The organism is Aciduricibacillus chroicocephali (genome assembly GCF_030762805.1).
Taxonomy (GTDB): domain Bacteria; phylum Bacillota; class Bacilli; order Bacillales; family Amphibacillaceae; genus Aciduricibacillus; species Aciduricibacillus chroicocephali.
Genome location: NZ_CP129113.1, coordinates 1,740,156 through 1,797,826 on the forward strand (window position 1 = coordinate 1,740,156; position 57,671 = coordinate 1,797,826).

At 43.6% G+C, this 57,671-nt stretch carries 49 protein-coding genes, 3 rRNA genes, 2 riboswitches and 1 other annotated feature (2 of these 55 cut by a window edge); of the genes, 15 read left to right on the forward strand and 37 right to left on the reverse strand.

From position 1 onward, the window contains the following. Positions 1-214 carry the end of a potassium channel family protein gene (locus QR721_RS09160; RefSeq protein WP_348026192.1) on the forward strand. It extends 521 nt beyond the left edge of the window, so 214 of the gene's 735 nt are visible here — the last part of the coding sequence; the start codon falls outside the window, past its left edge; the stop codon is at positions 212-214. A 36-nt stretch (positions 215-250) separates the two neighbouring features. Here the strand turns inward: QR721_RS09160 and tyrS are convergent, their stop codons facing one another. After that, on the reverse strand, positions 251-1,525 hold the full coding sequence (tyrS, locus tag QR721_RS09165) for a tyrosine--tRNA ligase (protein ID WP_348026194.1): 1,275 nt from the start codon (positions 1,523-1,525) through the stop codon (positions 251-253). Positions 1,526-1,580: 55 nt separating this feature from the next. Further along, positions 1,581-1,791 (reverse strand) — a binding site (T-box leader). Positions 1,792-1,965: 174 nt separating this feature from the next. Here tyrS and QR721_RS09170 point away from each other — a divergent pair. Continuing rightward, complete coding sequence (locus QR721_RS09170) at positions 1,966-4,731, forward strand: transglycosylase domain-containing protein (RefSeq protein ID WP_348026196.1); 2,766 nt, start codon at positions 1,966-1,968, stop codon at positions 4,729-4,731. A gap of 47 nt (positions 4,732-4,778) precedes the next feature. Here the strand turns inward: QR721_RS09170 and motS are convergent, their stop codons facing one another. The 4 genes from motS to QR721_RS09190 all read right to left on the reverse strand — a co-directional run bounded on the left by motS (position 4,779) and on the right by QR721_RS09190 (position 8,630). Beyond that, entirely contained in the window at positions 4,779-5,558 is a 780-nt protein-coding gene (motS, locus tag QR721_RS09175; protein WP_348026198.1) for a flagellar motor protein MotS, read from the reverse strand. Further along, on the reverse strand, positions 5,555-6,361 hold the full coding sequence (gene motP / locus QR721_RS09180; protein WP_348026200.1) for a flagellar motor protein MotP: 807 nt from the start codon (positions 6,359-6,361) through the stop codon (positions 5,555-5,557). The genes motS and motP overlap by 4 nt, the downstream gene beginning before the upstream one ends. 42 nt (positions 6,362-6,403) lie before the next feature. Continuing rightward, positions 6,404-7,405: a catabolite control protein A gene (gene ccpA / locus QR721_RS09185; protein ID WP_348026202.1), complete on the reverse strand. Its 1,002-nt coding sequence runs from the start codon at positions 7,403-7,405 to the stop codon at positions 6,404-6,406. Positions 7,406-7,550: 145 nt separating this feature from the next. Beyond that, positions 7,551-8,630, reverse strand: a complete 1,080-nt coding sequence (locus tag QR721_RS09190) for a bifunctional 3-deoxy-7-phosphoheptulonate synthase/chorismate mutase (RefSeq protein ID WP_348026204.1) — start codon at positions 8,628-8,630, stop codon at positions 7,551-7,553. 161 nt (positions 8,631-8,791) lie between these two features. Between QR721_RS09190 and pilM the strand changes: the two genes are divergently transcribed. After that, the gene (gene pilM, locus QR721_RS09195; RefSeq protein WP_348026206.1) at positions 8,792-10,942 is read left to right on the forward strand and encodes a pilus assembly protein PilM; all 2,151 of its coding nucleotides are present in this window, start codon (positions 8,792-8,794) and stop codon (positions 10,940-10,942) included. Between the two features lie 43 nt (positions 10,943-10,985). Here the strand turns inward: pilM and QR721_RS09200 are convergent, their stop codons facing one another. The 8 genes from QR721_RS09200 to QR721_RS09235 form a co-directional block, all read right to left on the reverse strand. Next, on the reverse strand, positions 10,986-11,402 hold the full coding sequence (locus tag QR721_RS09200) for a YtxH domain-containing protein (RefSeq protein WP_348026208.1): 417 nt from the start codon (positions 11,400-11,402) through the stop codon (positions 10,986-10,988). A 14-nt stretch (positions 11,403-11,416) separates the two neighbouring features. Then, on the reverse strand, positions 11,417-11,827 hold the full coding sequence (locus tag QR721_RS09205; RefSeq protein ID WP_348026210.1) for a DUF948 domain-containing protein: 411 nt from the start codon (positions 11,825-11,827) through the stop codon (positions 11,417-11,419). Between the two features lie 240 nt (positions 11,828-12,067). Then, entirely contained in the window at positions 12,068-13,381 is a 1,314-nt protein-coding gene (gene murC, locus QR721_RS09210) for a UDP-N-acetylmuramate--L-alanine ligase (RefSeq protein WP_348026212.1), read from the reverse strand. Positions 13,382-13,489: 108 nt separating this feature from the next. Further along, a complete protein-coding gene (locus QR721_RS09215; RefSeq protein WP_348026214.1) occupies positions 13,490-14,599 on the reverse strand; it encodes a nicotinate phosphoribosyltransferase in 1,110 nt (369 codons plus the stop codon). Positions 14,600-14,690: 91 nt separating this feature from the next. After that, the gene (locus tag QR721_RS09220; RefSeq protein WP_348026216.1) at positions 14,691-17,147 is read right to left on the reverse strand and encodes a DNA translocase FtsK; all 2,457 of its coding nucleotides are present in this window, start codon (positions 17,145-17,147) and stop codon (positions 14,691-14,693) included. 181 nt (positions 17,148-17,328) lie between these two features. After that, complete coding sequence (gene ytpR, locus QR721_RS09225; RefSeq protein WP_348026218.1) at positions 17,329-17,931, reverse strand: YtpR family tRNA-binding protein; 603 nt, start codon at positions 17,929-17,931, stop codon at positions 17,329-17,331. A gap of 18 nt (positions 17,932-17,949) precedes the next feature. Further along, entirely contained in the window at positions 17,950-18,756 is an 807-nt protein-coding gene (locus QR721_RS09230) for a DUF1444 domain-containing protein (RefSeq protein WP_348026220.1), read from the reverse strand. Positions 18,757-18,786: 30 nt separating this feature from the next. Further along, positions 18,787-19,104 carry a thioredoxin family protein gene (locus tag QR721_RS09235; protein WP_348026222.1) on the reverse strand — a complete coding sequence of 106 codons (318 nt, stop codon included), beginning with the start codon at positions 19,102-19,104 and terminating at the stop codon, positions 18,787-18,789. A gap of 184 nt (positions 19,105-19,288) precedes the next feature. On the opposite strand from QR721_RS09235, the gene QR721_RS09240 reads away from it, so the two are divergent. Next, entirely contained in the window at positions 19,289-19,729 is a 441-nt protein-coding gene (locus tag QR721_RS09240) for a YtoQ family protein (protein ID WP_348026224.1), read from the forward strand. A gap of 46 nt (positions 19,730-19,775) precedes the next feature. Here QR721_RS09240 and QR721_RS09245 read toward each other — a convergent pair whose 3' ends face one another. Then, positions 19,776-20,279, reverse strand: a complete 504-nt coding sequence (locus QR721_RS09245) for a DUF84 family protein (protein ID WP_348026226.1) — start codon at positions 20,277-20,279, stop codon at positions 19,776-19,778. An 8-nt stretch (positions 20,280-20,287) separates the two neighbouring features. Then, positions 20,288-21,352, reverse strand: coding sequence for a M42 family metallopeptidase (locus tag QR721_RS09250; protein ID WP_348026228.1), 1,065 nt, complete (start codon positions 21,350-21,352; stop codon positions 20,288-20,290). A gap of 249 nt (positions 21,353-21,601) precedes the next feature. On the opposite strand from QR721_RS09250, the gene QR721_RS09255 reads away from it, so the two are divergent. After that, positions 21,602-21,913, forward strand: coding sequence for a PepSY domain-containing protein (locus QR721_RS09255; protein ID WP_348026230.1), 312 nt, complete (start codon positions 21,602-21,604; stop codon positions 21,911-21,913). A gap of 38 nt (positions 21,914-21,951) precedes the next feature. Here QR721_RS09255 and trmB read toward each other — a convergent pair whose 3' ends face one another. The 6 genes from trmB to QR721_RS09285 form a co-directional block, all read right to left on the reverse strand. Further along, positions 21,952-22,593 carry a tRNA (guanosine(46)-N7)-methyltransferase TrmB gene (trmB, locus tag QR721_RS09260; protein ID WP_348026232.1) on the reverse strand — a complete coding sequence of 214 codons (642 nt, stop codon included), beginning with the start codon at positions 22,591-22,593 and terminating at the stop codon, positions 21,952-21,954. Between the two features lie 19 nt (positions 22,594-22,612). Further along, a complete protein-coding gene (locus QR721_RS09265; protein WP_348029822.1) occupies positions 22,613-23,440 on the reverse strand; it encodes a phosphotransferase family protein in 828 nt (275 codons plus the stop codon). Positions 23,441-23,589: 149 nt separating this feature from the next. Beyond that, entirely contained in the window at positions 23,590-24,564 is a 975-nt protein-coding gene (locus tag QR721_RS09270; protein WP_348026234.1) for an NERD domain-containing protein, read from the reverse strand. Further along, positions 24,548-25,126 (reverse strand): RNA 2',3'-cyclic phosphodiesterase, encoded by a 579-nt coding sequence (thpR, locus tag QR721_RS09275; RefSeq protein WP_348026236.1) that lies wholly within the window; start codon positions 25,124-25,126, stop codon positions 24,548-24,550. The genes QR721_RS09270 and thpR overlap by 17 nt, the downstream gene beginning before the upstream one ends. Before the next feature lie 7 nt (positions 25,127-25,133). Further along, positions 25,134-25,850 (reverse strand): pseudouridine synthase, encoded by a 717-nt coding sequence (locus tag QR721_RS09280; RefSeq protein WP_348026238.1) that lies wholly within the window; start codon positions 25,848-25,850, stop codon positions 25,134-25,136. Between the two features lie 19 nt (positions 25,851-25,869). Beyond that, positions 25,870-27,498 (reverse strand): putative polysaccharide biosynthesis protein, encoded by a 1,629-nt coding sequence (locus QR721_RS09285; RefSeq protein ID WP_348026240.1) that lies wholly within the window; start codon positions 27,496-27,498, stop codon positions 25,870-25,872. Positions 27,499-27,657: 159 nt separating this feature from the next. Here QR721_RS09285 and QR721_RS09290 point away from each other — a divergent pair, with 159 nt between their 5' ends. Further along, positions 27,658-28,929, forward strand: a complete 1,272-nt coding sequence (locus QR721_RS09290; protein ID WP_348026242.1) for a BaiN/RdsA family NAD(P)/FAD-dependent oxidoreductase — start codon at positions 27,658-27,660, stop codon at positions 28,927-28,929. An 86-nt stretch (positions 28,930-29,015) separates the two neighbouring features. Beyond that, positions 29,016-29,174: a hypothetical protein gene (locus QR721_RS09295; protein ID WP_348026244.1), complete on the forward strand. Its 159-nt coding sequence runs from the start codon at positions 29,016-29,018 to the stop codon at positions 29,172-29,174. Between the two features lie 57 nt (positions 29,175-29,231). On the opposite strand, the gene QR721_RS09300 is transcribed toward QR721_RS09295, so the two are convergent. The 5 genes from QR721_RS09300 to leuS all read right to left on the reverse strand — a co-directional run bounded on the left by QR721_RS09300 (position 29,232) and on the right by leuS (position 37,999). Further along, entirely contained in the window at positions 29,232-30,128 is an 897-nt protein-coding gene (locus QR721_RS09300) for a Ppx/GppA phosphatase family protein (protein WP_348026246.1), read from the reverse strand. Positions 30,129-30,250: 122 nt separating this feature from the next. Beyond that, positions 30,251-30,366 (reverse strand): 5S ribosomal RNA (gene rrf / locus QR721_RS09305). A 122-nt stretch (positions 30,367-30,488) separates the two neighbouring features. Next, positions 30,489-33,401: ribosomal RNA gene (locus tag QR721_RS09310) — 23S ribosomal RNA — on the reverse strand. A gap of 171 nt (positions 33,402-33,572) precedes the next feature. Then, positions 33,573-35,136, reverse strand: a 16S ribosomal RNA gene (locus QR721_RS09315). The 16S, 23S and 5S rRNA genes sit together here, the layout of an rRNA operon. A 451-nt stretch (positions 35,137-35,587) precedes the next feature. Beyond that, positions 35,588-37,999 carry a leucine--tRNA ligase gene (gene leuS, locus QR721_RS09320; protein WP_348026248.1) on the reverse strand — a complete coding sequence of 804 codons (2,412 nt, stop codon included), beginning with the start codon at positions 37,997-37,999 and terminating at the stop codon, positions 35,588-35,590. Positions 38,000-38,324: 325 nt separating this feature from the next. Here leuS and mnmM point away from each other — a divergent pair, with 325 nt between their 5' ends. Then, positions 38,325-38,891, forward strand: a complete 567-nt coding sequence (gene mnmM, locus QR721_RS09325; RefSeq protein WP_348026250.1) for a tRNA 5-(aminomethyl)-2-thiouridylate-methyltransferase MnmM — start codon at positions 38,325-38,327, stop codon at positions 38,889-38,891. Positions 38,892-38,894: 3 nt separating this feature from the next. Here the strand turns inward: mnmM and QR721_RS09330 are convergent, their stop codons facing one another. Beyond that, positions 38,895-39,956 (reverse strand): tetraprenyl-beta-curcumene synthase family protein, encoded by a 1,062-nt coding sequence (locus QR721_RS09330; protein WP_348026252.1) that lies wholly within the window; start codon positions 39,954-39,956, stop codon positions 38,895-38,897. Positions 39,957-40,032: 76 nt separating this feature from the next. On the opposite strand from QR721_RS09330, the gene QR721_RS09335 reads away from it, so the two are divergent. Next, positions 40,033-40,590, forward strand: a complete 558-nt coding sequence (locus tag QR721_RS09335) for a gamma carbonic anhydrase (protein ID WP_348026254.1) — start codon at positions 40,033-40,035, stop codon at positions 40,588-40,590. 70 nt (positions 40,591-40,660) lie between these two features. After that, positions 40,661-41,515, forward strand: a complete 855-nt coding sequence (locus QR721_RS09340; protein ID WP_348026256.1) for a C39 family peptidase — start codon at positions 40,661-40,663, stop codon at positions 41,513-41,515. A gap of 24 nt (positions 41,516-41,539) precedes the next feature. Here QR721_RS09340 and asnB read toward each other — a convergent pair whose 3' ends face one another. Further along, positions 41,540-43,444, reverse strand: a complete 1,905-nt coding sequence (gene asnB, locus QR721_RS09345) for an asparagine synthase (glutamine-hydrolyzing) (RefSeq protein ID WP_348026258.1) — start codon at positions 43,442-43,444, stop codon at positions 41,540-41,542. A gap of 147 nt (positions 43,445-43,591) precedes the next feature. After that, a complete protein-coding gene (metK, locus tag QR721_RS09350; protein WP_348026262.1) occupies positions 43,592-44,806 on the reverse strand; it encodes a methionine adenosyltransferase in 1,215 nt (404 codons plus the stop codon). A 153-nt stretch (positions 44,807-44,959) separates the two neighbouring features. Then, positions 44,960-45,066: riboswitch (SAM riboswitch) on the reverse strand. Between the two features lie 274 nt (positions 45,067-45,340). On the opposite strand from metK, the gene pckA reads away from it, so the two are divergent. The 4 genes from pckA to QR721_RS09370 all read left to right on the forward strand — a co-directional run bounded on the left by pckA (position 45,341) and on the right by QR721_RS09370 (position 49,714). After that, positions 45,341-46,927: a phosphoenolpyruvate carboxykinase (ATP) gene (pckA, locus tag QR721_RS09355; protein WP_348026265.1), complete on the forward strand. Its 1,587-nt coding sequence runs from the start codon at positions 45,341-45,343 to the stop codon at positions 46,925-46,927. A gap of 149 nt (positions 46,928-47,076) precedes the next feature. Further along, positions 47,077-48,099, forward strand: coding sequence for an ABC transporter substrate-binding protein (locus QR721_RS09360; RefSeq protein ID WP_348026267.1), 1,023 nt, complete (start codon positions 47,077-47,079; stop codon positions 48,097-48,099). Positions 48,100-48,114: 15 nt separating this feature from the next. After that, positions 48,115-48,924 (forward strand): ABC transporter ATP-binding protein, encoded by an 810-nt coding sequence (locus QR721_RS09365; RefSeq protein ID WP_348026268.1) that lies wholly within the window; start codon positions 48,115-48,117, stop codon positions 48,922-48,924. Continuing rightward, complete coding sequence (locus QR721_RS09370) at positions 48,911-49,714, forward strand: ABC transporter permease (RefSeq protein WP_348026270.1); 804 nt, start codon at positions 48,911-48,913, stop codon at positions 49,712-49,714. Before QR721_RS09365 ends, QR721_RS09370 begins: the two co-directional genes overlap by 14 nt. Before the next feature lie 45 nt (positions 49,715-49,759). Here the strand turns inward: QR721_RS09370 and ytkD are convergent, their stop codons facing one another. The 6 genes from ytkD to QR721_RS09400 form a co-directional block, all read right to left on the reverse strand. Further along, positions 49,760-50,233, reverse strand: coding sequence for an RNA deprotection pyrophosphohydrolase (gene ytkD / locus QR721_RS09375; RefSeq protein ID WP_348026272.1), 474 nt, complete (start codon positions 50,231-50,233; stop codon positions 49,760-49,762). A gap of 23 nt (positions 50,234-50,256) precedes the next feature. Then, complete coding sequence (locus QR721_RS09380) at positions 50,257-50,775, reverse strand: hypothetical protein (RefSeq protein WP_348026274.1); 519 nt, start codon at positions 50,773-50,775, stop codon at positions 50,257-50,259. 95 nt (positions 50,776-50,870) lie between these two features. Beyond that, positions 50,871-51,197, reverse strand: coding sequence for a hydrolase (locus tag QR721_RS09385; RefSeq protein ID WP_348026276.1), 327 nt, complete (start codon positions 51,195-51,197; stop codon positions 50,871-50,873). A gap of 62 nt (positions 51,198-51,259) precedes the next feature. Further along, a complete protein-coding gene (gene queF / locus QR721_RS09390; RefSeq protein ID WP_348026278.1) occupies positions 51,260-51,754 on the reverse strand; it encodes a preQ(1) synthase in 495 nt (164 codons plus the stop codon). Positions 51,755-51,820: 66 nt separating this feature from the next. Next, positions 51,821-51,867, reverse strand: a riboswitch (PreQ1 riboswitch). A 45-nt stretch (positions 51,868-51,912) separates the two neighbouring features. Then, positions 51,913-53,505, reverse strand: a complete 1,593-nt coding sequence (locus QR721_RS09395) for a mechanosensitive ion channel (RefSeq protein WP_348026280.1) — start codon at positions 53,503-53,505, stop codon at positions 51,913-51,915. A gap of 70 nt (positions 53,506-53,575) precedes the next feature. After that, positions 53,576-55,057 (reverse strand): o-succinylbenzoate--CoA ligase, encoded by a 1,482-nt coding sequence (locus QR721_RS09400; protein ID WP_348026282.1) that lies wholly within the window; start codon positions 55,055-55,057, stop codon positions 53,576-53,578. 155 nt (positions 55,058-55,212) lie between these two features. Here QR721_RS09400 and QR721_RS09405 point away from each other — a divergent pair, with 155 nt between their 5' ends. Beyond that, positions 55,213-55,581, forward strand: a complete 369-nt coding sequence (locus tag QR721_RS09405; RefSeq protein ID WP_348026284.1) for a hypothetical protein — start codon at positions 55,213-55,215, stop codon at positions 55,579-55,581. A gap of 37 nt (positions 55,582-55,618) precedes the next feature. On the opposite strand, the gene selA is transcribed toward QR721_RS09405, so the two are convergent. Continuing rightward, entirely contained in the window at positions 55,619-57,013 is a 1,395-nt protein-coding gene (gene selA, locus QR721_RS09410; RefSeq protein ID WP_348026286.1) for an L-seryl-tRNA(Sec) selenium transferase, read from the reverse strand. Next, positions 57,010-57,671 carry the 3' portion of a selenocysteine-specific translation elongation factor gene (gene selB / locus QR721_RS09415; RefSeq protein WP_348026288.1) on the reverse strand. It continues 1,246 nt past the right edge of the window, so only the last 662 of its 1,908 coding nucleotides appear in the window; its start codon lies beyond the right edge, outside the window; it ends in the stop codon at positions 57,010-57,012. Before selB ends, selA begins: the two co-directional genes overlap by 4 nt.

Consider the following 57,671-nt stretch of genomic DNA (forward strand, 5'->3'; position numbering starts at 1 on the left):
TGTCGGCATTGGTATTATTGGAACTTTAACGAGCTCCATTACAACTTATTTCATCCATGATCCTGTGGAAAAGAATCCGACAATCCAATTTCTTCAGTCAGAACTAAAGCGTTATGAAGAACTGACAGACGCGGAGAAAAATCGCTTAGAGTTAATTTTGCACGATTTGAACACGGAAAGCGCGAAAAACACCGGCAAGGACAGCCCCCCTTAATGATAATGGGACAAGCTGTTCTTCCGGTGTTTTTGATTAGCTGTATTTGACCATAAAGTATTTCTTCTTGCCGCGTCGAACGATTGTAAACTTGCCTTCAATACGGTCCGCTTCCCCTACTTCATGCTGAAGGTCTTGTACTCTTTCACCATTCAAATAGATAGCACCATTTTGGATATCTTCACGAGCCTGGCGTTTTGATGGAGAAATTTTTGCTTCAACGAGAAGGTCGATAAGCGGCTTCGGTGATTTATCCGTCTCTACAGAAGGAACATCCTTGAAGCCTTGCATGATTTCGTCAGCGGTAAGTTCTTTCAGATTGCCGCTGAATAAAGATTCTGAGATGCGAATTGCCTGGTTGAGCGCTTCTTCACTATGAACAAACTTTGTCATTTCCTCAGCAAGACGTTTCTGAGCAACACGTTTTTCCGGTGCTGTTTCCACCTCTTTCACTAGTTCCGCAATCTCTTCATGAGAAAGGAATGTGAAATAGTTGAGGAATTTAATTACATCACGGTCATCTGTATTGAGCCAGAACTGATAGAATTCGTATGGACTCGTCTTCTTGGGATCAAGCCATACTGCTCCTCCTGCAGTCTTGCCGAACTTCGTGCCATCCGCCTTTGTAATAAGGGGTACTGTCAATCCAAACACTTTTACTTCTGCATTTGATTCCAAGTCACGGGAGCGGCGAATGAGCTCCATACCTGCTGTAATATTGCCCCACTGGTCACTACCGCCAATCTGTAGTGTGCAATTTTCTTCTTCGTACAGTCTAAGGAAGTCCAGCGACTGAAGAAGCATATAGCTGAATTCAGTAAATGAAATTCCATTTTCAATGCGAGAAGCAACAGAGTCTTTAGCAAGCATGTAATTGATGCTGAAGTGCTTGCCTGTGTCACGTAGGAAATCGATGATGGAAGTCCCAGTGAGCCAATCAGCATTGTTACGTGCAACGGCAGCATTCTCGCCTTCATCGAATTTCAAAAGGCCGGCAAGCTGACCTTTCAATGCATCAGCAAACCCCTTTACAACTTCAGTCGTATTAAGAGAGCGTTCAGTTGATCTTCCGCTCGGATCACCGATCATACCCGTTCCGCCACCTACGAGTGCGATTGGGCTATGCCCTGCCTCCTGGAAACGTTTCAAGATCGTTACTGGAAGCAAGTGGCCAATATGCAGACTGTCTGCTGTTGGATCGAAGCCACAGTACAATTTAACACGGTTTTCCTGCAAATGCTTCTCCAGGCCTTCTTCATCAGTCGTCTGCTGAATCAGACCTCTTTTCTTCAAGTCTTCAAGAATATCCATATTATTCATCTCCCAACCTTATTAGAAAATACAAAAAGAGCCCCATCCCTGGATCAAAAGGGACGAGACTCTTACTCGCGGTACCACCCTTGTTGCACAATTGTGCCACTTTAGGTTTGTTAACGATGCAGCCACCGTTTTCCATTCAATAGGAAAAACGCTCCCGATTGTAATTCACGGAAGACAGATATGATCCGGCTTTCACCACCCGCCGGCTCTCTATGTCAGGGATCTGACCCGCTACTGCGATCGTTCGTCGCGCTTATGTATTTACTTATGATTACTATTTTTATCATAGCACAACATATAATGCAACGTCACCTGCAACTTTTAGTTCAATATTTCAATACTAAGTTTTTCCCAATATGAAAAGCTTCTCCAAAGATTCTACATAATGCGGCATTATGCTATAATATTATTACAATTTTAGGAGGATTGATATGGATCGTAAAGACGACAATAAAAATAAATCTTCAACAAGGCGAACCGCAAAGAAACAGAAGGGATCCCGTATCGGTTTTGGTCTGATTTTCTTGACCTTCCTTTCACTCTGTATCGTGTTCGGCTGCTTTGTTTTCGGTTTGGGGGCGGGATATTTCGCTTCGCTTGTCAAAGACGAGCCTGTCAGGACAGTCGCTGCCATGAAGCAGGATTTATACGATTATGAAAAGACATCGAAATTATACTTTGCCAACAACGAATATATTGGCGACATCCGTTCCGACTTGCATCGAGAAAAGATATCTTTGGACAAAGTGCCTCAAACCTTGGTTGATGCAGTTATTGCTACAGAGGATGAGAATTTCTATGAACATAATGGCATCATGCCCAAAGCAATCGTACGCGCCGCTATCCAGGAAGTGACGAATTCCGATACAAAAACCGGGGGAAGTACGTTGACCCAGCAGCTGGTCAAAAATCAGGTGCTGACAAATGAAGTGTCGTTTGATCGCAAAGCAAAGGAAATTTTAATTGCACTGCGTGTTGAACGCTTCTTCACAAAGAAGCAGATTCTGCAAGCCTACTTGAATATCATTCCTTATGGACGTGAGGCTTCCGGCCGCAATATTGCTGGAATTAAGACTGCCGCAAATGGTATTTTTGGAATTGAGCCAGAGAAACTGAATCTAGCTCAAAGTGCTTTTCTTGCTGGTTTGCCACAAAGCCCTTCCTATTACACTCCTTATAGAGCCAATGGAGAATTCAAATCAGAGGAAGGCATTCAACCAGGCATCAACCGGATGAAATATGTTCTGAAGCGCATGCGTGGGGCTGGTTACATAACAGAAAGCCAGATGCAAGAAGCGATGAATTATGACATCCGAAAAGATTTCACTCAGAAATCGACACTGCCAAAGGTTAAGAAATACCCAGAACTCGTCTATGAAGCTGAGAAACGTGTGAAAGAAATACTCCGCGAACAGATTGCCGAAGAAGATGGAATCGAAACGGACCAGCTTGATAAAGACAAGACTTTAAAAGAGAAGTACGATGAACTTGCTGACAGAGCTTTGCGTCAGCGCGGCTACCGCATCCATACAACAATTAACAAGAAAATGTATGAAAAAATGCAGAAGGTAGCAAAAAACTACCAATACTACGGGCCGGATAAAGACGGTGAACGAGTGGAGACCGGTTCCATCATGATTGAAAATAAGACAGGCAAAATTATTAGCTTTGTCGGCAGCCGAGAATACACAGACGGCAACCAGATCAATTATGCGATGGGTACTGTCCGTCCAAACGGTAGTACGATGAAACCTTTGCTTGATTATGCTCCTGCGATGGAGGAAGGTGTCATCCAGCCAGGTTCTGTCTTTGCCGATGTACCGAAGTCGTTTGGCAACTATCGTCCGAACAACTATGCTGGAGGCTTCCATGGTCTCGTAAGTGCACGTACAGCACTTGCGAATTCCTATAATATCCCAGCAGTCGAGATCTATTCAAAGATTATTTCTAAAAACCCGGCCAAGAAGTACTTGGAGAAAATGGGAATTACCTCTTTAACAAAAGCAGATCATGAGAATCTGTCACTCGCTTTAGGTCAGCCAACTTACGGTATAAGCGTTGAGGAAAATGTTAATGCTTATGCGACATTTGCCAATAACGGCAAGTTTGTCGATGCCTATATGATTGACAAAATTGAAACAGATGATGGCAAAGTCATCTATCAGCACAAGTCGAAGCCAGTCAAAGTCTTCTCTCCACAGACAGCTTATTTGACGATCGACATGATGCGGGATGTTTTGAATCACGGGACAGCTACATATGTCCGTCCGCAGCTGAACAATCCAAGTGTTGACTGGGCCGGAAAAACCGGAACATCTCAAGATTACAAAGACGCCTGGTTTGTAGCGACAAATCCAAATGTTACATTCGGAACTTGGATCGGCTATAAAACGCCAAAATCTCTTCAATGTGTTGGCTGTTCTCTTTCATACAGCCAAAGAAATGAAAAATTATGGGCTGAATTAATAAACAGCGCAGCAGAAGTAAATCCAAAACTTGTTACACCGAGCAAACGTTTTAAACAGCCGAAGAACATTGTTGCACGCTCCTACTGCACATCGTCTGGAATGCTTCCATCAGAAGCATGCTCAAAGGCAGGGCTTGTTCAATCTGATATTTACAATGCTAAATTTGTTCCTGGTGCTGCAGATGACAGTTTGATTTTCAACAGTTACGGCGGGATTTCTTTTAATCCTGCTTTTCTGCAGCGCAAAGGCTATGACAAACTCGGGGACTTATCCATGCTGTTTCCGCGGGTGAATACCGAGCTTTGGCAAAGATTGGGTTCAGGAGGCGCGTCTAGGTCTTCCTCTTCTCAATCAGAGTCAACAAGTACAAACAGCTCGAGCAGCAGTTCTGAACCAACGCCACAAAATACGCAACCGTCTTCTCCGAGTCCCGAACCTTCGGAAACCTCGAATGAGCAGACGGCGCCAGAACCGGATTCAAATCAGCCGGATAGACAAAATGGTACCGGTCAGCCACCACAGTCTGCTGGTGGACAAAATACGCAGACTAATCCCAATTCCAATTCTCAAGGGAACAACGGAGGATCGAACGGTGGAAACACCAATTCACCCGGTCCTCATGAGAATAAGCCGAACGGACCAAGTCGTCCCGGCAATGGAAACGGAAACAATAACAAGCCTGAAGATACAGAAACAAATCATCCGCCAGGAAATGCCGATCAAGATTAACGATAGACAAAAAGAAGAGATGCGAGATGCATCTCTTCTTTTTTATATCATCTTTGTTGCTGCTGGCTTTGATTTTTATCTAAAATAACAATCTCAACACGGCGATTTTTTTTCCAGTTTTTTTCGGATGTGTTCGGTACAAGCGGTCTTGTATCGCCATAACCAATTGCTGAGAAACGATAGTCTGATAGTTTCTCATCCAGCAAAAGATAACGAATCACTCCGCTTGCACGAGCTCCAGAAAGCTCCCAGTTTGACGGATAGCGGAAATTAGAAATCGGTCGATTGTCTGTATGACCCTCTACACGTACATAGTTCGGAATCTTCTCGAGCATTTTTGAGATTTTATCAAGGAACGGCTTACCTGAATTAAGAATTTGTGCGTCTCCCGATTCAAAAAGCAAACTCTCCTGAAGAATCAGCTCTACTCCTCGATTTGTCCTTGTCGCAACAATTTGATCTTGCAATTTATTGCGGTCCAGGTAAGCATTCACATCTTTTAAAACATTATCAAGCGTATCTGCTTCATTCTTCTTGCGCTTCTTATCCAGCTCCTGCTGTCTCTCCTGCAGTGCTTTGAGCAGCTCCTCTTCTTGTTCAGGACTTCTCGTCGGATTATCCAAAGGGACAGCAGAAGGATAAAATTCAAAAATCGCCCGATTCTTAAATGATTCAGAAATTGCTTCAAACTTTGCATTATCGATCTGCGACATGGCGAACAGCAGAATGAAAAAAACAAGGATCAATGTGACCATGTCGGAATACGTGACCATCCACTTTGGAGCGCCGGAATCCTTCTTATTTCTTCTGCTTACTCTCCGTCTCATTGTTCTGCAGCCTCTGTACGCAATTCATTGAATCGCTGGCGGTCATCATCCGAGAGAAACGCGCTCAGTTTCTCCTGAAGAATATGGGGATTCTGACCAGATTGAACTCCGATGACCCCTTCGATGATGATCTGACGAAGGAATACCTCTTCTTCTGTTTTCGTCTCCAGCTTGTTTGCCATTGGCAAGAATACGAGATTGGCCATGACAGTACCATATAATGTTGTCAAAAGAGCAACTGCCATGCTCGGACCAAGTTCTTGAGGGTTCTGCAGCTTATTCAGCATAAGCACAAGACCGACAAGCGTCCCGATCATCCCCCAAGCAGGAGCATAGTCTCCACATTTCTCAATAAGAATCCGGCCTTTATAATGACGTTCTTCCATTGCCGTAATTTCAGCATTCATAATTTCCTGGATTACTTCCGGCTCAATGCCATCAACTGCAAGCATCATCCCTTTTTTTATAAATGGGTCATCCACTTCATCAATTTCAGATTCCAGTGCCAGAATCCCTTCACGGCGTGCCCGTTCGGATAAATGAATGAACAAATGAATAAGTTCAGAAAGCCGGGATTCTTTTTTGTTGAAGGCTTCTTTCAATGCCCTGCCGCCTAGTTTCAGCTGTTCAGTTTTGAAGTTGATCAGCAATGAGGCGAACAGTCCTCCTATTACTATTAGGATGGAAGACAGATCGAGGAATGAAGAGAAACCGCTCGACCCACTATTGCTCATAATTGCAAGCATAATAATAATGAAGCCGAGCGTAATCCCAATTGGTGTAAGTATATCCGTCTTTTTCATCGAACTTCCCCTTTAAGAGACCTTTTATTTATTTATCGGCTTTTAAGGGAGCTTTGTTGAATCTCTTTCAATAATTCGATGCGGCAGAATAATCTTCTTTTCTTCAACCGTTTCATTGTTCATGAATTTTGTCAAAAGTCGCATCGAAACAGCTCCGATATCATACATAGGTTGTACAATTGTCGAAAGCGTCGGTCTTACCATTGTTGCGAGTCTTGTGTTGTTAAAGCCGAACACTTCAAGATCTTCAGGAACCCTGTATCCCATGTCCTGTGCTCCATGGATGACACCCAATGCCATTTCATCAGAGGCGACAAAGACACATGTCGGTTTGCGGTCAAGTGACAGCAGCTGCCGGACAGCTTTGATTCCAGAATCATAGGAGTAATCAACATTTACGATGAAATCCTGATTGAGTGTGAAATTGAATTCTGCAAGAGCCTGTTTATAACCTTCAAACTTAAAGCGGCTAATTGGTGTTTCATCATGTCCATAGATGAATGCAACATTGTTGTTGCCTTGCTCAATGAGGAATTTTGTCGCTTCATAAGCTGCTTTTTTATTATCGATATTGACTGAAGGGATAGTATTGGTTTCATCATATGTGGAAGATAGTACGACAGGCACTGAACTGCTCGTCAGCTGGCGGATATGTTCTTCTGTTATTTCTCCACCCATGAACAAAATGCCGTCTACCTGTTTCTCTAACATTGTGTTAATAAGCTGCAGCTCTTTATCTTTATTGCGATCTGAATTTGCCAGGATAATGTTATATTTGTACATCGTAGCAATATCTTCAATTCCGCGGGCAAGATCGGCAAAGAACATACTGGATATATCGGGAATAATCGCCCCGACAGTCGTCGTCTTCTTGCTTGCTAAACCGCGTGCCACGGCATTTGGACGGTAACCGAGCCGCTCAATCGTATCAAGTACTTTTTTTCTAGTTGTAGGCTTTACGTTTGGATTGCCATTGACAACTCGCGAAACCGTTGCCATTGACACACCTGCTTCACGTGCCACGTCATATATTGTTATAGTCATTACGGCCTTACCTCCGGACCTTTTTACATATATTGTTCACCATTTCACTATATCATATGACTTCCGGCTTAAAAAGCGAAAAATGGAGCCTTTCATTAATGAAAGGCTCCATTTCACAAAATGTTCAACTTCTTTGACAAATCTTTTACGCGTATACTTTACGGAATTTCGCCAGCTCTTTAACAAAGTTGTCAAACTGCGGAATATCCATCTGCTGAGCTGCATCGGAAAGAGCAACTGCCGGATCCGGATGCACCTCTGCCATAACGCCATCTGCACCAATAGCGATTGCAGCTTTGGCAGTCGGAATAAGCAAATCACGGCGTCCAGTTGAATGAGTAACATCGACCATGACTGGAAGATGTGTCTCCTGCTTAAGAATTGGAACAGCTGAAATATCAAGTGTGTTTCTTGTCGCTTTTTCGTAAGTGCGGATTCCGCGCTCACAAAGGATGATATTGCCATTACCACGCGAAATGATATATTCTGCAGCACTGATGAATTCAGCAATTGTTGCAGAAAGGCCACGCTTCAAAAGCACTGGTTTGTTCACATCTCCGGCAGCTTTAAGCAATTCGAAGTTTTGCATATTGCGCGCTCCGATTTGGATAACATCTACATAATCAAGCGCCTGCTCAATATGTGCAGGGTTAACAATTTCACTGACTACAGCGAGATCATGCTTGTCTGCTACTTTGCGCAGAATCTCAAGCCCTTCTATTCCAAGACCTTGGAAGTCATAAGGAGAAGTACGTGGCTTGAAGGCACCGCCGCGAAGCAATTTGAATCCTTTCGCTGCAATCGACTCAGCAACTGTATCAACTTGCTCGTAGCTTTCAACAGAACAAGGGCCGAATACGAAATGCACATCTCCATCGCCAATGCGTTCGCCTTTAATATCGATAATCGTATCTTCTGGCTTTTTCTTACGTGATACAAGCAATGCCTTGCTGTGATCATCCTTCTGCAGTTCAAGGCTGGCCTTGAAGATTTCCTTGAAAATATGTTCAATTGTAGAATTTACAAAAGGGCCATTGTTGTTCTCAATGATTTTGTTCAGCATATCGCGTTCGCGCACTGGGTCAAATCGCTGTTGAGTGCTCTGCTTTTCTTTGACTTTACCGATTTCCTGAACGATCTCGGCGCGGTGGTTAATCTGTTCCAGCAACTTGAGGTTCACCTCATCCAGCTGGTCACGCAGTCTGTCCAATTCAGTTTGACTCATATCCGTATGCCCCCTTGGTTTAAATCTTTTTAATTTTATACACAATTATAGCTAATTATTTATTCTTTGTCACCACTAAGTTATTATGTAGGGAGACCAAATTTAGCAAGTTGGTTATGAAAGTTTCATTACATCATAATCAAATGAGAGGAAAATAGCAAATGAATGAGCAGATTTTTGCCCTGGATATCGGCACCCGTACTGTGACTGGCATCCTGCTTGAAAAGGAAGGAAAAGACTATTCGGTCGCGGCCTGCCACACAGAGGAGCATGAAGAGCGTGCAATGCTTGATGGGCAGATTCATGACGTTCTTCAAGTCGCAGAAATTGTTAATAGAGTAAAGCAAACTTTGGAGAACGGAGAAGGCAGTCTTAAAAAAGTCTATGCCGCAGCTGCAGGACGGTCTTTGAAAACGAAGAGAGCCAGCGCCTCCCTTCCGCTCAAAAACGCACTCTCAAATGCAGCAATGATTACAGATCTCGAATTTAGTGCAATCTTTCAGGCTCAGCAAGCACTTGTTGAAGAAGATGGTGCCCAACTTGGTTACTATTGTGTCGGATATTCTATTGTTGAATATAGACTCGATGGTGAAAGAATTGGTTCTCTCATCGACCAGGTCGGTAACATTGCTGAAGCTGAAGTCATAGCGACATTTCTTCCAAAGGTTGTCGTTGAATCTCTGCTTGCAGCATTGGAACGAGCCGATTTAGAACTTGCAGCGCTGACATTAGAGCCGATTGCTGCAATCCGAGTACTTGTACCGGAATCCATGCGCCGTCTTAATGTCGCACTTGTTGATATAGGTGCTGGTACGAGTGATATTGCAATCACCGAGGATGGAACAGTATCCGCATACGGGATGGTTCCAATAGCAGGGGATGAAATTACTGAAAGAATTAGCGACGCCTATTTACTCGATTATCCCCTCGCAGAAGAAATGAAGCGCTCTATTAGTGCCCACGGTGAAGCAACCGTCGCTGACATTCTCGGCTTTGAGACGACCGTGGAACTTGATGAGTTCATGAAGACGATAGCACCAGCATCTGAACATCTGGCTGATGCCATTACAAAAGAGATTCTTTCACTAAATGGTGAGCCACCTCGAGCCGTCATGATGATTGGTGGAGGCAGTCTGACACCAGGCCTTCCTGCTCTCGTTGCCGAAAAACTGAATTTGCCGGAAAATCGCGTCGCTGTCAGATCTGTGAGCGCTATTCAAAATTTGCGTAATGCTGATAAACTTACTGACGGTCCAGATTTTGTCACGCCTGTCGGAATTGCAATTGCCGGAGAAGAGAAGCCGGTCCACTACATAACGGTACATGTAAATGACAAGCCTGTACGCATGTTTGAAATGCGTGACCTTACTGTCGGTGACTGTCTTGTACAAGCAGGTATTGAGCTTGGAAAGTTTTATGGGAAGCCGGGAGAAGGCAAGATTATAACAGTAAATGGCAAGCCAAGGACAGTTGCCGGTTCACTTGGCCGTGCTCCACGTCTGTTGCTGAATGGAAAACAGGTCACTTCTTCAGCAATCATACAGAACGGTGATTACATTGAAATTCGGCAAGGACAAAACGGCGAGAATGCGAAACACATGTTAAAAGAAGTCATTAACAATACCGACGGCCTCGATCTTATTGTAAATGGCGAACAAACGCATATTAAACAGGAACTTATGATTAACGGACGCCCTGCCCAACCGGAAGATATATTGCAAGACGGAGATGCAATAACTTTCAATCACGTACGTACAATTGGTGATTTAAAAAAATTTATGGGTGAATTAGAAGCAGAGGTTTCATCATCCGTAACAGTTTTCGTGAATGACCAGATGGTTCAACTTTCTAATGGTAAAGGAAGACAGTATCTTTTGAATGATAGAGCTGCCCAGAATAGTGATATAGTTCAGATCGGTGATAGAATTGATGTTATAAATGCTGAAGGATTTTATGATAAAGATACTACATCCGTACTGGATGTACTGCAAGCTCTAGGTCATGAACCTTGGAGAGAGCTGGACATTTTCTTTGATGGAAAACCAGTTCACTTGAAAGAGCAAAAAGTGGAGATCCGGCGTGAAGAAGACTTATTGGCATTTGAAGAAAGAGTTTATCATGAGGATGAATTGAAGTTGACTAAGAAGATTGAAACTCCGTTTATCTTTCAAGATGTTTTTCGCTATGTTGATGTCGACTTGACAAAAGCTTCGGGCAGATTTGAACTGACAATCAATAACGAAAAAGCTGCCTTTGACTCTCCTGTTCAAGCAGGAGATCAGCTCGCGATCAATTGGATTGTTTCAGAATAAAAAGACCGCACAGATTAAATACTGTGCGGTCTTTGTACTATTATTATTTATTTACCTGGTCGGCTGACTTTTCAGCTTCGGAAGCTGCATCTTTGGCTGCTTGAAGAGCGGCATCTGCCTTTTTCTTGTTTTTATCAACTTTTTCTTGAACAGCGTCAGTTCCAGACTGGGCCTTCTTTGATACTGTCTTTGTAATTGAACTCGCTGAATCAACGGCCTTCTGCTTCCAGTCAGCACCTGTTGCATAAGCTTTATCTTTCAAATCTGCACCTTTATCCTGGGCAATAGCCTTCCAGTCAGATGCGCGGTCTTTCAATTGAAGTGCTCCCTGATTCAGATCACGGCGCAATTCACGGCCAGTTTTTGGTGCAACGAATAGTGCAACTGTCGCACCAATGAAACTACCAATTAGTGTACCAATAATAAAATCTTTACTGTTAATATTGTTGTTGTCAGACATTTAAAGAATCCTCCTTATGTATCTTTTCTTTTTCGGGAAGCTCTAACAAACGAAGTGACCCACTTGGCAGCCTGAACAGCTTTTTCATTCTCGGCAACTGCTGTAGCAGCAGAGAAACGGGCCGCGAGATTTCTAATGGAATTATTCAGCTCACTGATCGTTCCACCTGTCTCTTTCAAGCCATCGAAAACCGGATTAAGCTTAGCAGTCTTAACTTCTATATCTTCTGCCAGCCGATTTGTCCGATTAAGCAGCTCCTCCGTCTCAGCAGTAATACCCTTCATTTGTTCCTGCACATTCTCAAGTGTGCCAGCAACGCTGTTCAATGTGCGCTTCACGGCTACTAGCACTGCAGCCAAATAAACGACGAACAGCACGATAGCCAGTGCTACGATAAAAGCACTGATATAAAGCAGATTTTCCATTATGTACGCTCCTTCTCCTGTTGGATCTAAACTGTGTCTATTGGCGGGACGCTGGAAAATCACTGTTCTGCTTTTGATACCCTCTTAGGTTGAATATAAAACCTCATTCTCCGAACAGCAAACTCTTCTTGCACTTTCCCGACCTTCCCCCATCATAACATTTCGCCATCAATTGGAAAAAACCTTTTTTTGAAAAATAAAAAAAGCACCCATATAATTATGGATGCTTTCAAAGGATTATTAACCGTTGAGACCAGTGCTCGCAAGCTGTTCCTGGAAAGCTCGTTCGAACTTCTGAACATCGCCTGCCCCCATGAATAGAAGGACAGCATTCTCATGTTTGTTCAAAGTGTCCGTCTCTTCCAAATCCAAGAAATTGCTTTCCGGAATCAATGCCTGAAGATCGTTAATTGTGAGCATGCCGCTTTCTTCACGTGCAGAGCCAAAGATATCACAAAGATATACATGGTCAGCAAGTTTCAAGCTGTCAGCGAATTCCTGAAGAAACGCCTTCGTTCTTGTGAAAGTATGCGGTTGGAAAATCGCTACAACTTCTTTTTCAGGATACTTCTTCCTTGCAGAGTCAATTGTTGCGATGATTTCTTTCGGGTGATGGGCATAATCGTCTACAATTACACGACTGCCGACTTTCTTTTCAGCGAAACGTCGCTTCACACCTTTGAATGTTGCCATCTTGCGAATGCTCTCTGCCGGGATGTCTTCATAATGGCAAATTGCAATGACCGCAAGCGCATTCAGCACACTATGGCTTCCATAGAGCGGGATTGTGAATGTATCGTAGTAAGTGTTTCGGACAAATACATCAAACTCTGTTCCTTCAGCTGTTTCATGTACATTCTGAGCCTGGAAGTCATTTCCCTGGCCAAATCCGTAATAGACGACTGGCACTTTAGCAGTAATCTGCTGAAGTTGCTCATCATCACCACATGCGATAATTCCTTTTTTCACCTGGTCAGCCATTGATTGAAATGCGCTGAACACATCATCAATACTTGTGAAATAGTCCGGATGGTCAAAGTCAATATTCGTCATGATTGCATAGTCAGGTTCATATTTCAGGAAGTGGCGCCTGTATTCACACGCTTCAAAAACGAAATATTTACTGTCAATGCTACCTTTGCCTGTACCATCGCCAATTAGACAGGAGATTGGATACGTTTCCCCTAGAACATGGGAAAGGAGCCCTGTAGTAGAAGTCTTGCCATGAGCACCAGTCACCGCAATACTTGTATACTGCTTGAGCCATTCGCCAAGAAATTCATGATATCTATAAAATGTCAGGTTTTTTTCTTTTGCTTTTTTGATTTCAATATGGTCATCCGGAAAAGCGTTCCCTGCAATGATCGTCAAGCCTTCTTTGATGTTGTCCGCCGAAAAAGGATAAATGGGAATATGCTTTTGCTCCAGTGCTTCCTGTGTAAAGAAGCGCTTCTCAATATCGGAGCCTTGCACAGTTTCTCCAGAATCATGCAAAATCTGTGCAAGGGCACTCATACCAGTCCCCTTTATACCAATGAAATGGTATGTTGTCATAAAAGAACCTCCAAATCGATATGTAAAAACAAAGCCAAACAGGTATAGCTATTCCTTTATTATAACAAAAAAATATATTTAGGGGAACAGCGGCATACGCAGAGCGGATCAGCGTACGAATTCAACTGGTTCTAATCTTGAATTCGGTCTAAATCTTCTGCCATCCTTCGCTTGAGGTTTCCCGTTCAAAAGAACATTGTCTCCAGTAAATCCAATATTGATACGCAACAGATTCCGTCCTACGCCATACATATCAACGGGCACCTCGCGTTCTTCATACTCTCGGATGCGTTCTTCAGTAAATCCGCCGCTAACAAAGATCTTCACATGGTGGAAACCTTCATCATCAAGTGCCTTACGCAGTGCAAAAATCAGCTCTGGGTTGACACCACGCGGGTCGAAAGTTCCCATCAAATGGCTGTTGCGCATGAAATATTTATCGACCATTGTGCCAGATGTATCAAGACGAACTCCCTTCAGTTCGCTGCCAAATTCCCTGGCAACACGAAGTGAATCCGTGACAACATCATTATTATAATCAACGAGTGCGATCAGATCATCTTCCGGGAACGTCTCTGCATAAGCTCTTGTCGCCTTGACGACATCGCCTCCGAACATTTGAATCAGTGCGTGTGGCATAGTCCCCATTCCGCGTTTGCCCCACCATTCGTTCATTGCATGCGTTGCCTGGGCTGTCGAACCGCCAATGAATGCAGCATAGCCGTCCCCTGCCTGCTGTGTGAAATGGTCATCACGGTCACCCATGAAAATGATCGGCTTCTGTGTGCCAGAAATGCGGGCTGCTTTAACAACATTGTAAACATTCGTTGCAACTGACGTCCTCCGTGCCAATATGCCGTCAATGATTCCTTCAAGGAAAGCGAATTGCTGATAGGCTCCTGTAATTGTCAGCACAGACTCAAAAGGCTTTATTTTATCCCCGTCTTTCAATGATTTAATCTCCAACGTTTCCGGGTCTTTTGCAAAAGTATGTAAGAGTGCAATCGCCTCATCTGTACCGCACAGCACCGCATTTCCCGTTCTCTGGAAAAATTGCATCGTCACCTGATTATCTGGTAACTTCGCCTCTGCAATTTCCTTAGTCTTCAAGAAGTAGACTGCGGAAAACCAGCCATCTTCAACCCGCTCATCGAACTTAAAAGTCGCATTCGTCAATCGACTAATTTCACCCTGAAGTTTTTTCTCTATTTCTTTCATCTTGTTTCTCCTTAGTATCGTATGTCTTAAAATTTCAATTATTTCAGTTATTTTACAGGGCGGAGAATCAGATTCTCCGCCCCTATGACTACTATTTCATCATCTCTTCAAGTTGTGCCTTGGATACAAGCACATCACGCGGTTTGCTGCCATTTTGCTGATTAATGATTCCTCTTTGTTCAAGTGTATCGATTAATCGTGCTGCACGGTTATAGCCAATACGGAAATGACGCTGAAGCATCGATGTACTTGCATTGTTCTGTTCAATGACAAATTCAATCGCTTCTTCAAGCAATTCATCCGATTCTTCATCGACTTGCACTCTAGCAAGCAACTCCTCCTGCTCAAAGAGGTAATTCGCTGGAGCCTCATTACGTGCATAATTCGCCACACGTTCAATTTCATCATCAGATACGAAAGCACCCTGAATGCGCACCGTGCTTCCCGAGCCGTTTTCAAGGAAGAGCATGTCCCCTTTGCCAAGCAGTCTCTCCGCTCCATTTGTATCGATGATTGTACGAGAGTCGACCTGAGAAGATACACTGAAAGCGATACGTGTCGGGATATTCGCTTTAATCAACCCAGTAATAACATCTACTGAAGGACGCTGTGTCGCGAGCAGAAGATGAATACCGCATGCGCGTGCCTTCTGTGCAATACGGCAAATGGAATCCTCGACGTCTTGCGGTGATACCATCATCAGATCGGCAAGCTCATCAATAACGATGACGAGGAATGGCATCTTGTCAGAAGGTCTTCCCTGTTTCAGGACTTTATCATTGTAGCGTGAAATATCCCGTACTCCTTCTTTAACAAAACGTTCATAGCGATCTTCCATTTCAGCGACCGCCCATTTCAGTGCAGCAGTAGCTGCCTTCACATCTGTAATAACTGGAGAAACGAGATGCGGCACACCATTATATGGTGCAAGCTCGACCATTTTTGGATCAATTAGCAATAGACGCACATCTTCATGGCTTGCTTTATAGATAAGACTGATCAAAATCGTGTTGATGCAGACACTTTTCCCGGATCCTGTGGCTCCAGCAATGAGTCCGTGAGGCATCTTCTGGATATTCGTAACAATCGGCTTTCCTTCAATATTCAAACCGAGTCCAATAGAAAGCGGAGATTCACTCCCCTGGAATTCACTGCTCTCAAATATTTGTTGAAGTCCAACCATCTGTGCATGAGGATTTGGAACTTCTATACCGATTGTGTTTTTCCCAGGAATTGGCGCCTCAATACGAATATCCTTAGCTGCGAGGCTTAATTTCAAGTCATCACTCAAATTTTTCACTTTGCTTACTTTGACACCAAGCTCTATCTGTACTTCGAACTTTGTGACAGACGGTCCTTGTGTTGCATTAACCACTACACCTTTTACATTGAAATGAGCAAGTGTCTGCTCCAGAAGATTCTTCTGTTCTTCCACCCATATGCTGTCCTCATCGTTTGTGGGCTCCGGATCATTCAGCAAGTGGAATGGCAAAGGATTTCTAGCTGTTTCTTTTTCAAAATTAATTTCTGGCCCTTTTTTGCTCATATTTTCAGGAATCTGATTTGCCTCACTTACAATTTGCTTAAAACGTTCTTTCACTTCCTGCTCACGTTTGTACTGCTTATGAGCTTGGTGTATTTTATCCGTATCGTTCATAATGACATTAAATGGAGCCTCAGTTGCAGCTGTTTCTTGCTCTACTTTAGATTCAGTTCTTAGGGCTTTTCGCTCACGTCTTTGTTCAGATATGACAGACGGGCGTTCTTCTTCGATCGAGCTTGGTATTTCCACAACTGGATCCACTGCCATCTCTTGTTCCAGTTTGTCGTTAACCTTGTTCAATGAAGAATGAATTGGATTCATCTTTTCATATTCATGCGATTCAGCATCTAACGGTTGATCTTCTAGGGGCAGTTTTGACAATTGTTCAATATTCCGCTCTTCATTCAATCCAGTCTTTGTATTGTCTGGATGCATGAAAGCAGGTAGGCCGTCTCCTTCATTGCGAGGATGGAATCCATAAATCGGCGACGGTACCTCAGTAGGTTGAAATGGTCTTTTACCAACCTCCACCTTCCCAACGCTTTCATATGCCTTTCTCGGCCTTTCCGCTCTATCAGGTCTCTCATGTCTCTCAGTTCTCTCAAAAGAATCAATTGGATCGAAATGTTCAACCTGACTTTCTATTTGTCTTGTGTTCCTTCTTCTCTTTGCCGTTACCTGGTATATCGGTTCTTCTTGAATCGTCTCTTTTTCTATTAGCGAATGACGTTCCCCTCGACGCGGCAGTTCATCTGCACGCGGATCCGGTAGTGGCTTGTATGGACTGTTCTCCGGATATTGATAAGTCATGCGAATCGTACTCTTTGTTGCAGCTTCATTGTGATTATAACGGGGGGCCGGTTCTTTTTTTATAGGAGCTGATGATTGAACAGCTTTTTGTTCCAATCGATTTTCAATGTACTCAATTTCTTCTTCAATAATCTCTTCTTCATATGTAAATACGTTTTTTATTTTTGATTTCCACTTATCCCATAGATTGCTCACTTGAATTTGCACCTCAGACTGTATTGTTCTTAATGAAACAGATTTTGCAATGGACAAAGCCAATTGCTACCTTGTATTTTACCAGTTTTCATGGCAATATGCAGTCTTTTTGGGAGAAACCCCATGAATGCAAAAATGCAGGCACACTGTTTCAAACAGTATGCCTGCATTTATTCTTCTTTTACAATTCAAATGGTGAGCCGACTTCTGCGGACTCATCAAGTACGTAAATTCCTTTTTCTTTTGGTGCATCTTTCATGCCTAGTTCTTTTTGTGAGCAGATCATGCCATTTGATGGGACACCTCTGAGTTCAGCTGGTTTGATGATTAGCCCGCTTGGCATAACTGCGCCAACCTTCGCGACAACAACTTTCTGTCCAGCGTCCACATTCGGTGCACCACATACGATTTGGACCGTCTTGTCGCCGAGGTCAACTTGGCAAACACTGAGCTTATCCGCATTCTCATGAGGTTGCTTGTCCTTCACATAACCGACAACGAACTTGGGTGAAAAATCTGCTTCAAGCTTGTCTTTAACACCATTGTCTTTGAAAGCCTGTTGAATTTTTGACAGCTTGTCCTCATCCAAAGCAATTTGCCCTTTGCCATCAAGCTCTACATATTTGGAAGCGTTGAACAGGTTATAGCCTAGAAGCTCACCGTCATGATCAGTAATTTTGGCGACGTCACCTGTACGCTCCGTCTTAATTTCTTCACGATTGCCATCTTTGAAAGGAATAATCAGCACATCGCCGACACCTTCACGATTATAAAATACGTTCATTAACTTTTCAGCTCTCTTTCAATCTTCAGTTCTCCTGTTTTTTGCCAAGATAAACACCGGTTCAAGTGTTTTGTTTTCATAAATAAATGGCAGGGATGTGATTGGAATTCTGCCTTCCGCGAAAAATTTCATCGTCATCTGGGCTAAAATGTCATATCCCGCCTTATTCCGGATATCCGCGAAAATAAGTACATCTTGATGCGGGACTGCGACTGCCAGTTCACCTTGTGCGTTCGCAAGCATTTCTTCCAAGAATGACTCATTCAGAATACGGGTTGCGTCATAGCCATCCTGATGAGCAACAAAGTGGAACTCATTATCAGCGACTGTATCTGTACGATAACTTGTATCAAGGGAACGGGCATTGAACTTCGCGATTTGCTCAATATGCTCTTGTGTCCAGTCCTCTTTGACAAGCATCTCTTTATCGATCAACCGGTATGACTTACCAAGGTCAAGTGCATAGAAGATTCGTGTCTCGGCTGTATGCTCTGTTGTTACGAGCTTGGCACCAGACTTTGTTTCAGTCGGAAAAGAAGTTGCACGAATTACCGGGAAAATATGTTTTTCCATCCCCGTCAGTTCATGTTCCTCATTCATGATGCGCAAAGCTTCTGTAACATGCTCCACAAGTTCATCGATTGCCATTTCGCCTCGTTCATTATACTTGGCAATGACACTTGGCAATTTAATGGACATGCCCTTATGTGTTTCTTTCCATTCAACGCGGTAAGTGTCCTGGTCACGATTGTAGGAACGGTGGTAATTCTCATGATCCAAGCGCTCGTCAAGGATCTTTTTCATTTTAAGGCTCGTCATTCTCATCTGTTAGAAACCTCCTGGCTGAACTTGTCTTTAGCCTTCCAGTCCGTCAAGAAATTCTTCAATTTCTTCTTTTGTCTTTCTTTGTTTCGAAACAAAGCGTCCTGCTTCCTTGCCTCCACGATAAGCGATAAAGCTTGGAATACCGAAGATATCATTCTCTTGGCAGATTTCAATGAAGTCATCGCGGTCAACATATACAAATGTGTATTCCGGGTAGTCTACTTCAATTGCCGGCAGTTCTGGTTCGATGATACGGCAATCCGGGCACCAATCTGCAGAAAATAGGAATACGACGTCTTCTTTTGCAATTAGTTCGTTATATTGTTCTTTCGTTTCAAGTTTTTGCATTTCTTGTTTCCCCCATAACTGTTTTATTGTTATTATTTCCAAAGGTTTTGTATCCTTTTCCATTCTACATGAATTCGTGCTCTTTTTCCTCTTTTCGTGACTGAAGAGTTCAAAAGCTGAATCATTGTCCGAATCCAGAAAATTGGATACAATGGCACTATACATATTTGGGAGGGATTAGATAATGGAATTGACAGTATACCTTGCTGGTGAAATCCATACTGACTGGAGAGACGAAATCAAGAATAAGGCAAAGGAAAAGAACTTGCCGCTATCTTTCGTATCACCGCAATTGAACCATGACCGTTCTGATAGCGTTGGAGAAGATATCCTCGGTGAACAGCCTGGTAAGTATTACCGAGATGAAGCTGCATCAAGCATTAATAACTTGCGTACACAGATTATGATGCAAAAAGCAGATGTTGTTATCGCGCTATTCGGAGAAGAATACAAGCAGTGGAATACAGCGATGGATGCAAGTGCTGCTGTAGCTATGAACAAGCCGCTTATTCTCATTCGTCCTGAAAAGTTCATCCATCCATTAAAAGAGCTTTCCAACCGCGCCAATGTAACAGTTTCAACTGTTGATCAGGCACTGGAAGTACTAGCTTACATTTATGAGTAATTCAATAAAACAACGCGCATCTTCTTTAAGAATGCGCGTTGTTTTATTATTTCTCTTGTGAGAATTCAAGCTGGCCGCGTAGAAGTATTAAGACATGCTCGAACATAGCTTTACGGGAAACCCTATTTTTTGTAAAAATGCCGATTGCCCCTTCATTGCTGCGAACGTCCTTCTTATGTGCAAAGCGCTCCATCACATCGCCCAGTTCTTCGCCTTGTTCAAGAGCCGTCTTAATTTCCTCAGGCAAAGGAATGCGGGCACCGCTCGCTGTAAATATGCGTCCATCAGGCAATGCAAGCGCACCCCAATTGCAAAGATACATTGTATCTCCGATCAGCATGACACCACCTTCTAGGCCAATGCCAATCTGCGTACCATTTTCAGCGCAACGTCTCGCTCTGTTGACAGCTCCCTGTTTCGTTTCCTCATCTGTAAAAGGCTGAGCCGAAACATCAGAGGGTACTGATATCCCGCTAACATGTGCTTCCTCAAATATAGCCTTCACTGCTTCAACCTTGGCTGGATTTTTTGAACCAATTAATATATTCATATTGAAAATTACGCCTTTCGCAGTTGCTCAATCACATTATTGTCAGTCGTACGAACAAGTTGAGTGAGTAATTCTTTAGCAGCTGCGTAATCATCTACATGAATGATGGAACCTGACGTATGGATATAGCGTGAACAAATTCCAATCACAGCTGAAGGTACCCCATTGTTCGAAAGGTGGACACTTCCTGCATCCGTCCCGCCCTGAGAAATGAAATACTGATATGGAATATTATGAGTCTCTGCAGTATCAAGAATGAATTCACGAATTCCTCTATGTGTAATCATCGTCCTGTCAAATATTCTGAGCAAGGCACCTTTCCCAAGATGGCCAAATTCTTTTTCACTGCCTGTCATATCGTTTGCAGGACTTGCATCAAGACCATAGAAAATATCTGGCTTGATCATATTTGCTGCAGCCTTAGCACCGCGCAAACCAACTTCTTCTTGTACTGTGGCGCCACAATACAATTCATTCGGCAATTTTTCATCGGCGACTTCCTTCATTAGTTCGATTGCAAGTCCGCAGCCGTAGCGATTATCCCAAGCCTTAGCAAGAATTTTCTTCTCATTGGCCATCGGAGTGAATTCGCAAACAGGCAAAATCGACTGTCCCGGCTTGATTCCGATACTAAGGGCATCTTCCCTGTCATCCGCTCCGATATCAATGAGCATATTTTTAATCTCCATCGGCTTCTGTCGCTGAGCATCAGTAAGTAAATGAGGCGGTATTGAACCGATTACACCGATTACAGGGCCTTTCTCTGTTAGAATCTGCACACGTTGTGCAAGAAGAACTTGATTCCACCATCCACCAAGAGGCTGGAAGCGAATCATCCCTGTATCGGTAATTTGTGTGACCATGAAACCGACTTCATCCATATGCCCTGCTACGAGCACCTTTGGTCCGTTACCTTTTTTCACACCGAAAATACCGCCCAAATTATCACGGATCATTTCATCAGCATATTTAGAAAGCTCTTGTTCCATATAATTGCGAACAAGACCTTCATCTCCCGGTGCTCCCGGAAGCTCTGTCAATGCCCTGAACATCTCTAACGTTTCATTGTTCATGTGAATCCCTGCTTTCGAGTTTGAAAGTATTAAAAAGCTTCTCACGTCCAGTATATCGAAAAGGACTACACTTTTGCCAACAATCGAGAAGGGCGAAAAAGTGATCAACACTCATATCATTTCCTATCGTCGCATATTTCTTGTATACTTGCTGGCAAAGAAATCATTAATTCACAAAGGTGCCGATTGAATAGTTGGAAAAAGGGAATAGCTAACAAGTAGCATTCGAATGAAAAAGAGGTGAGTGTCATGAAGAAGACGAATATGATCATCGCCGCAGGTGTCGGTTTCGCAGCTGGTTATCTGGCAAAGCAGCAAGTAGATACAATGCAAAAAATGACACCGGAGAAGGCATTGAAACAAGCTAAGGAAGCATTCAAAAAAGAAGGCCCCATCAATGGCTCGTGGATTTATATGAAACCCGAACAGTTTGAGAAGAACGGCCTGCTTTATGAAGCATATCGTGGCGGTGTGACGCGGAATATTGATGGAAAAAACATTCAATATGAATTCCATCTCGATGCGGATACTGGCGCCATTATCGAATCCCGCGAAGCGTAACGAAAAACCGCCGCACAACAAGTGTACGGCGGCTTTTTTTATGATTGGAAAGATACTTGGCAACGATAGATTGGCTGTCCTTTGGCAGAGAATTTCTTCTCGTACTCTGTTTTCACATTCATCGGATCCTCATTCACATGCAGATCAAGTGAAACATCTTCTAACAGCATTCCATATTGGTTGTAGCTGACAAGGGAATACTCGAACAGTCCGCGGTTGTCTGTCTTCTGGACAAGTGTACCGCCTTCTATCAATATATCCTCGTATTGTTCAAGGAAAGTACGGTAAGTCAAACGGCGTTTCTCATGTCTAGACTTCGGCCAAGGATCTGAGAAATTCAGATAGATACCGGAGATTTCATTTTCAGCAAAGAAATCACGCAAGTCCTTTGCATTGTTGTTAAGCAAGATGACATTTGGAACTTCTTTTGCAAGCACTTTTTCTGCCGCAGTTACAATGACGCTCTTTGCGAGCTCCATTCCAATAAAGTTAATATCCGGGTGCTGTTCTGCCATACCGGCGATGAACTGACCTTTTCCAGTCCCAATCTCAAGATGGATAGGATGATCATTACCGAATATTTCCTTCCATTTTCCACGATGTTTTTCTGGGGCAGGAATAATCAAATCAGCATGCTCTGCGATGAAATCATCCGCCCAAGGTTTATTACGTTGTCTCATATTGTCATTCAACTCCGTATTATTGCATTTTATTTTTCAGTCCATTGGAAGTCAATTGGACAATTTGGCTGTTCAGCAGTCTAAGGTCACGAAGACGTTTCTCAAGTTCAAACTCATCATTTCGCTTACTGTGCCAAATGACATAACGCAGTGCATCTAGAAGCAAATACCAGAACATGCGCGGTATTAGTAATTTTTCGTCCGCAATACCGTATGCTTCCAACCACGAAGGCCATTGAGCAGGTGGGACGTATGTACGCAGCATGATGCCGATATCGGCAGCTGGATCAGCAATCATCGCGTTGTCCCAATCAATAAGATAAACTTGGTCAGTCACTGTCAAAATAAGATTGTGATGATTCAAGTCTCCGTGGCAAACAGCCATCTGTTGATCACAGACCGCTGGCAAAAATGATTCGAAGAACGTGAGTGCCTCTTTTACCCCAATGGGCCACTCTTTTCCAAATTGTTCAAAGAGCTCCTCTTCTAGCACCTTTTGGGCTTCCATCGGATTTAGCGGTTTCTTGCCAAGCCGCATGAGCATGTGCAGCAATTCCTGCGATCCATGAATTCTTCTCAGCAATTCAGCTACAGGCTTGCCTGCCATTTCCCCAGCAGTCAGTTCTCTTCCCTCAAGCCATTCCTGAGCTGTAATCACATCTCCATTTTCCATCCTTTTTGTCCAGACGAGCTTGGGCACGATGCCCTCCGCAGAAAGTACCGCTAAAAAAGGAGACGTATTTCGTTTCAGGAATAAACGCTTGCCGTCTTTTTCAGCGATATAAGCGTCTCCGGTCAAACCGCCCGCAGACTGAATTTCCCATCCGGTTCCGAGTATACGCTTCAGCCGGTTCACGATTCATTCCCCAAATCTATCAAAATTGCAGCAAAGCTGCTCAGTTTAAATCCACATTCAAAAAAAGCAAATATGTACTATAGTAAATGAATCCTGTCATTTTGGCAAGAAAAAGCAGCCATGATGTCGATTGATCGTCATCAAGACTGCTCTGCTTTCACCGTAATGTCCCTATCATCAGGAGCATTCATATAAGGTTTATCCTCTTCCCATTCCGGACGCTTAACCGCATTCGTTCGAGTCTGCCCCAACAATGCGGCTACAGACTTCAGTTGCAAGCTTTTCAAAGGTGTGTTCAGTTTCCGCTTTTCCTCAAACCATTCTGGGTACCGCAATTCATCGATGATATCGATCTGATATGGCTCTGTCGTGTAGATGATCTGATTTTTTTCAGCCAATATCGTTTTGCGAATTGGAAACTCGACTCCCTCAGCACTTAGAATACTTCTCACAACATGTTCAGTCCGTTTTAGTGAGATTGCTGGGTTGAGAATCATCTCGGACCTTTCTCCATCCTCGAGTGTCCACTTCCGTTCATCGCCCGCAATAATCCGTACACCGGGCTTTTTTTCGATGGAAGCGATGATTTCTATACCGAGCGGAGTAATCATAATGATCTCACATTCAATCGGAGCCTTGCGAATATTGAAAATGGGGTAATACATGATGAGAAAAGTATCCGGGAAACGTTGAAGGAAATACTTAAGTCTTCGGTCTCTTTCATAGGATCGCTTCACGAAAGAAACTTCCGTTACTGTTGAAGTAGCCCATTTCAACTGAATCGGAAACAGGTGATCCAAGAAGAAATGTTTTAGTTCAGTTTCCGACAATCTGGCCAGATTCCTCCCAAAAATCCTCTCCGTTTCCGGTTCTGGATTTTCGGCTTCCAAGTTGTCTTTCTTGCGACGAAACCACTTTTTGAAAAAGCTTTCTTCCTGTTCTGCCTGTGATATGGTTTCCTCCTGCATAACAGTTGCACTCTCAATGTCCCGCTCACGTTGAGCATGAAGCTGATCCCATTGCTCTCTTTTCAGCCTTATGAAGCGGGATGGATATTTATAAGGGTCCCATTCGTAGCGGGATATATAATCTTCGAGCTTAATCAACTGCGCCATGATGTTCCCCCCCTTTTAAATGAAACTTTGCAATCGGCACATATCTCGGGTTCTGCTGTGGTTCAATTCGGAATAGAACAGCTTTTTGTACTTCAAATTCCAAATGGTCACGCTTGGTCCTCTCTAGAATTTCATTAACAGGTGCTGTAGCTGAGAGAAACTTCTTACCAATCGTTACATGCGGATTATAAGTGCGTTTTTCAGGAGGATAACCGAATTCTGCCGAAGTTTTTTCAAAAGCCGCTTGAAGTTTCAGCAAATTCGGATGCTTTTCCACCTCTCTAAAAAGTACACGTGGTTCGGTACTTTTACCAAAAGAGCCGAGTTCATTCAATTGGCACTGAAAAGATGGAGGAAACTCCAGTAAAAGACATGCTTCAATGAGCTTCTCAAGTGTATTGGGTTCTACAGCTCCAAGGAATTTCAGAGTGATGTGAAAGTCATCCGTACCTGTCCAATTTTTATATTGAAATTCTTTTTTCAGTTCCTGTTGTTGGTCGACTAGCTCGCTTCGATATGCTTCTGGAATATGAATACCAATAAAGTAATGACTCGATTGCATATATACCCTACTCCTTCAAGGAAAGGCAATAGGCCATTTCCATTTCATTGAGCTCTCTGGTCGATCCTTTTGTCAGCTCTGGATCCAGAGAAATTTCTCCCATTGAAAGTCGCTTAAGATAAAGGACTTTTTTATCCACAGCCTCAAACATTCGCTTCACTTGATGAAATTTCCCCTCGGTTACTATAACTTCTATTTCGGATATGTCACCGCTTTTCAATATGTGCAGTTTAGCTGGTTTGGCGGCGTATCCATCATTAAGTATAATTCCCTTTTGAAAGGCCTCTATATCCTCTGTTCCAACGTTTCCTTTAATAATGGCGAAATATTTCTTCGGCACGTCTTTTCGTGGTGAGGTAAGCACATGGCCAAGCTCCCCATCATTTGTAAGAATGAGGAGCCCTTCTGTATCTTTATCAAGTCTTCCGACAGGGAATGGCTTGAACCGCTGCAAAGCTTCTGGAAGCAAATCAATGACTGTTTCATCGCGTGCATCCTCTGTAGCTGACAAATACCCCGCCGGCTTGTGGAGCATCAAATAGATATACTCCTTGTATTCCACACGTTTCCCATCACAGACGACCGTGTCTTGTTCCGGATCCACATGCATACTGCCGTCTTTTGCAACTTCACCATTAACTTCCACCTGTTTCTTCTTAAGCAGTGCCTTTACATCTTTGCGACTGCCAAATCCTGTATTGGCAAGCAGTTTATCAAGACGCATTCTAATCATTCCATTCAGATTATTTTCCAAAAATGCGGCTAAGAATATTCACACGGTCACCGAGCACACGCTGTAGCAAAGTCGATTTATATCCAAGCCACAGATAAATCAGACCTCCGACAACTACTTCGGCAAGTAATATGAAAATCGCGCTCAAAATACCATTTTCAACAACTGTGAAGAAGCTAATTAGCCATTTCAAAATAATAACTACTTCACTCATAATTAGTGTGAACAAAAGAACTAGCATCGTTATTTTGAAAACCGGCTTATACGAATAGCCAACGGACTTGTGTATTCGATACAGGTTCAGGATGACCGCTGTTCCAACAGCAAGAGCTGTCCCGAAGATTGCTCCTTTTGCTCCGAAAATGTGAATGAGCTGTATGTTAAAGATAATTTTCATTAGCAATCCTGCCGACAGACTGATCACAGCAAAGCTCTGCTGATTGATTCCCTGCAAGATTGCGGCTGATACTGTAAACAGAGCAAACAGCAGGGCAACAGGAGCGTACCATGCAAGCACACTGCCAGTCAGGTCGATATTGGCCAAACCATACAATGAAGCGTATGCCGGTTTTGATAAAGTAGCAAGACCAGCAGCTGCTGGTACGACAAGGACAACAATGATTTGCAAAGCTTGCGTAATCTGTCTATGCAAACCTGCCTGATTTCGTTCTGTGAACGTTTTAGTCATAGCTGGAATGATCGCCAGTGAAAGTCCAGTTGCAAGGGTGACCGGGATCAGAACAAGCTTATGTCCATAAACATTGATTGCTGAATAATAGATCTCAAATACTTCACTCTGGCCAATCGCTGCCATCGCGCGTGAGAAAGTGAACTGGTCGACAAGCTGATAGAGCGGTGTAGCCAATCCAACAAGAACGAACGGACCAGCATACATAAGCAATTCCTTGAACATCGCGCGTAAAGGAAGTTTATGAATTGTATCCTGCTTTGCACGCTGCTCCTCTATGTAAGGCTTTCGTTTCGTCCAATAATAAAACAGCACAACACACGATGCCAATGCTCCAATAAAGGCCGCGAATGTTGCATAACCTACTGCAAGTGCTACAGAGCCTTTGTAGATTTTAAGAATGATGAACGCAGCAATCAGTACGAAGGCAATACGTACAATCTGTTCAACAACTGTCGAAATTGCTGTCGGACCCATCGATTGATATCCTTGGAAAAAGCCTCGTGAAAGACTCATTGCCGGGATGATGATCAGAGCGAAGCTGATCAATTTCAGTACCATTGAAATTTCATCAACAGTTATACCTGTCTTGTTCTGCTGTGTGAGCATATGTTCAGCAAGCCAATGTGAACTTGTGAAAAGCACTAAAAAGGCAAGAAAGCCCGTTGCCAGCATGAGCTTCAAACCTGTTTTGTATATGCGTATTCCTGTTTCATAATCACCAAGTGAATTATATTTTGAAACAAATTTGGAAACAGCGAGCGGAACACCTACTGTTGATATGCTGATCAGGATATTATATGGCGTATATGCAAATCCATACAGCGCACCGCCAGTTGCTCCAACGAGCGCATTAAATGGAATGACATAGATCATCCCTAGAAACTTCGAAAGGAAAGTCGCTGCGGTCAGCAACATCGTTCCTCTAATAAGCGTGTTGTTGTTACTCATTGATTCACCTGCATCTCATTTTAAATGTTATCCAGAACAGTTTACCATACAAATTTGTTCCTTACGTAATTATACTGCCACATCTTGCTTCCGCCAATGTTAACGGTGTGATTGCTGCCTTTGCATGGTAAAATAGGTATCGGAAAGGAATGAACCATTTTGATCTATGATACGATTGTAATTGGCGGCGGTCCATCCGGCCTCATGTCCGCCATCTCCGCGGCTGAACACGGAGCAAAAACACTTCTTCTCGAAAAAGGCAGTAAGCTCGGGACAAAGCTTGCCATTTCAGGAGGCGGCCGCTGTAATGTCACGAACCGGCTTTCTCAAGATGAAATTATTAAACATATACCAGGAAACGGAAAGTTTATGTACAGTCCGTTCTCTGTATTTAACAACGAAGATATCATTGCGTTCTTTGAAAATCTCGGTGTCGCTTTAAAAGAAGAGGATCACGGAAGAATGTTTCCGGTTTCCAATTCTGCAAAAGACGTCGTAAATGCGCTCATCGGTGAACTGCATAGACTCCATGTAGAAGTACGCATGAAAACACCAGTAGAAGCGGTTCATTATGATGATGAGTTCCATACCGTCATTTTACAGGATGGGACACACCTTCAGACGAAAACGATTATTATCGCAGTTGGTGGCAAGGCCGTTCCACATACAGGATCAACTGGTGATGGCTACGCTTGGGCTAAAAAAGCAGGACACACGATAACAGATCTCTTCCCGACAGAAGTCGCCCTTACATCGAATGAGCCCTTTATTCGTAATAAGTCATTACAGGGACTTTCATTAAGAGATGTTGCGCTTTCTGTTCTGAATAAAAAAGGCAAACCGATTATTACTCACCAAATGGACATGATTTTCACCCACTTTGGGATTTCCGGCCCTGCAGTTCTTCGGTGTTCCCAGTTTGCTGTTAAGGAATTTCTGAAAGGAAGAACTCCTGTTGTGATGCACCTTGACAGTTTGCCATCAGAGAACGAGCATCAACTTGTACAGCGACTCGCTAAGGAAGCGAAAGAGAACCCTAAAAAAGCATGGAAAAACCTTCTCAAAGGAATTGTTCCTGACCGTCTTCTCAGTTTTGCTTTGGACAAACTTGATGTAGATGAGAATCGCAAGTCTGGTGAGGTTTCCAATGAAACAATTCGCTCGCTCGTTCATTTTCTTAAAAACTTCACCTTCCAAGTGAACGGTTCTCTGCCAATGGAAAAAGCTTTTGTTACAGGTGGAGGAGTATCCATTAAAGAAATCGTGCCAAACACGATGCAGTCCAAGCTTATGCATGGTCTTTTCTTCTGTGGTGAAATTCTTGATATTCATGGCTACACTGGAGGCTATAATATTACATGTGCACTCGTTACAGGAAGAATTGCCGGCATGAATGCAGCTGAAGCGGCTAATCTGACTGCCTCCCACTGATGGAAAATAATTCCACTCATAACAATGCCTGTTTTTCGCCATCATAATAAGGCGAAGTTGCAGCATTCAACAGGGAGGATGATTTTATGAGAAACAAATGGTGGCCTCTAGCCGCATCTGTCGGTGTCGGAACAATGACTTATATGTCAATGACACGTGACTCAAAGAACAGCTCCAACAATCCTGTGAAAAATTACAGGCACTATAAAAACAAAGGCCCTAATGATACACGTAATGCGAACTAAGCTAAAAGCCGAACAAGCCCTAGTGACTTGTTCGGCTTTCTAATGTATTTATTTATATTATTCGTATAACCTTTCGAAAACCAGTCCCTCTCGCATGCCTCTCCTGCCATGAATTAATGAAGAACTTTGAGTAATCTTAATAAGACTAATAAAAAGCTCTACAGCAGGAATTATGGTATCCGCTCTTTTCTTTGAGAGACCCGGTATCTGAGTAAGTTCTTCTTCCTTCAATTGAGAGATCTCTTCTGATAAATCAAATAGCTCTGCAGCTTGAATCTCATACTCGTGTGTCCTATTCAGTTTTTCGTTTCTATGGTGACTCATGATCCGAGCTACCTGATGGGCACTGCCACCAAGACAAAAGAGCGGAAGACCAGTATCCTGAATCCAAGAAATACATGAAAATTGTTTTATTAAATGGAGACGTAACTGTAAAGGCGTCATTTGCCCATCAATGATCCATTTCAATATCGTTCTCACACCAAAGGGAAAACTGTATGTATCTGCTAATTGCCCATTTTTCATCAAAGAAACTTCAGTACTGCCGCCTCCTGCATCAACAATGATCGCATTGCGAATTGAACTTGAATGAATGACTGCCAAATATCCATAGTAAGCTTCTTCTTTACCCGTCATCACTTTTATTCTGATACCTGTCTGTTTAAAAACATCTTGTAAAACCTGTTCTCTATTTACCGCTTGCCGAATTACAGCGGTACCGACACAAATCAAGGAATCAAGGTGATATGCTTGCAAAACCGACTGAAAAGACAATAACGTATGAATTAATTTTTCTATTCCAGTGGCAGTAAGATATCCTGCCTCGAGATGATCACAAAGATGAGCCTGGACTTTAATATTTTCTATTTTTTTTAATGCTTTATGTTTATCTTCTGTATAGACAACAAGTTTGATGGAGTTTGAGCCTACATCAATAATTCCATAAAGAGCCATTAGCATCCCCTTCTTCTAAGCAGAATTTAATTTTGTTCAGTCAATTGTATAAACGATGTGCTTGACATTACTTAAAAACAAAAAAAGTTCAGCAACTATAGAAGTTGCTGAACGTTTCGATTGCCTGGCGGCGTCCTACTCTTGCAGAGGCAAAGCCTCAACTACCATCGGCGCTGGGGAACTTAACTGCTGTGTTCGGTATGGGAACAGGTGTGACCTCCCCGCCATCACTGCCAGACATATTTCTCTTAAGAACGAAGACTATTATATCCTATTTCCTATAGAGAATGCAAACTTTTTTCAAGGGTTGTTTGCACCCTGAAAACTAAATAAGAGCGTTAGACAAGAATCAAATTAAAGATAGTTAAGTACTCGATCTATTAGTATCCGTCAGCTCCACGTGTCACCACGCTTCCACCTCGGACCTATCAACCTCATCGTCTCTGAGGGATCTTACTCACTTAAAGTGCGAGGAAGTCTCATCTTGAGGGGGCTTCATGCTTAGATGCTTTCAGCACTTATCCTTTCCACACGTAGCTACCCAGCTATGCTCCTGGCGGAACAACTGGTACACCAGCGGTGTGTCCATCCCGGTCCTCTCGTACTAAGGACAGCTCCTCTCAAACTTCCAACGCCCACGACGGATAGGGACCGAACTGTCTCACGACGTTCTGAACCCAGCTCGCGTACCGCTTTAATGGGCGAACAGCCCAACCCTTGGGACCGACTACAGCCCCAGGATGCGATGAGCCGACATCGAGGTGCCAAACCTCCCCGTCGATGTGAACTCTTGGGGGAGATAAGCCTGTTATCCCCGGGGTAGCTTTTATCCGTTGAGCGATGGCCCTTCCATGCGGAACCACCGGATCACTAAGCCCGACTTTCGTCCCTGCTCGACTTGTAGGTCTCGCAGTCAAGCTCCCTTCTGCCTTTGCACTCTACGAATGATTTCCAACCATTCTGAGGGAACCTTTGGGCGCCTCCGTTACCTTTTAGGAGGCGACCGCCCCAGTCAAACTGCCCGCCTGACACTGTCTCCGGACCGGATCACGGCCCTGGGTTAGAAGGTTCATACAGCCAGGGTGGTATCCCACGGATGCCTCCACGCAAGCTGGCGCTCACGTTTCTCAGGCTCCCACCTATCCTGTACAAGCTGTACAAACATTCAATATCAGGCTACAGTAAAGCTCCACGGGGTCTTTCCGTCCTGTCGCGGGTAATGCGCATCTTCACGCATAGTATAATTTCACCGGGTCTCTCGTTGAGACAGTGCCCAAGTCGTTGCACCTTTCGTGCGGGTCGGAACTTACCCGACAAGGAATTTCGCTACCTTAGGACCGTTATAGTTACGGCCGCCGTTTACTGGGGCTTCAGTTCTGTGCTTCGCTTGCGCTAACACTTCCCCTTAACCTTCCAGCACCGGGCAGGTGTCAGCCCCTATACTTCGCCTTTCGGCTTCGCAGAGACCTGTGTTTTTGCTAAACAGTCGCTTGGGCCAATTCACTGCGGCTTCTCGGCAGAGAAGCACTCCTTCTCCCGAAGTTACGGAGTCATTTTGCCGAGTTCCTTAACGAGAGTTCTCCCGCTCACCTTAGTATTCTCTACCTGCCTACCTGTGTCGGTTTGCGGTACGGGCACCTTCAATCTGGCTAGAGGCTTTTCTCGGCAGTGTGGAACCGGGAACTTCGGTACTAAATTTCCCTCCCCATCACAGCTCAGGATTGCCAGACGGATTTGCCTATCTGACTCCCTAACTGCTTGGGCGCACATATCCATCAGTGCGCATTCCCTATCCTACTGCGTCCCCCCATTGCTCATAACGACTAAGAGGTGGTACAGGAATATCAACCTGTTGTCCATCGCCTACGCCTTTCGGCCTCGGCTTAGGCCCCGACTAACCCTGAGAGGACGAGCCTTCCTCAGGAAACCTTGGGCATTCGGTGAAAGAGATTCTCACTCTTTTTCGCTACTCATACCGGCATTCTCACTTCCAGATGCTCCACCAGTCCTCACGGTCTGACTTCACAGCGACTGGAACGCTCTCCTACCATTGTCGAAGACAATCCGCAGCTTCGGTGATACGTTTAGCCCCGGTACATTTTCGGCGCAGAGTCACTCGACCAGTGAGCTATTACGCACTCTTTAAATGGTGGCTGCTTCTAAGCCAACATCCTGGTTGTCTGGGCAACTCCACATCCTTTTCCACTTAACGTATACTTTGGGACCTTAGCTGGCGGTCTGGGCTGTTTCCCTTTCGACTATGAACCTTATCACCCATAGTCTGACTCCCAAAGCTAAGTATCCGGCATTCGGAGTTTGACTGAATTCGGTAACCCGGTGAGGGCCCCTAGTCCAATCAGTGCTCTACCTCCGGTACTCGATCTTTGAGGCTAGCCCTAAAGCTATTTCGGAGAGAACCAGCTATCTCCGTGTTCGATTGGCATTTCACCCCTACCCACACCTCATCCCCGCATTTTTCAACATACGTGGGTTCGGGCCTCCAGTCAGTGTTACCTGACCTTCACCCTGGACATGGGTAGATCACACGGTTTCGGGTCTACGCCTGCATACTCAAATCGCCCTATTCAGACTCGCTTTCGCTGCGGCTCCGCATCTTCTGCTTAACCTTGCATGCAAACGTAACTCGCCGGTCCATTCTACAAAAGGTACGCCGTCACCCATAAACGGGCTTCGACTACTTGTAGGCACACGGTTTCAGGATCTCTTTCACTCCCCTTCCGGGGTGCTTTTCACCTTTCCCTCACGGTACTGGTTCACTATCGGTCACTAGGGAGTATTTAGCCTTGGGAGATGGTCCTCCCGGATTCCGACGGAATTTCACGTGTTCCGCCGTACTCAGGATCCACTCTGGAGAGAACGAAATTTCGATTACAGGGCTGTTACCTTCTATGGCGGGCCTTTCCAGACCGCTTCGTCTATCCCGTTCCTTTGTAACTCCGTATAGAGTGTCCTACAACCCCAGAAGGCAAGCCTTCTGGTTTGGGCTGTTTCCGTTTCGCTCGCCGCTACTTGGGAAATCGCATTTGCTTTCTCTTCCTCCGGGTACTTAGATGTTTCAGTTCCCCGGGTCTGCCTCGATCATCCTATGTATTCAGATGAACGTACTGCTCCATTACGAACAGTGGGTTTCCCCATTCGGAAATCCTCGGATCAATGCTTACTTACAGCTCCCCGAGGCATATCGGCGTTAGTCCCGTCCTTCTTCGGCTCCTAGTGCCAAGGCATCCACCGTGCGCCCTTATTCACTTAACTAAGTTTGACGCGTTAAAACGTTTTGATGTCTTGTTTTGCTCTTATTTAGTTTTCAAGGAACAAACTATCCTGGTTTGAAAGAGATTCACTCTCTCAAAACTGAACAAACAACCTGTTTATGTCTTCCGAATCCATTCAACTTCCGAAGAAGCTTGAACTTCATATCCTTAGAAAGGAGGTGATCCAGCCGCACCTTCCGATACGGCTACCTTGTTACGACTTCACCCCAATCATTGGCCCCACCTTCGGCGGCTGGCTCCCGTAAGGGTTGCCTCACCGACTTCGGGTGTTGCCGACTCTCGTGGTGTGACGGGCGGTGTGTACAAGGCCCGGGAACGTATTCACCGCGGCATGCTGATCCGCGATTACTAGCGATTCCTGCTTCATGTAGGCGAGTTGCAGCCTACAATCCGAACTGGGAATGGTTTTATGGGATTTGCTTCACCTCGCGGCTTCGCTGCCCTTTGTACCATCCATTGTAGCACGTGTGTAGCCCAGGTCATAAGGGGCATGATGATTTGACGTCATCCCCACCTTCCTCCGGTTTGTCACCGGCAGTCACCTTAGAGTGCCCAACTTAATGCTGGCAACTAAGATCAAGGGTTGCGCTCGTTGCGGGACTTAACCCAACATCTCACGACACGAGCTGACGACAACCATGCACCACCTGTCACTCTGTCCCCGAAGGGAAAGCGGTATCTCTACCGTTGTCAGAGGATGTCAAGACCTGGTAAGGTTCTTCGCGTTGCTTCGAATTAAACCACATGCTCCACCGCTTGTGCGGGCCCCCGTCAATTCTTTTGAGTTTCAGCCTTGCGGCCGTACTCCCCAGGCGGAGTGCTTAATGCGTTAACTTCAGCACTAAGGGGCGGAAACCCCCTAACACCTAGCACTCATCGTTTACGGCGTGGACTACCAGGGTATCTAATCCTGTTCGCTCCCCACGCTTTCGCGCCTCAGCGTCAGTTACAGACCAGAGAGTCGCCTTCGCCACTGGTGTTCCTCCACATCTCTACGCATTTCACCGCTACACGTGGAATTCCACTCTCCTCTTCTGCACTCAAGTCCTCCAGTTTCCAATGACCGCTTACGGTTGAGCCGCAAGATTTCACATCAGACTTAAAGGACCGCCTGCGCGCGCTTTACGCCCAATAATTCCGGACAACGCTTGCCACCTACGTATTACCGCGGCTGCTGGCACGTAGTTAGCCGTGGCTTTCTGGTAAGGTACCGTCAAGGTACGATCAGTTACTATCGTACTTGTTCTTCCCTTACAACAGAGTTTTACGATCCGAAAACCTTCATCACTCACGCGGCGTTGCTCCGTCAGACTTTCGTCCATTGCGGAAGATTCCCTACTGCTGCCTCCCGTAGGAGTCTGGGCCGTGTCTCAGTCCCAGTGTGGCCGATCACCCTCTCAGGTCGGCTACGCATCGTTGCCTTGGTGAGCCGTTACCTCACCAACTAGCTAATGCGCCGCGGGCCCATCTGCAGGTGACAGCCGAAACCGTCTTTCATCTTTCCTCCATGAAGAAGAAAGTATTATCCGGTATTAGCTCCGGTTTCCCGGAGTTATCCCGATCCTGCAGGCAGGTTGCCCACGTGTTACTCACCCGTCCGCCGCTCGTTCCACAGGCATCACCCCGAAGGGATCTGCCTGCTTTCCGCGCTCGACTTGCATGTATTAGGCACGCCGCCAGCGTTCGTCCTGAGCCAAGATCAAACTCTCCAAAAAAGTTTGTTTCACATCATCCGAAGATGATGTCTTAGCTAGTAAAACTTAAACGGTTATACCGTTTCTTACTGACATAAATGGTTGTTTGTTCAGTTTTCAAAGAACGAATGTCATTACCTGTCTCGACAAGCAACTTTTAAAGTATAGCACTTACGAAATCGAAAGTCAATAACTTTTTTTCGGAAGTCAACTATCAATTAAGCGACTTACCAAGTATATAATCTTACTTTCAAAAAGTCAATGAAAACTTCATCCTGCAAAGAGTTAGTCAGCCCCCGAGATTTAATTCTCTTGAGAACATAAATTATTATATCGCTATGCAAGTACCAATTCAACTGGTCGTTGCTGGAAAGGAAACCATATACAATAGAGCCCTAAAGACAAACAAAATTACTCCCTGCAATCAACAAAAAAAGGTCTGCAGCTTGAGCTGCAGACCTACTTAATTTAATTAATTCGCAACGATATTAACAAGTTTGTTCGGAACAACAATAACTTTACGCACTGTTTTTCCTTCAATCCAATGTTGAACTTGTTCATCTTCAAGTGCGAGCTTTTCCAATTCATCTTTAGACATATCAAGCGGAACCATAATTTTGGAACGGACTTTGCCTAGTACTTGAAGAGCAACTTCAACTTCATCTTCAATAAGTTTACTTTCGTCATGGACAGGCCATTTAGCATAGCTAATTGAATCTTCATGGCCGAGTCTGTTCCATAGCTCTTCACAAATATGCGGAGCGATTGGTGCAAGCAACTGAACAAAACCTTCTATATAATCTTTTGGCAATTGATCAGCTTTATATGCTTCGTTCACAAATACCATCATTTGTGAAATTGCCGTATTGAAATGCAAGTTGTCGTAATCAGCAGTAACTTTTTTAACAGTTTCGTGATACACCTTATCTAGTGCATCATTCTGTTCTTCAGTCACCTTCTCTGTCAGACTGCCTTCTTCAGTAACGAGGAGACGCCAAATCCGGTCAAGGAAACGACGAGCACCATCAAGACCATTTGTCGACCACGCAACAGAAGCATCAAGCGGTCCCATGAACATTTCATACAAACGCAATGTATCTGCACCATGTGACTCAACGATTTCATCTGGGTTTACAACATTGCCCTTGGATTTACTCATCTTTTCATTATTTTCTCCAAGAATCATTCCTTGGTTAAATAATTTCTGGAAAGGTTCTTTCGTTGGGACAACTCCAATATCATATAGGAACTTATGCCAGAAGCGTGCATAGAGCAAGTGAAGAACAGCATGCTCAGCACCACCGATATAGATATCAACAGGAAGCCATTTCTCCAATGCTTCTGGATCAGCAAGCTGCTCACTGTTATCCGGGTCAATGAAACGAAGGAAATACCAGCAGCTTCCCGCCCACTGCGGCATTGTATTCGTTTCACGGCGTCCCTTCATACCTGTCTTAGGATCAGTCACATGAACCCAGTCACTATTTGCAAGTGGTGATTCACCAGTTCCTGAAGGCTTGATTTCTTCCATTACTGGCAATTGAAGCGGAAGTTCTTCATCAGGGACAGCTGTCATTGTGCCGTCTTCCCAATGGATGATTGGAATCGGCTCACCCCAATAGCGCTGACGTGAGAACAGCCAGTCTCGGAGACGGTATGTCACTTTCCCTTTACCTTTCCCGTTCTCTTCAAGCCAGTTGATCATCGTTTTAATCGCTTCATCTTTCATCATGCCATCCAAGAAGTCAGAGTTTACATGTTCTCCGTCACCTGTGTAAACAGCCTCTGAAAGATTTCCGCCTTTTACAACTTCCTTGATCGGCAAGTCATATTTGCTTGCAAATTCATAATCACGCTCATCATGTCCTGGAACTGCCATAACCGCTCCACTGCCGTATGAAATAAGTACATAGTCAGCAACCCAGATCGGGACTCTTTCATTATTCACAGGGTTGATCGCATAAGCACCAGTGAATACACCAGTTTTATCTTTTGCGAGATCTGTACGTTCCAAATCCGTCTTGCGCTGGACTTCATCTATATACTGTTCAACCGCTTCTTTTTGCTCCGCTGAAACAATTTTCGAAACGAGTGGATGTTCAGGTGCCAAAGCAGTATAAGAAACTCCAAACAATGTATCCGGACGTGTCGTGAATACTTCGAAAGAATCATCATGTCCGTCAATCGCAAACTCAACTTCAGCCCCTTCCGAACGGCCGATCCAGTTGCGCTGCATCTCTTTGATGCTTTCTGGCCAATCAACATCGTTCAGATCCTCAAGCAAGCGATCCGCATATGCTGTAATCTTGAGCATCCATTGTTTCATCGGCTTTCTAACTACTGGATGGCCGCCTCTTTCACTTAACCCATCGATTACTTCCTCATTGGCAAGAACAGTACCAAGAGCCGGACACCAGTTAACAGCGACTTCATCGATATAGGCTAGACCTTTCTCATAGAGCTTAGTGAAAATCCACTGTGTCCATTTATAATAGTCTGGATCCGTTGTATTGATTTCCCTGTCCCAATCATAAGAGAATCCGAGTTCCTGAATCTGTCTCTTAAACGTCGCAATGTTTTTTAGAGTGAACTCAGCCGGGCTGTTGCCAGTATCAAGAGCATATTGCTCTGCAGGCAGACCAAAAGCATCCCACCCCATTGGATGTAGTACTTCATAGCCTTGCGCTCTTTTCATACGGGAAATAATATCAGTGGCCGTATAGCCTTCAGGATGTCCTACATGGAGACCTGCTCCTGATGGATAAGGAAACATGTCCAATGCATAAACTTTCTCTTTATCGGAATATGTATCTGCTTTAAATGTTTTATGATCGAGCCAGTATTTTTGCCATTTCTTCTCGATTTCCAAATGGTTAAAACTCAAGTGTCTTCCTCCTTATATTTCTAGTCAAATGAAAAGAGCCGTCCATTTTTAAATGAACGGCTCGCCGTACATTCCTGTCACTTCATTATTATATAACAAGTGCTCCGTCCAAGCCATCTCGGCCCGGCTTCGTAAAAGCGTTCGGCACGACTTCCATATAAGATGCATAATAATTAACTGAAGCCCGTTTGTCAAGAATACGAACGTAGTCAGAATGCGGTTCGGCAAGCTTTAAATAGGTCAAAAGAAATAGACTGTGTACCCAGTTTACAAAATCCGTGGTACACTGGTTACAAAATGATCTATTGAAGGAGTTGCCTACAGCATGTTAAAAGGTATTATCAACTATTCGCATCATTTACTTGAACAGAGCGTCTCTTCAGGAGACACAGTCATTGATGCGACTTGTGGCAACGGTCACGACACGCTTTTCCTGAGTAAAATTACAGGCGATAATGGCAAGGTACTAGCATTCGACATCCAGGAAGAGGCCATTTCCAATACAAAGGCCCTGTTGAATAAGAACGGACGGACGAATGTTAAACTCATATGTGATTCCCATGAAAATTTAAACGATTACTTGGCATCCGGCCAATACGATACAATCGGTGGAGCTATTTTCAATCTCGGATATTTACCGGGTGGTGACAAAACAGTCATTACGAAAGCCTCATCGACAATTATTGCACTTGATTCCATTCTGCTAAGCCTGAAACAAGGCGGTATGGCAATCCTTGTCATCTATCCGGGCCATCCCGGAGGTGAGGAAGAAAAAGAAGCCGTCCTAAAACATGTAATACATTTAGATCAAAAATATTTCGAAGTCTTGAAATATGGCTTTATCAATCAGCAGAATAATCCGCCTTTTATCGTAGCCATTTGCAAAAAATAAGATCTACCGCACTTTCTGCACCAAATCACAATAAATTTTTGAATTATAATAAAAGAAATAGGAACCAGGCCCTGCCATCTTAAGCCATCTTTTTTTCAAGAATGGGTTTTGACGTCTAGTTTTAGGGTCAGAAAGATACAGACCTGTCAGCCCTTGAATTACCATTGCATGAAATTGAGCGTCTGGCATTAATGCAGTCTGATCGAGACTGTTCTGTATCATAGAGTCAATACGCCTGCCAAGTTCATCTTTATTCATATAAAATGAACAGAAGTTAAGATCCCCTTCCTGCTCATCTTCATGCTCATCGATATAATAGTCGAGCATGATGTGCAGACATTGAATATGCGGGAAATATACATCGGCCACTCTCTTAGCAAACGGTAGTCGGCCTTTCCAGGACAAGGCATATGAAATCAAGCAGAAGATTCCAAGTGTCGAGCCGCTCGCAGCCGCAAACTCCTGCCAGTACTGTAACTCATCTGAACTTTCTGCTTCATACCAGGACAGAAGCCGTTCTAAACGTTCATCAGGATTGACATGTTTGTGGACCTGAAGTGCACAATATAGCTCGTTTAAACGAAGTATTTGTTTTTGTACTGCTTCATCTGGTGCTGTTTTTTTAATAATACGACGACACGTTTTTACAAGCATTTTCAAGTAATGATCTTCACTGTCATTACGCAAGCTGTACCAATCCGAAAGCTCGCTGTCCGGATCTAGGGCTTCTCTCATTGAATTATGAAGCATTGCGAAGTCTGCAGGGTCGAGAGAGGTACTTCTGTCACAGAGGTTATCCAGATAATCGCTAATCGTCTGATATGCGACAATGAACTCGACCGCATCTTCCAGCAGATTTCCGGCAAGGAACGCATAGACAGCACCACCGTAACAATGGAATGCTTTTGACTCGATACTTGAAAGAGCTTGCTCACGCAGTTCTTTGTTCTGTATCAAGGCAGCCTCTCTTTTCCATCGTTCGAGATGGGTTCTAACCCTTGGCATAATGTGCTTGTATACGGCGTACATGAGCGTTGCCGGCCTTCTAGGAATACCGTTTTTCATGGGACGACCCTCCATTCCAAAGTTAACCAATTATTGATATACTATTATTATCACCAACTATAAGGGGAGGATACAAATGATCCACCGCTTCAAAGACAATGTTCCGATTATTGATGAATCTGTATTTGTTGCGCATGATGCTGTAATTATTGGCGATGTCGTCATCGGCGAAGAATCGAGCATCTGGTTCAAAACTGTTATTCGAGGCGATGTTGCTCCGACTCGAATTGGCAAAAGGGTCAACATCCAGGACCTTTCCCTTATCCATCAGAGTAAAGGCATGCCTGTCATAATTGAAGATGATGTGACAGTCGGCCATCAGGTTACACTGCATGCTTGTACAATTCGCAAGAACGCTTTAATTGGGATGGGTTCTGTCATTCTCGATGGTGCAGAGATTGGAGAAAACGCCTTTATCGGTGCAGGCAGCCTTGTTGCGCCCGGCAAAAAGATCCCTCCAAATACGCTTGCTCTCGGGCGTCCTGCAAAACCTGTAAGAGAGCTGACAGAGGAAGACCATGCTTATATGAAGCAACTGACAAAGAATTATGTAAATAATGGACGCACATATAAGGAAATGCCGGAACTATGCACTGAGTTTACGGATTATAGCAAACCAATTGACAAAGAATAAGCCCGACCTTATTTAAACTGTAAAGCCCAAGCAGTGTCGCGGCAATTTTTATGCACTGGAGTGAGTCGCATTGCTATTAATTATGTTCTTCCTGACCTGCACAGCGGCAATAGCCTTCATGTGCTTTGGCGCTAAGGCCTCCCGCAAATGGGTTAGGAATTCTTTCTATTTTTATGGAGCCTTGTTCACACTTGCAACCTTGGGCTTACTAGCCATCAATGTGCAAAATAATGATGACTTCATTCGCTCAGCTTTGAGAGAACTGACAAAGAAAGCTGAATTGACTGCAGAGGCAGAACCATTCATGACTTCAGAAAATCGTATCCAAGATTCGGTGCATCTTAAGGCACCACTTGTCAAACAGCTGCCGGAATTGCCACGCGGATGTGAAGTTGCCAGCTTGGCAATGCTGCTGCAATATAATAATATTGATGCCGATAAAATGACATTGGCTGATCAAGTACGCAAAAACCCGCGCAACCATGAAATTACAAATGGGAAGATTCATTTCGGCAATCCGAATAACGGCTTTGTCGGCGACATGACTTCCTTTGAAAATCCTGGGCTTGGTGTATATCATGGACCAATTGCAGAGTTGGCAGAAACATACGTTGACCCTCAGCGTGTCCGTGATTTTACAGGAAGTGAATTCACTGAGATTATCCAGCAATTAAACGAAAAACGACCGGTTTGGGTAATTATAAACGCAACGTATAAGAAGTTGCCAAAAAAAGCCTTTGTCACTTGGCATACGGAAGATGGCCCCGTCAAGATTACAAGACGTGAACATTCCGTTCTCATTACCGGCTATGATGAAAAATACATTTATTTTAATGATCCTCTAGCAAGAGAGACAAAAGCACCTATGCAATCATTTAAGGAAGCATGGGAGCAAATGGGAAAACAGGCGATCACAATCCGTTAAGGATTGGTGATCGCCTGTTTTTTATTATGCAAAGACCGGCTTTTTGGAATTCTCGGACTTAGCAAGTTCATTAAAATCATATTTCTTTTCGATGAAAATTTGATGCCATAGCATGAACATAAGTACTGTCCAAATTTTACGGCTGTAGTCCCCTTTGTCCTGGCAATGTGCTTCAAGAAGATTCGCTACATAAGATTTATCCAGCAAATAATCTGTTTCACTTTCCTGAATGAGCTGTTTCGCCCAGCCATTAAGCTCTTTCTTCAACCAATGACGTGTCGGTACCGGGAAACCAAGCTTCTTACGGTCTAGCACATGGTCAGGAATAATGCCGCGTGCAGCTTCACGCAAGATTTGCTTTGTAGTTCCATTGGCAATCTTCAAATCAACTGGAATTTCATTCGCTGTCTTGAACACTTCGATATCAAGGAAAGGTACACGCAATTCCAATGAATTTGCCATTGTCATCTTGTCAGCCTTTAGCAAAATATCACCGCGCATCCAAGTATGGATATCGACATATTGCATCTGGTTCACAAGCGGATAGTCAGTGACTTCATCATATAACTTGCCAGTGACCTGCTGATAGTCAATGTTCGGATTAAATGTTTTAAGGAATTGTTCCTTCTCAACATTCTCAAACATCTTCGCATTACCAATATAGCGTTCTCTAAGTGGTGTTGTCCCACGCTCAAGGAAGCTCTTGCCACGCATTCCTTCTGGCATCGCTGCAGCAAGACGAGCAAGCATTTTACGACCAGCGTTTGGAACAGAGTTAATCCATTTCAATGAACCTGGTTCACGGTATATGTTATAACCGCCAAACAGTTCATCCGACCCTTCACCAGAAAGGGCTACTGTCACATGCTTTCGAGCTTCTCTTGCTACAAAGTATAGAGGCACACATGCTGGATCTGCAAGCGGATCATCCATATGCCACATGATTTTCGGAAGCTTTTCAACATATTCTTCCGGTGTAATGATGTAAGAAATATTTTCAACTTCGAGCTTGTCCGCTGTTTCTTTGGCAACATCAACTTCTGAGAAACCTTCACGTTCAAAACCAACCGAGAATGTTTTGATGTTCGGATTAAATTTCTTAGCCATTGCTACGATGATTGTAGAGTCAATACCACCGGATAGGAAAGAACCGACAGGCACATCTGAACGCATATGAACATTAACTGAATCATACAATGTATCCTGAATACGCTTGATCCATCTGTCTTTATCAGTTAGAACTGGATGGAAAGTCGCATGGAAATAACGTTCAAAATGGAGTGCTTCACCAGGCTTCTTCACAAAATAATGACCAGGTTCAACTTTCTTAATTCCCTCTGTCATTGTTAGCGGTTCAGGTACGAACTGGAAGCTCAAATATTGCTGAAGCGCTTCTGTATCTACCTTTTCATTTTCAAGCATCATCGTAATACTTTTCTTTTCAGAACCGAACACAATTCCCTCTTCAGTTTCACGGTAGAAAAGCGGTTTAATGCCAAACGGATCACGTACGCCATACATCGTCTTCTCTTCTTTATCCCAGATCAATACTGAGAACATGCCGCGTAGACGCTTGAAAGCCTGCTCACGGTATTTCGTGAACATTGCTGCAATGACTTCAGTATCCGACTCCGTTGCGAATTCATAACCATCCGCTAGCAACTCTTCACGAAGCTCAACGTAGTTGTATACTTCCCCATTGAAAACAAGACGAATTCTATCATTGTCATAGCTGAGCGGTTGACTTCCGCATTCAATGTCAATAATACTTAAACGTCTAAAACCAAAAGAAACATATTCATCATGGAAATAACCTTCATCATCCGGGCCACGGTGGGCTATGATGTTATTTTGCGCTTTAAAAGACAGCTTTGCCGCATCATCCGGCTGCTTCGCCTCATTGCGAATCATGCCAATAAATCCACACATATATATAATCCTCTCTCTCATCCTGAATCATACTTTAAGAGTATAGCAAAAAACAGACGAAGAGAACAGCGAGCGCTTATCTCTTCATTTATAATATTCGCAGGATATCACCTGATTGCAGGGGGACATCAAAAGAAAAATCCCGCCTTATTGGCAGGATTCCTTCTGTTGCACAAGCGCACACAATTCTTCAGTCTTATCTGTTCTTTCCCATGTGAAAGTCGTATCAGTACGGCCAAAGTGACCATATGCAGCTGTCTGCTTGAAGATCGGTTTCTGCAAGTCAAGCATGCGGATAATACCTGCTGGACGTAGATCAAACAATTTGCGAATTGCGCGGACGAGCCTTTCTTCTTCGACTTTTCCAGTTCCGAAAGTATTCACTGAGATGGAAACCGGTTCAGCGACACCAATTGCGTAGGCAAGCTGTACTTCACATGAATCCGCAAGCTTGGCAGCAACAATATTCTTTGCGACGTAACGTGCCGCGTAAGCAGCTGAGCGGTCAACTTTTGTCGCATCTTTTCCACTGAAGGCACCGCCGCCATGACGCGCATAGCCTCCATATGTGTCAACGATAATTTTACGACCTGTAAGACCAGCATCTCCCTGTGGTCCGCCAATTACGAAGCGGCCAGTCGGATTGATGAAATACTTTGTCTCATCATCAAGCAATTCTGCCGGTACGACTTCTTTAACGACATGTTCCTTCATGTCCTTTTCAATCTGGGCCAGTTCAATGTCCTGGTGATGCTGAGTTGAAATGACAATCGTATCGACACGTACCGGTTTATCGTTTTCATCATATTCTACTGTAACCTGCGTCTTCCCATCCGGGCGCAAGTAAGATACAATTCCTTCCTTGCGTACATTAGCAAGACGTTTGGCAAGACGGTGAGCAAGTGAAATTGGCAAAGGCATCAACTCATCAGTTTCGTTGCATGCATAGCCAAACATAAGACCCTGGTCCCCTGCTCCAATTGCAGAAATCTCCGCGTCAGACATTTCTCCCTTACGCGCTTCCAATGCCGTATTGACACCTTCCGCAATATCAGGAGATTGTTCATCAATTGCCGTCAGAACAGCGCATGTATCAGCATCAAAGCCATACTTAGCCCTTGTATAGCCAATTTCCTTCACTGTGCGGCGAACGATTGCCGGGATATCGACATATGTTTCAGTTGTAATCTCACCGGAAACAAGAACCATTCCAGTAGTTACAACCGTCTCACATGCAACACGACCGTTCGGGTCTTTCTTAAGAATTTCATCTAAAATTGCATCCGAAATCTGATCACAGATTTTATCCGGATGTCCTTCTGTAACAGATTCGGATGTAAACAAGCGACGATTGTGTACCATTTAATCCATTCCTTCCATGAATAAAATATTTTACGGAATCCATGGCCATCCTTATATATACAGTATGAGAAAACATCCTTCATTAAATGCAGGTGCTTTTATATGTATAAAAAAAGCCATTTCTCCAACAATGAGAGAAAGGGCGTCCTTTCGCTCTTATTGTTCAAGGAGATTGTCCTTGCTTTCAGTTGGCACCTTTCACATATTGTGAGGTTGCTGGGCTTCTTCGGGTCTGTCCCTCCACCTGCTCTGAATAAGAGTTCCGTATTTAATATCCTAGCTTAACAATAAGGATTTGTCAAACCATGCACAGTTAATTCAGTAGATTCCAAATATTCTTACGCGAATTCGCTACAACTGTTGCAAAATTTTGCCGACTTGCCAAAAAAATTGTCTTCTGTTTCATAACAGTTTAGGGATTAGTATGGACTATTATTTGAAATGTGTTATACTATTATGCAGATAATGTATAAGATGCCCGATTCACAAGAGAACCGGCATTCCCAAATCCCCCACAAAGGCAGGTTTGTATAGATGAACAAGGTTGAATCATCCGCATTGCTTAATGAATTGAAAGGCCATGAAGGCTTAAACAGTAATTTATCAGTACCACGTCTCGTTGAAAAAATTCTCGAACGCGGTGAAGCTGAACTGAGTGAAACAGGTGCAGTATGTGCCAAAACGGGAAAATATACTGGGCGTTCTCCTAAAGATAAGTTCATCGTTAAAGACGATATTACAGAAAATACTGTTGACTGGGGCGACGTGAATCAGCCGATCGATAGCGCCTCTTTTGACAAACTATATAATAAAGTAATAGATTACCTTAAGCAAAAAAATGAAATTTTCCTTTTCAAAGGTTTTGCTGGGGCTGATAAGAACTACCGCCTTCCTATTCAGGTGTTCAATGAATATGCGTGGCATAACCTTTTCGCAAGCCAGCTCTTCATCCGTCCGACTGCTGAAGAACTTGCTTCCCATGAAGCTGGCTTCACAATCGTTTCTGCTCCGACTTTCAAAGCGAACCCTGAAGAAGACGGAACCAAATCCGAAACGTTCATTATCGTAAACTTCACAAAGCGCATTGTTCTCATCGGGGGAACTGAATATGCCGGTGAAATGAAGAAATCCATCTTCTCAGTTATGAACTACATGCTTCCACAACAAGATGTTCTATCCATGCACTGCTCTGCAAACGTTGGCCAGGAAGGCGACGTTGCCCTATTCTTCGGTCTTTCCGGAACAGGGAAAACGACTTTGTCAGCGGATCCGTACCGTCGTTTGATCGGTGATGATGAACACGGTTGGGGGCCAAATGGTGTCTTCAACATCGAAGGCGGCTGCTATGCTAAGACAATTAATTTGTCAGAAGAAAAAGAACCGCAAATTTTCAATGCAATCCGCTTCGGTTCGGTACTTGAAAATGTAATTCTTGATTCAGAAACACGCCTTCCGGATTATGATGATACTTCTTTGACAGAAAACACTCGTGCTGCCTATGATATCGATAATATTGATAATATCGTGTTGCCAAGTGTTGCCGGTCATCCGAACGCAATTATCTTCCTTACTGCTGATGCTTCAGGTACTTTGCCTCCAATCAGCAGACTTACTAAAGAGCAGGCTATGTACCATTTCCTTAGCGGATACACTTCTAAGCTTGCTGGTACAGAGCGTGGTGTAACAGAACCGCAGGCAACTTTCTCTGCTTGCTTCGGCGCGCCATTCTTGCCGCTTGCACCTGCAAAATACGCTGAAATGCTCGGTAAGAAGATTGATGAGCACAATGCACGCGTATACCTTGTGAACACTGGATGGACTGGTGGATCATACGGCGAAGGATCACGTATGAAACTTTCTTACACACGTGCAATGATCCACGCTGCCTTGGAAGGCGAATTGAACAATGTCGAAACAGCAACAGATGAGATTTTTGGTTTGAACATTCCTCTTCAAGTACCTGGTGTACCTGATGAAGTGCTCGTTCCGAAAAACACATGGGCTGATAAAGATGCCTATGATTCTGCTGCCAAGGCACTTGCAAACAAATTCCATGAAAACTTCAAGAAATTTGAAGCAAGTGATGAAATCAAACAAGCAGGTCCTGCTTATAAAGGCTAATTCCCTAATATAATTGCAAGCCCCATACCCTCTCAACTCTGAGAAGGTATGGGGCTTTTTTATGCCCGATCCGCTTACTAGGCATTCACACACGAAACTGCCTGTGCATAAAATGCTCCTGTACAATCCAAGGAGAAAGGATGGTTAGCATGAAGAAACTGCGAATAACCGGGATTCTCTTACTATTCCTCACCTTCACAATGCTCGCCGCATGCGGGCCCGGAAGTGATGATAAAAAAGATTCCGATGGCCAAAAAGTCGAGAAGATTAAACTTGGCGAAGTAACACGCTCTGTCTTTTATGCGCCGGAGTATGTCGCACTGGAAAAAGGTTTCTTCAAAGATGCGGGACTTGATGTCGATCTGCAGACGACTTGGGGTGGCGATAAGACAATGACAGCTTTGCTATCCGCAAGTGTTGATATCGCCCTTGTCGGATCTGAGACATCTATCTATGTGCATGAGCAAAAACCAAAAGATAAAGTTATCAACTTTGCACAGCTTACACGAACCGACGGAACGTTCCTCGTATCGAAAGAAGCAGACCCTGATTTCACATGGGATAAGCTGAAAGGCAGCTCGTTCCTCGGTCAGCGCAAAGGCGGCATGCCACAAATGGTCGGTGAGTTCGTCCTCAAGAAGAACGACATTGACCCGAAAACAGATCTTAATTTGAAACAGAATATTGATTTTGCAAACATCCCAGGTGCTTTTGTGTCCGGTGATGATCAATATGTCCAGTTGTTTGAACCAACAGCGAGTATTTTTGAAAAAGAGGGAAAAGGTCATATCCTTGCTTCATTTGGAGAAGCCTCTGGTGAAGTACCCTACACTGTCTTCATGGCAAAAGAAAGCATGCTGAAAAAAGATGCGGCAACGATTCAAAAGTTCACTGACGCTATTTATAAAGCTCAGCAATGGGTAGATGCGAATGATGCAAAAACAATCGCTAAGGTCATCGCTCCATATTTTGAAGATACTGATGTCGATATGCTTGCCGCCTCTATCAATCGTTATAAGGAACAAGGTTCATACGCATTGGATCCTCTCCTTAAGAAAGATGCATGGAACAATTTGAAAGACATCATGGATGCAGCTGGTGAGTTGCCTGGCAAAGCACCATACGAAGAATTGGTGAATACAGATTTTGCAAAGAAAGCGATGAAAAAGTAAAGGAGGAGATGACGTATGACATTCCTCTCCATTGATAATATATCTCATCTCTTCTTCAATAAGGACAGTACAACTGAAGCACTTGATTCAATCAGCTTCACGATGAATGAGGGGGAATTCATCTCCCTCTTAGGCCCGAGCGGTTGCGGTAAATCTACCTTGCTCAATATTATTGCCGGACTGATTAATCAGACTGAGGGCGAAGTGCTGCTGCAAGGAAAACGACTCAGAGACCAGGAACATAAAATCGGCTATATGCTTCAGCAAGATTATTTGTTTCCATGGAAAACCATTCTCGACAATGTGATGCTCGGACCACAGATTGCCAAAGTGAGAAATGAAGAAATAGAGCTGGAAGCAATGAATCTCCTTGAAGAAGTCGGACTGACCGGGGTTGAGGATAAGTATCCTAACTCACTCTCTGGAGGCATGAGACAGAGAGCAGCACTTGTCCGGACGCTTATTAATGAACCTGAGATTCTCCTGCTTGATGAACCATTCTCTGCGCTCGATTACTTTACGAAGCTGAAACTTGAAGATCTTGTCTCCAAAATATTAAAAACCTATCAAAAAACTGCAATCCTCGTAACACATGATATTGGAGAAGCAATCTCAATGAGCGATCGGATCATCGTCTTGGACCGGCAACCCGGGAAAATTCACCAAATCTTTGAAGTACCGATCGAACTGAGAAACGAGCGGCCATTCCTCTGCCGGCGTCATTCAAAATATCAGACAATCTTCGAAAAAGTATGGGGAGCGATGAATGTAATTGAAGCAGGTACAGCCACCATAGAAAGCGGGGGCCGCCATGAAACAGAATAAAGAAACGCTTTGGAAGCAACACCTGAACCGTCTTAAACTCGAGAAAAGGGTCGTTCTTTTTTGGCAGTTGCTCATATTCGTGACTTTCTTCATTTTTTGGGAAGTTGCTAGTAGAATGTATTGGATTGATCCTCTTCTATTCAGCTCACCATCGAGCATATATGAAATGCTTAGCAGAAGACTTGCTGGTGGCTCCATGCTTGTGCACATTAGAGTGACATTATTTGAAACAATTCTGGGCTTTGTAATTGGAACAATTGCCGGTATTCTTATTGCAAGTGCACTTTGGGCCTCAAAAAGATTATCTAATGTTCTGGATCCGTACCTTGTCATCCTTAATGCGATGCCAAAAGTCGCTTTGGGACCGATCATTATCGTAGCATTTGGCCCTGGTTATTTCTCCATCATCGCAATGGGCGCAATGGTTTCAGTAATCATTACTGCCCTTGTCGTTTATACAGGATTCAGGGAAGCAGATCCAAATTATGAACGTGTACTGCGAAGCTTCGGTGCGACACGCTTCCAAGTTTTTAAAGAAGCTGTATTCCCGTCAACACTACCGGCAATCATATCCACCTTCAAAGTCAATGTTGGTCTCGCCTGGGTTGGAGTAATTGTTGGAGAATTTCTCGTATCAAAGCAAGGGCTTGGCTATTTGATCATTTATGGATTCCAGGTTTTCGACTTCACTCTCGTTATGTCCAGTCTTATCCTAATAGCCATTTTTGCCGCTTTGATGTTCAAGCTTGTGGAAAAAATTGAAAAATGGCTCATCAGGCACACATCATGAGAAAAAGCCGATACACTGCTCAATTTCTGCAGCGTTCGGCTTTTTTTACTGATGGATTTCATTTTCTATTTTGTTCAGGCAATGGGTAAGTACTTTATCTTTCATAATGAAACTATATTCAGCATTATGCCGAATATTTTTTGGCAGCTCCTCCATGATCACCGGTCCGTCCGTCTCATAATATGTTTCCTGCGGCAGCAATTTTGCAATTTCTGCATAATAGACATTCTTAATGATCATAGCGCTTTTTCCATCTACTTTGTACTGACCAATATATTGGATCTTATCAATTTCTCCGCCCGTTTCTTCCATCACTTCTCTGATGGCTGCGGCTTTTGCATTTTCACCTTCTTCAACCTTGCCCCCGGGAAATTCAAGTCCGCGTTCCTTGTGAGCAGTCAGAAGCCATTTGCCTCTATGTCGGCAAATGACCCATACATGCTTCGGATCCCTTGAGAATGGTTCATCGGCAAATGACAAAGTCACCGCGTTTTGATAATAATCTTTGAACTTGTGCATTTTTCAAATCAGCTGCCTTTTCCTCAATCCACCGCCTGTTCATATTGAATACGGGCGATTTTCCATGTGCCTTCACTATGGTGAAAATGAATGCGCATTGTAAGATTTCCGTACAGGGCCGAGTTCAGCTTTTGCTTCACTTCTGCCCGGTCCTCTGTTAATTGTACCATATCATAATCAAGCTGTTCATCAAAATCAGGAGGCCCTTCAACTGGTTTCAGAAAGAGCTTGCTGCCTGCTTGACGGTATAGTTCATTTATGAAAGGCTTCACAGCGGACGGTTCGGCAAAGGTAGCGAATTTCTCCAACAAATGAGATTTGTCTTTTATGTTCAAAACTCTACCTTCTTGATCAGTTGGCTGGTTCAGTTCTTTAGAAAATCGTTCCATTAATTCGGAGACACGCGCCTTATCAAGTTTATCGTTTTGCTGTACTTGGCTGACCGTCGCATTGTCATAGGCTGATTGACCAAAGCTGACATAAGGTGCGCTGAATGTAAGCCCGACAATGACAAAGGCGGCTGCAATACTCTTCTTTCCCATTTATGAATTCCTCCTTGCTGCAAATTTATCTATTATATGTATTCTCTATTTGACAGCAAGGTAAACCGGGAAAAATAAAAAGGAATAAGACGAGCTTATTCCTTTTCTTCTTCATAAATCGGAAAATTCATCTCCGCAATATGCTTCTTCGTTGTTTCATCTCCGAGCTCATACAGAAGACGATAAGCTTCAACCAAACTTGCATCATACTCATCATTTGCTTTGTCATTACTGTAACTTACAATCGGTACATGTGCTCTGAAGAAAGAGCGGACTCCAGCTCCATGCATCTGATCAAACTGCTCACGAAGAGCATATACCTCGTCTTCCGTTGCATGAATAACGAAAGAACTATTGTTCCCGACCTTATTCCGTGAGATCTCACCTGTAGCAATATTGACATAGAATTCATGTTTCTCCATTTTGCCACCTCCATGGTCTTACTTTGCGATGAAGGAAGGCATTTCATGCATAATGGCGTATTTTAACGATTGTCAATTTTCTCTGGATATAAATCATGCTGCATTAGCCTGTTTTCGGCCATTTTTTCAAATTTAGTCCCGGGTTTTCCATAATTGCAATAAGGGTCAATTGAGATGCCGCCACGAGGTGTGAACTTCCCCCATACTTCAATATACCTTGGGTCCATTAATTCAATCAGATCGTCCATAATTGTGTTCACACTATCTTCATGAAAACCTCCATGATTTCGATAACTGAACAGATAAAGCTTGAGTGACTTGGATTCAACCATCTTCCTGTCAGGTATGTAACTTATATAAATTGTCGCAAAATCCGGCTGATTTGTCATTGGACAAAGTGTTGTGAATTCTGGGCAGTTGAATTTCACAAAATAATCACGATCCGGTTTTCGGTTCTCAAACGCTTCCAGAACACTCGGGTCATAATCGAATGAATAAGGGACATTTTGATTACCTAGCAATGTAAGATCTTTTAATTGTTCTTCTTTTGACGTCATATAGATTCCTCCCTGAATCGAAAAAAGGCCGCATCCCTTACCAAGGAATGCGGCCTGAACTGATCGGTTTCCTTAGTTTTTTATAGAGGGTTAATGCTAAGAACCTCTGTATATGCTTATACTTCTTCATCGAGTATAGCATACCGGACAAACCTTTACTACTCATTGTCCAACATATCACGTTTCCTGCGATTTCTAGGGTCTGGAAGCTCGCCTGCAATGTCTGGTGCATTGCGGTCCTTCATTCCTGTTTTTTCAATCGTGTTGTCAAAACGGGATAGATACTTGTGTGCGAAGTCTTTTCCTCCAAGACCAAAAGCAAGACCAAACGCCAAGGCAAGACCACCAAGAATTAAGGTGAATGCTGTTGTAACAATGCTTGAAGCAATACCTAGCTGAGTGAGTGCCATAAAGACTGCAATTGTTAAGATTGCATATTTTGCAAAACCGGCAAGAATTCCTTTTGCATGGCCGGTTAGCATATTGATCAGCACTTTATGAACTATATTAGCAAGAATCAATGCCGCTCCGATAATTAGAACTGCAGCAAGAACATTTGGCAAATATGCTGTAATCGCAGCTGCGATTGTCACAAGGAAGCCAAGCTTCACAAGATTCAGTGCCTGAACGATAAGGAAAAAGACGATCAGAATTTGGACGATGTATCCGACAACTGCAGATGGAGACATTGTCCCTTTTGCATTACCAATCTCCAGTTTACCAAGCAGCTTGTCAAAGCCGAGTCGCTGTAAATACTGTGTCGTCCACTTTCCAATATGGCGTCCCAACCAGATTCCAATCATGACTAAAACGAGGGCAATCAGGATATTTGGAATCATATTCATAATTTCCGCAAGCATATGCATAGCTGGTTCTGTAATTCCTGCAAGCTCTAAACGGTCCAGCGCTGCAATTGTGACCGGCAACATAATAAGGATAAAGACGATATTTCCAATTAGCTGGGCAAGAGATGAACCTTCGAAAAACTTATCAAGCTGAAGACTTTTCGCAAGGCGTTCAGAACCAGCTGCCTTTAGAATATTGATCAGTATATTTCTAATAACTTTCGCTACAAACCAGCCAACAGCGAATACGAGTACCGCTGCAAACAGTTTCGGGATAAATGCAAGTACAGCAGCAACGAGATTGCTGACCGGCTGGGCAAGTCCATCAATTTGAAGAGCGTGTAAGACAGCCGGAATGAATAGAAGCAAAATGACACCGAATGCAAGCTTACCTGCCTTTTGAACATAATCTTCAATTTCTTCTTCAGACTTAGCAATCTTCATCTTGTAAAAGAGATGAAGCAAGTTGAGCTTCTTAGAACCCTTCACAATTGCCCATTTTACAGCTGAAGCTACGAGCCAACCGACAATTAGAATCAGTAAGGCTTTGAGAACTGCAGGTATGAATCCAAGAATTGTAGCTGTCATATTAGATAGCGGACCGGCAATCATGTTCAGCTGAAGCAGATCAAATACAGATACGAGTACGAATAGCATAATCAGATAGAAAACTGCTTTGCCGATTATACGGTTGGAGTCCACTTTCTTTTCTTGTTTTTTGTCATCAGATCGGAAGAAATGGAATACTTTCTCATCCAGCTCTGTTTTGCGGAGTCCCTTCTCCACAAGGTTTCCAATTATTTTAGCTACAATCCAGCCAACAACAAGAACAATAATGGCAAGAATCGTATGCTGGAGCCCATTCATAAAACTCCCATTGAAATAATCATTCACAAATCCATTCATTGAGATCCTCCTCAGCATAAAGTAAAAAGCCAGTTGCTTGTTTACCACAATTTGAGGAAAATCAAACATTTTATCGTTTTTTTCGACTCATTTCATGTGCTATTTCAACAAGTTTTGACCGAAGCAGTTTGCCAGAAGCATTGCGAGGAAGCTCCTTCACTTCAAAGAAGTATTTCGGTCTTTTAAAACGTGCAAGTTTTTCATAGCAAAATTGGACAAGTTCCTGCTCGTCCAATGATTCATTCCTACACACAAAAAAAGCTGCCGGCACTTGCCCCCACTTAGAATCAGGGAGGCCAACTACCCCTACTTCTCTCAATTTAGGGTGCGTAGACAGTACACTTTCGAGTTCGGCAGGATAAATGTTTTCACCGCCGGAGATAATGAGATCTTTACGCCGGTCAAGCACAAAGAGGAATCCTCCTTCATCAAGTCTGCCGATATCTCCTGTCTTCAGCCAACCATTCTCAGTAATCGCCTTATGACTTGCTTCGACATTCCCATAATAGCCACTGACAACCATTGGCCCCTTCACAACAATCTCTCCTTCACCATTTTGATCCGGTTCATTGATTTGAAGTTGCGCTGGAAATAAAGGTTTCCCACTGGATCCAAGCTTCTCAAGTGCATCTGCCGGACTTAAAGTAACGATCTGTGAAGAAGTTTCTGTCATACCATACGACTGAAAAACCGGAATGCTCTGTTCCTTTGCTTTTTCAAGAAGCGGTTTGGGGACAGGCCCTCCTCCAAGGAGCATACAACGAAATGAAGATGGACAAGACTTCTCATCAAGTTCTTCAAGAATACGTCTTAACATGACAGTGACTGCTGACATGATCGTGACGCCTCCCTCTAGGATTGCATGCAGCACCGCTTTCTCTTCAAATTTACGCAACATGTGGACAGGCATGCCATATATGACACTTTTCAAATAAATTGACAGTCCCCCAATATGGAACATTGGCAAAACAGACAGCCATTTATCCTGATGGGTCAAACCAAGGTTGAGCATAGATCCAATTGCACTCCACCAATGATTCCCAAATGTGTGCAATACAGCTTTCGGATGCCCCGTCGTCCCAGAGGTGTACATAAGTGTGAATCCTTCTTTGAGATCAATCTCTCTTTTTAACATAACAGCATTATCTTCTGGTCCTATTTCCCCAAAGTGGCAATTGCTGAATTGGCTCCTCCATTTATGAGATTCCGTCTTTCCTTTGTTTACTTCGTCCATGAGAACGAAATCGACCTTTGCATCAGCAAGCTGCCAAGTGATCTCAGCTTCAGATAATCTTGTATTCAGAAGTACAGCGATTGCCCCCAAATAAGAGATAGCATGGACGGCAACAATATATTCAGGACAATTGTCAGAGAGTATTGCGACTTTATTCTCAACTCCGATACCCTTGCCGGCCAACCGCCGGGCAAAAGTACGGCTGGCTGTTTGCAATTCCTTAAAAGTAAGAGACATCAAGCCCGGTTCCTCAATCGCTATTCCGTCCGGCATCAACTCTGCTTGTTTATCAAGCCAATGCAGCATTTTTTCACTCATCTGATCACCTCATCATTACAATGTACAAAATAATATACAATGTATATTTCTTGTAAACTTCCAAGTCTTTACATGTTATAATCCATATAACTATTTACCTATGCAGCGATGATTATTCAGCCAGGTATATTCAAAACGAGCCAGGAGGATGTACTTTGAAAACAGAACGCCAAGACACTCTAGTAGATTTGCTTAATGAGGCTTTGCTTCCCTTTCAAACCCGATTGGATAAACATGAATCAGATATGGTTGACTGCCTGCATGAACTCAAACAGTCAATTCAGGCCCTGCATAGAGAACAGAAAGAAATCCGAAATGAACAATTATTACAGAGCAAGAGAATTGAAATGTTGGAGTCCAAACTGGCTACTGCGGGAAAGCAACTTTCTTCCAATAGCTGGGACCTTCGTGAAATCTCGGAGAGTCAGCTCCGTTTGGAAAGCCATATTGAAACATTATCCATACGTTCACTCTCCTATGAAACAGAGCTTCGTAAGTTGAAACGCATTAAGCTCCAAGATTGAATGAATAATAGCCGGCTCAGTACTCAGGTGGAGCCGGCTATCGTTCATATAAGATATGATTAAAGCCGTGAATCAACGCTTCCATATCTTCCTCTGCTATCGTTCGAAAGTCGATTACCGTGCGATCCATTTTAATAGTCGCAGTAATAGGCGTATCCATTTGTCTAAGCAGTAACCGAAGCTCTTCGGCGCTAAGACTGGGATGTTCGACTGCAACTGCAATTGACCGCATATAGACTCCCGGCAATGTACCTCCTCCAGCAGCAGACTGAACATGCGTCAGCTCTTTTTTATAACCCTCGGAAAGACTATTCATAAAATGTTCCGCCTGGCGCTTCATTTCACTCTCACTTTTGAGCATATCACGTACAACGGGAATTTCCTTCTCGGCACATTTTCTTACATAAGCCTGCAAAGTCGCTTCCAGACCAGCGAGTGTCATCTTATCGACTCGCAGCACTCTTGCCATCTGATGCTTTTTAAGCCTATCAATTAATCGTTTGCGACCTGCGATAATGCCGGCCTGCGGACCACCAAGGAGCTTGTCCCCACTGAATGAAATCAAATCAATCTTTGATGCAATAGACTTACTTGCTACGGGCTCATCGCCAATTCCATAATGTGAAAAATCAAATAATGCACCGCTTCCGAGATCTTCATAAACAATGAGCTGCGAGTGCTTTTCCCTCAGCTTAACAAGTTCGGCTGCAGGCACAGCTGAAGTGAAGCCTTCGATCCGGAAATTGCTCGTATGCACTTTCATAAGCATCGTCGTTTCCTCAGAAATCGCTGCTTCATAATCCTTGAGATGCGTCTTGTTCGTTGTACCGACTTCAACAAGTTTGGCCCCACTCTCTTCCATAATGGAAGAAACGCGGAAAGAGCCGCCAATTTCAACAAGCTCACCGCGTGAAACAATAACCTCTTTTTCTTTGGCCAATGTACGTAAAATGAGAAATACTGCTGCTGCATTATTATTTACGACCATTACCGCTTCTGCTCCGGTCACTTTCAAAAGCAAATCTTCAATCAAGTCATGACGAGAACCGCGAGCTCCTGTTTCGAGATTAAACTCAAGGTTGGAATAGCTAGAAGCGGTTTCAGCAATCCGTTCAATAGCATTCTCACTCAAGCGCGCCCTTCCAAGATTCGTATGCAGCACAACTCCGGTTCCATTGATCACCTTTTTGATTTTGCTTTCCCCTTCTAACAGAAGAATATTTTTCAATTCTCCTACTATCCTTTCCTGCAAGGAGATTTTCTCAATTTGAGTTCCAGAAAGAATTTGTTCACGTACATTCCGAACAGCTTGGCGTACATAGTCGGTAAGTATTTCTTTCGATAACTGAGCTTCCAGTCCTATTTCTAAAATATCCGGACTTTGCATTAACTGATGCACTGCCGGCAGCTCCCGCAAAAGTTCATTATTCATTTTTCACCATCCCTTGACGTCCAGAAACGCTTATTCTCAATCCGCTCTGTCATACCCTGATTGTCCAGCCATTCAAGAAAGGGAATCATGTATTTCCTTGAGACTCCGAGAATTTCCTTCGCTTCGGCCGGGGTGAACGACATTCCTGTCCCCCTTTTTAAATCTGCAATTCCTTTATCTACTGTATTCTTGTGAATAAGAAGCTCTTCCGTTATTCGAATTAATTGTTTTTCTCGTATCAAATAATGCTTTACCGCTTCAATATCCTTATCTGCAAGCTCTGCCTGTTTCGCCATCTGATTAAACTGTTCAGGCATGAGTTGTACTTTCTTGTACATTTCAATAAGTATATCCACCTGCTTGTGCATATGGACTGGGGGATGAGGTGAGAAATCCGCCACGGCTAATATTGGTCCTTGACGGAAAATCTTATCCGCTTGTTCAAGCTTAGCTAAACTGAAATTTAAAATCAGTTCTGGCATTAGTCTTCGCATTTTTTCAAAGAGCTCTGCCTTTGTAATTCCAAGGTCTAACGGATTGTTATTATGATAAAGCTCTATTTGTTTACGCACTTTGTCACAGGACGTTGAAATTACGGATGCAAGGGAAAAATAGTTTTCTGCAATTTTTATTATAGCTCCGCTCTCAATTCCCTCTT

Coding starts and splice junctions, on each gene's coding strand:
- QR721_RS09270 (WP_348026234.1), bottom strand. CDS start 24,564: ATGGCGCAGTTGATTAAGCTCGAAGATTATATATCCCGCTACGAATGG.
- motS (WP_348026198.1), bottom strand. CDS start 5,558: ATGAGACGGAGAGTAAGCAGAAGAAATAAGAAGGATTCCGGCGCTCCA.
- QR721_RS09300 (WP_348026246.1), bottom strand. CDS start 30,128: ATGGCTCTTTATGGAATTATTGATGTAGGCTCAAACTCCATCAAACTT.
- QR721_RS09360 (WP_348026267.1), top strand. CDS start 47,077: ATGAAGAAACTGCGAATAACCGGGATTCTCTTACTATTCCTCACCTTC.
- pckA (WP_348026265.1), top strand. CDS start 45,341: ATGAACAAGGTTGAATCATCCGCATTGCTTAATGAATTGAAAGGCCAT.
- QR721_RS09215 (WP_348026214.1), bottom strand. CDS start 14,599: ATGAAAGAAATAGAGAAAAAACTTCAGGGTGAAATTAGTCGATTGACG.
- QR721_RS09170 (WP_348026196.1), top strand. CDS start 1,966: ATGGATCGTAAAGACGACAATAAAAATAAATCTTCAACAAGGCGAACC.
- QR721_RS09280 (WP_348026238.1), bottom strand. CDS start 25,850: ATGCGTCTTGATAAACTGCTTGCCAATACAGGATTTGGCAGTCGCAAA.
- QR721_RS09190 (WP_348026204.1), bottom strand. CDS start 8,630: ATGAGTCAAACTGAATTGGACAGACTGCGTGACCAGCTGGATGAGGTG.
- QR721_RS09380 (WP_348026274.1), bottom strand. CDS start 50,775: ATGGGAAAGAAGAGTATTGCAGCCGCCTTTGTCATTGTCGGGCTTACA.
- QR721_RS09200 (WP_348026208.1), bottom strand. CDS start 11,402: ATGTCTGACAACAACAATATTAACAGTAAAGATTTTATTATTGGTACA.
- QR721_RS09240 (WP_348026224.1), top strand. CDS start 19,289: ATGGAATTGACAGTATACCTTGCTGGTGAAATCCATACTGACTGGAGA.
- pilM (WP_348026206.1), top strand. CDS start 8,792: ATGAATGAGCAGATTTTTGCCCTGGATATCGGCACCCGTACTGTGACT.
- QR721_RS09250 (WP_348026228.1), bottom strand. CDS start 21,352: ATGAACAATGAAACGTTAGAGATGTTCAGGGCATTGACAGAGCTTCCG.
- QR721_RS09335 (WP_348026254.1), top strand. CDS start 40,033: ATGATCCACCGCTTCAAAGACAATGTTCCGATTATTGATGAATCTGTA.
- asnB (WP_348026258.1), bottom strand. CDS start 43,444: ATGTGTGGATTTATTGGCATGATTCGCAATGAGGCGAAGCAGCCGGAT.
- QR721_RS09235 (WP_348026222.1), bottom strand. CDS start 19,104: ATGCAAAAACTTGAAACGAAAGAACAATATAACGAACTAATTGCAAAA.
- queF (WP_348026278.1), bottom strand. CDS start 51,754: ATGACGTCAAAAGAAGAACAATTAAAAGATCTTACATTGCTAGGTAAT.
- QR721_RS09365 (WP_348026268.1), top strand. CDS start 48,115: ATGACATTCCTCTCCATTGATAATATATCTCATCTCTTCTTCAATAAG.
- tyrS (WP_348026194.1), bottom strand. CDS start 1,525: ATGGATATTCTTGAAGACTTGAAGAAAAGAGGTCTGATTCAGCAGACG.
- trmB (WP_348026232.1), bottom strand. CDS start 22,593: ATGAGACAACGTAATAAACCTTGGGCGGATGATTTCATCGCAGAGCAT.
- QR721_RS09255 (WP_348026230.1), top strand. CDS start 21,602: ATGAAGAAGACGAATATGATCATCGCCGCAGGTGTCGGTTTCGCAGCT.
- murC (WP_348026212.1), bottom strand. CDS start 13,381: ATGACAACATACCATTTCATTGGTATAAAGGGGACTGGTATGAGTGCC.
- QR721_RS09400 (WP_348026282.1), bottom strand. CDS start 55,057: ATGAGTGAAAAAATGCTGCATTGGCTTGATAAACAAGCAGAGTTGATG.
- QR721_RS09230 (WP_348026220.1), bottom strand. CDS start 18,756: ATGAGAATGACGAGCCTTAAAATGAAAAAGATCCTTGACGAGCGCTTG.
- QR721_RS09370 (WP_348026270.1), top strand. CDS start 48,911: ATGAAACAGAATAAAGAAACGCTTTGGAAGCAACACCTGAACCGTCTT.
- QR721_RS09285 (WP_348026240.1), bottom strand. CDS start 27,498: ATGAGTAACAACAACACGCTTATTAGAGGAACGATGTTGCTGACCGCA.
- ccpA (WP_348026202.1), bottom strand. CDS start 7,405: ATGACTATAACAATATATGACGTGGCACGTGAAGCAGGTGTGTCAATG.
- selA (WP_348026286.1), bottom strand. CDS start 57,013: ATGAATAATGAACTTTTGCGGGAGCTGCCGGCAGTGCATCAGTTAATG.
- QR721_RS09295 (WP_348026244.1), top strand. CDS start 29,016: ATGAGAAACAAATGGTGGCCTCTAGCCGCATCTGTCGGTGTCGGAACA.
- thpR (WP_348026236.1), bottom strand. CDS start 25,126: ATGCAATCGAGTCATTACTTTATTGGTATTCATATTCCAGAAGCATAT.
- QR721_RS09385 (WP_348026276.1), bottom strand. CDS start 51,197: ATGGAGAAACATGAATTCTATGTCAATATTGCTACAGGTGAGATCTCA.
- QR721_RS09245 (WP_348026226.1), bottom strand. CDS start 20,279: ATGAATATATTAATTGGTTCAAAAAATCCAGCCAAGGTTGAAGCAGTG.
- QR721_RS09395 (WP_348026280.1), bottom strand. CDS start 53,505: ATGAATGGATTTGTGAATGATTATTTCAATGGGAGTTTTATGAATGGG.
- ytkD (WP_348026272.1), bottom strand. CDS start 50,233: ATGCACAAGTTCAAAGATTATTATCAAAACGCGGTGACTTTGTCATTT.
- ytpR (WP_348026218.1), bottom strand. CDS start 17,931: ATGAACGTATTTTATAATCGTGAAGGTGTCGGCGATGTGCTGATTATT.
- QR721_RS09330 (WP_348026252.1), bottom strand. CDS start 39,956: ATGAAAAACGGTATTCCTAGAAGGCCGGCAACGCTCATGTACGCCGTA.
- QR721_RS09205 (WP_348026210.1), bottom strand. CDS start 11,827: ATGGAAAATCTGCTTTATATCAGTGCTTTTATCGTAGCACTGGCTATC.
- mnmM (WP_348026250.1), top strand. CDS start 38,325: ATGTTAAAAGGTATTATCAACTATTCGCATCATTTACTTGAACAGAGC.
- motP (WP_348026200.1), bottom strand. CDS start 6,361: ATGAAAAAGACGGATATACTTACACCAATTGGGATTACGCTCGGCTTC.
- metK (WP_348026262.1), bottom strand. CDS start 44,806: ATGGTACACAATCGTCGCTTGTTTACATCCGAATCTGTTACAGAAGGA.